General features: G+C 55.5%; 48 protein-coding genes and 1 pseudogene (1 of these 49 running past the window's edge). 28 read left to right on the top strand and 21 right to left on the bottom strand.

Going from position 1 to position 57,671, the window contains the following annotated elements; translation table 11 throughout:
• The 3 genes in view from bcsG to bcsE are tightly spaced (each overlapping or abutting the next) and all read right to left on the bottom strand, a layout consistent with a single transcriptional unit that may run on beyond the window.
• Positions 1-1,254: the 5' portion of a cellulose biosynthesis protein BcsG gene (bcsG, locus tag WCC56_RS01240; RefSeq protein ID WP_424690621.1), read on the bottom strand. It extends 396 nt beyond the left edge of the window; 1,254 of the gene's 1,650 nt are visible here — the first part of the coding sequence; the start codon lies at positions 1,252-1,254; its stop codon lies beyond the left edge, outside the window.
• Positions 1,251-1,439: a cellulose biosynthesis protein BcsF gene (bcsF, locus tag WCC56_RS01235; RefSeq protein ID WP_424690620.1), complete on the bottom strand. Its 189-nt coding sequence runs from the start codon at positions 1,437-1,439 to the stop codon at positions 1,251-1,253. Before bcsF ends, bcsG begins: the two co-directional genes overlap by 4 nt.
• Positions 1,436-2,983, bottom strand: a complete 1,548-nt coding sequence (bcsE, locus tag WCC56_RS01230) for a cellulose biosynthesis protein BcsE (protein WP_424690619.1) — start codon at positions 2,981-2,983, stop codon at positions 1,436-1,438. Before bcsE ends, bcsF begins: the two co-directional genes overlap by 4 nt.
• Positions 2,984-3,170: 187 nt before the next feature.
• On the opposite strand from bcsE, the gene bcsR reads away from it, so the two are divergent.
• The 8 genes from bcsR (at position 3,171) to WCC56_RS01190 (ending at position 17,783) form a co-directional block, all read left to right on the top strand.
• Positions 3,171-3,365: a cellulose biosynthesis protein BcsR gene (gene bcsR / locus WCC56_RS01225; protein WP_424690618.1), complete on the top strand. Its 195-nt coding sequence runs from the start codon at positions 3,171-3,173 to the stop codon at positions 3,363-3,365.
• Complete coding sequence (gene bcsQ / locus WCC56_RS01220; RefSeq protein ID WP_424690617.1) at positions 3,365-4,096, top strand: cellulose biosynthesis protein BcsQ; 732 nt, start codon at positions 3,365-3,367, stop codon at positions 4,094-4,096. The genes bcsR and bcsQ overlap by 1 nt, the downstream gene beginning before the upstream one ends.
• A gap of 46 nt (positions 4,097-4,142) precedes the next feature.
• Complete coding sequence (bcsA, locus tag WCC56_RS01215; protein ID WP_424690616.1) at positions 4,143-6,737, top strand: UDP-forming cellulose synthase catalytic subunit; 2,595 nt, start codon at positions 4,143-4,145, stop codon at positions 6,735-6,737.
• Positions 6,738-6,757: 20 nt separating this feature from the next.
• The gene (gene bcsB, locus WCC56_RS01210) at positions 6,758-9,058 is read left to right on the top strand and encodes a cellulose biosynthesis cyclic di-GMP-binding regulatory protein BcsB (RefSeq protein ID WP_424690615.1); all 2,301 of its coding nucleotides are present in this window, start codon (positions 6,758-6,760) and stop codon (positions 9,056-9,058) included.
• Positions 9,055-12,363: a cellulose biosynthesis protein BcsC gene (locus WCC56_RS01205; RefSeq protein ID WP_424690614.1), complete on the top strand. Its 3,309-nt coding sequence runs from the start codon at positions 9,055-9,057 to the stop codon at positions 12,361-12,363. The genes bcsB and WCC56_RS01205 overlap by 4 nt, the downstream gene beginning before the upstream one ends.
• Positions 12,364-12,527: 164 nt before the next feature.
• Positions 12,528-14,531: a biofilm formation regulator HmsP gene (gene hmsP, locus WCC56_RS01200; RefSeq protein ID WP_424690613.1), complete on the top strand. Its 2,004-nt coding sequence runs from the start codon at positions 12,528-12,530 to the stop codon at positions 14,529-14,531.
• Positions 14,532-14,756: 225 nt separating this feature from the next.
• Entirely contained in the window at positions 14,757-16,043 is a 1,287-nt protein-coding gene (locus tag WCC56_RS01195; RefSeq protein ID WP_424690612.1) for a dicarboxylate/amino acid:cation symporter, read from the top strand.
• Positions 16,044-16,289: 246 nt separating this feature from the next.
• Complete coding sequence (locus WCC56_RS01190) at positions 16,290-17,783, top strand: M16 family metallopeptidase (RefSeq protein WP_424690611.1); 1,494 nt, start codon at positions 16,290-16,292, stop codon at positions 17,781-17,783.
• 104 nt (positions 17,784-17,887) lie between these two features.
• On the opposite strand, the gene WCC56_RS01185 is transcribed toward WCC56_RS01190, so the two are convergent.
• The 3 genes from WCC56_RS01185 to WCC56_RS01175 form a co-directional block, all read right to left on the bottom strand.
• Positions 17,888-18,763: an alpha/beta hydrolase gene (locus WCC56_RS01185; RefSeq protein ID WP_424690610.1), complete on the bottom strand. Its 876-nt coding sequence runs from the start codon at positions 18,761-18,763 to the stop codon at positions 17,888-17,890.
• A gap of 469 nt (positions 18,764-19,232) precedes the next feature.
• The gene (locus tag WCC56_RS01180; RefSeq protein ID WP_424690609.1) at positions 19,233-20,165 is read right to left on the bottom strand and encodes a sugar kinase; all 933 of its coding nucleotides are present in this window, start codon (positions 20,163-20,165) and stop codon (positions 19,233-19,235) included.
• A 115-nt stretch (positions 20,166-20,280) separates the two neighbouring features.
• The gene (locus tag WCC56_RS01175; protein ID WP_424690608.1) at positions 20,281-20,424 is read right to left on the bottom strand and encodes a hypothetical protein; all 144 of its coding nucleotides are present in this window, start codon (positions 20,422-20,424) and stop codon (positions 20,281-20,283) included.
• A 17-nt stretch (positions 20,425-20,441) separates the two neighbouring features.
• Here WCC56_RS01175 and pdeH point away from each other — a divergent pair, with 17 nt between their 5' ends.
• Positions 20,442-21,215 carry a cyclic-guanylate-specific phosphodiesterase gene (gene pdeH / locus WCC56_RS01170; protein ID WP_424690607.1) on the top strand — a complete coding sequence of 258 codons (774 nt, stop codon included), beginning with the start codon at positions 20,442-20,444 and terminating at the stop codon, positions 21,213-21,215.
• 61 nt (positions 21,216-21,276) lie between these two features.
• The gene (locus tag WCC56_RS01165) at positions 21,277-23,343 is read left to right on the top strand and encodes an AsmA family protein (protein WP_424690606.1); all 2,067 of its coding nucleotides are present in this window, start codon (positions 21,277-21,279) and stop codon (positions 23,341-23,343) included.
• A gap of 96 nt (positions 23,344-23,439) precedes the next feature.
• On the opposite strand, the gene WCC56_RS01160 is transcribed toward WCC56_RS01165, so the two are convergent.
• Both WCC56_RS01160 and WCC56_RS01155 read right to left on the bottom strand, forming a co-directional pair.
• The gene (locus WCC56_RS01160; protein WP_424690605.1) at positions 23,440-24,768 is read right to left on the bottom strand and encodes an MFS transporter; all 1,329 of its coding nucleotides are present in this window, start codon (positions 24,766-24,768) and stop codon (positions 23,440-23,442) included.
• A 344-nt stretch (positions 24,769-25,112) separates the two neighbouring features.
• Positions 25,113-26,561: an alpha/beta hydrolase gene (locus WCC56_RS01155; protein WP_424690604.1), complete on the bottom strand. Its 1,449-nt coding sequence runs from the start codon at positions 26,559-26,561 to the stop codon at positions 25,113-25,115.
• 683 nt (positions 26,562-27,244) lie between these two features.
• Between WCC56_RS01155 and mgtA the strand changes: the two genes are divergently transcribed.
• Entirely contained in the window at positions 27,245-29,929 is a 2,685-nt protein-coding gene (gene mgtA / locus WCC56_RS01150; RefSeq protein ID WP_424690603.1) for a magnesium-translocating P-type ATPase, read from the top strand.
• Positions 29,930-30,080: 151 nt separating this feature from the next.
• Here the strand turns inward: mgtA and WCC56_RS01145 are convergent, their stop codons facing one another.
• Positions 30,081-30,323 (bottom strand): DUF1158 family protein, encoded by a 243-nt coding sequence (locus WCC56_RS01145; RefSeq protein WP_424690602.1) that lies wholly within the window; start codon positions 30,321-30,323, stop codon positions 30,081-30,083.
• On the opposite strand from WCC56_RS01145, the gene WCC56_RS01140 reads away from it, so the two are divergent.
• From WCC56_RS01140 to WCC56_RS01120, 5 genes are all read left to right on the top strand, one after another.
• Entirely contained in the window at positions 30,322-30,465 is a 144-nt protein-coding gene (locus tag WCC56_RS01140; protein ID WP_424690601.1) for a hypothetical protein, read from the top strand. The two genes, WCC56_RS01145 and WCC56_RS01140, sit on opposite strands and share 2 nt — an antisense overlap.
• Positions 30,466-30,817: 352 nt before the next feature.
• Positions 30,818-31,387 carry a manganese efflux pump MntP gene (gene mntP, locus WCC56_RS01135; RefSeq protein WP_424690600.1) on the top strand — a complete coding sequence of 190 codons (570 nt, stop codon included), beginning with the start codon at positions 30,818-30,820 and terminating at the stop codon, positions 31,385-31,387.
• Positions 31,388-31,572: 185 nt separating this feature from the next.
• Positions 31,573-31,650, top strand: a complete 78-nt coding sequence (azuC, locus tag WCC56_RS01130) for a stress response protein AzuC (RefSeq protein WP_424690627.1) — start codon at positions 31,573-31,575, stop codon at positions 31,648-31,650.
• A 438-nt stretch (positions 31,651-32,088) separates the two neighbouring features.
• The gene (gene cbpA / locus WCC56_RS01125) at positions 32,089-33,033 is read left to right on the top strand and encodes a curved DNA-binding protein (protein WP_424690599.1); all 945 of its coding nucleotides are present in this window, start codon (positions 32,089-32,091) and stop codon (positions 33,031-33,033) included.
• Positions 33,033-33,332, top strand: coding sequence for a chaperone modulator CbpM (locus WCC56_RS01120; protein WP_424690626.1), 300 nt, complete (start codon positions 33,033-33,035; stop codon positions 33,330-33,332). Before cbpA ends, WCC56_RS01120 begins: the two co-directional genes overlap by 1 nt.
• A 91-nt stretch (positions 33,333-33,423) precedes the next feature.
• Here the strand turns inward: WCC56_RS01120 and WCC56_RS01115 are convergent, their stop codons facing one another.
• The 6 genes from WCC56_RS01115 to WCC56_RS01090 form a co-directional block, all read right to left on the bottom strand.
• Positions 33,424-33,768: a hypothetical protein gene (locus WCC56_RS01115; RefSeq protein ID WP_424690598.1), complete on the bottom strand. Its 345-nt coding sequence runs from the start codon at positions 33,766-33,768 to the stop codon at positions 33,424-33,426.
• Between the two features lie 140 nt (positions 33,769-33,908).
• Positions 33,909-34,769, bottom strand: a complete 861-nt coding sequence (gene uilS / locus WCC56_RS01110) for a UilS family quorum-quenching N-acyl-homoserine lactonase (RefSeq protein ID WP_424690597.1) — start codon at positions 34,767-34,769, stop codon at positions 33,909-33,911.
• Between the two features lie 217 nt (positions 34,770-34,986).
• Entirely contained in the window at positions 34,987-35,628 is a 642-nt protein-coding gene (locus tag WCC56_RS01105) for an RpiB/LacA/LacB family sugar-phosphate isomerase (protein ID WP_424690596.1), read from the bottom strand.
• 46 nt (positions 35,629-35,674) lie between these two features.
• Positions 35,675-36,436 carry a 2-dehydro-3-deoxy-D-gluconate 5-dehydrogenase KduD gene (kduD, locus tag WCC56_RS01100; protein WP_424690595.1) on the bottom strand — a complete coding sequence of 254 codons (762 nt, stop codon included), beginning with the start codon at positions 36,434-36,436 and terminating at the stop codon, positions 35,675-35,677.
• 15 nt (positions 36,437-36,451) lie between these two features.
• Entirely contained in the window at positions 36,452-37,591 is a 1,140-nt protein-coding gene (locus WCC56_RS01095; RefSeq protein ID WP_424690594.1) for a glycoside hydrolase family 88/105 protein, read from the bottom strand.
• A gap of 18 nt (positions 37,592-37,609) precedes the next feature.
• Entirely contained in the window at positions 37,610-39,199 is a 1,590-nt protein-coding gene (locus tag WCC56_RS01090; protein WP_424690593.1) for an MFS transporter, read from the bottom strand.
• Between the two features lie 336 nt (positions 39,200-39,535).
• On the opposite strand from WCC56_RS01090, the gene WCC56_RS01085 reads away from it, so the two are divergent.
• Positions 39,536-40,546: an alpha/beta fold hydrolase gene (locus tag WCC56_RS01085; protein WP_424690592.1), complete on the top strand. Its 1,011-nt coding sequence runs from the start codon at positions 39,536-39,538 to the stop codon at positions 40,544-40,546.
• On the opposite strand, the gene WCC56_RS01080 is transcribed toward WCC56_RS01085, so the two are convergent.
• A complete protein-coding gene (locus WCC56_RS01080; protein WP_424690591.1) occupies positions 40,543-40,794 on the bottom strand; it encodes a hypothetical protein in 252 nt (83 codons plus the stop codon). The two genes, WCC56_RS01085 and WCC56_RS01080, sit on opposite strands and share 4 nt — an antisense overlap.
• 338 nt (positions 40,795-41,132) lie before the next feature.
• On the opposite strand from WCC56_RS01080, the gene WCC56_RS01075 reads away from it, so the two are divergent.
• On the top strand, positions 41,133-41,342 hold the full coding sequence (locus WCC56_RS01075; protein WP_424690590.1) for a type II toxin-antitoxin system HicA family toxin: 210 nt from the start codon (positions 41,133-41,135) through the stop codon (positions 41,340-41,342).
• A 56-nt stretch (positions 41,343-41,398) separates the two neighbouring features.
• The gene (locus tag WCC56_RS01070; RefSeq protein WP_424690589.1) at positions 41,399-41,812 is read left to right on the top strand and encodes a type II toxin-antitoxin system HicB family antitoxin; all 414 of its coding nucleotides are present in this window, start codon (positions 41,399-41,401) and stop codon (positions 41,810-41,812) included.
• Between the two features lie 73 nt (positions 41,813-41,885).
• Here the strand turns inward: WCC56_RS01070 and WCC56_RS01065 are convergent, their stop codons facing one another.
• Positions 41,886-42,908, bottom strand: a complete 1,023-nt coding sequence (locus WCC56_RS01065; RefSeq protein ID WP_424690588.1) for an ABC transporter substrate-binding protein — start codon at positions 42,906-42,908, stop codon at positions 41,886-41,888.
• Positions 42,909-42,918: 10 nt separating this feature from the next.
• Positions 42,919-45,033: a TonB-dependent receptor gene (locus WCC56_RS01060; protein WP_424690587.1), complete on the bottom strand. Its 2,115-nt coding sequence runs from the start codon at positions 45,031-45,033 to the stop codon at positions 42,919-42,921.
• Positions 45,034-45,356: 323 nt separating this feature from the next.
• Between WCC56_RS01060 and dgcN the strand changes: the two genes are divergently transcribed.
• The 9 genes from dgcN (at position 45,357) to WCC56_RS01015 (ending at position 55,163) form a co-directional block, all read left to right on the top strand.
• Positions 45,357-46,364 (top strand): N-acetyltransferase DgcN, encoded by a 1,008-nt coding sequence (gene dgcN, locus WCC56_RS01055; protein ID WP_424690586.1) that lies wholly within the window; start codon positions 45,357-45,359, stop codon positions 46,362-46,364.
• Between the two features lie 2 nt (positions 46,365-46,366).
• Positions 46,367-47,332: an N-acetyl-D-Glu racemase DgcA gene (gene dgcA / locus WCC56_RS01050; RefSeq protein WP_424690625.1), complete on the top strand. Its 966-nt coding sequence runs from the start codon at positions 46,367-46,369 to the stop codon at positions 47,330-47,332.
• A gap of 22 nt (positions 47,333-47,354) precedes the next feature.
• Entirely contained in the window at positions 47,355-49,226 is a 1,872-nt protein-coding gene (locus WCC56_RS01045; RefSeq protein WP_424690585.1) for a dipeptide ABC transporter ATP-binding protein, read from the top strand.
• 33 nt (positions 49,227-49,259) lie between these two features.
• Positions 49,260-50,801: a glutathione ABC transporter substrate-binding protein gene (locus WCC56_RS01040; protein WP_424690584.1), complete on the top strand. Its 1,542-nt coding sequence runs from the start codon at positions 49,260-49,262 to the stop codon at positions 50,799-50,801.
• Between the two features lie 69 nt (positions 50,802-50,870).
• Positions 50,871-51,803: an ABC transporter permease gene (locus WCC56_RS01035; RefSeq protein ID WP_424690583.1), complete on the top strand. Its 933-nt coding sequence runs from the start codon at positions 50,871-50,873 to the stop codon at positions 51,801-51,803.
• A complete protein-coding gene (locus tag WCC56_RS01030) occupies positions 51,800-52,699 on the top strand; it encodes an ABC transporter permease subunit (RefSeq protein ID WP_424690582.1) in 900 nt (299 codons plus the stop codon). The genes WCC56_RS01035 and WCC56_RS01030 overlap by 4 nt, the downstream gene beginning before the upstream one ends.
• Positions 52,700-52,703: 4 nt before the next feature.
• Positions 52,704-53,750 (top strand): P1 family peptidase, encoded by a 1,047-nt coding sequence (locus WCC56_RS01025; RefSeq protein ID WP_424690581.1) that lies wholly within the window; start codon positions 52,704-52,706, stop codon positions 53,748-53,750.
• Between the two features lie 10 nt (positions 53,751-53,760).
• On the top strand, positions 53,761-54,582 hold the full coding sequence (locus WCC56_RS01020) for a M55 family metallopeptidase (RefSeq protein ID WP_424690580.1): 822 nt from the start codon (positions 53,761-53,763) through the stop codon (positions 54,580-54,582).
• A 131-nt stretch (positions 54,583-54,713) separates the two neighbouring features.
• Complete coding sequence (locus WCC56_RS01015) at positions 54,714-55,163, top strand: helix-turn-helix domain-containing protein (protein WP_424690579.1); 450 nt, start codon at positions 54,714-54,716, stop codon at positions 55,161-55,163.
• A 153-nt stretch (positions 55,164-55,316) separates the two neighbouring features.
• Here the strand turns inward: WCC56_RS01015 and WCC56_RS01010 are convergent, their stop codons facing one another.
• The 3 genes and pseudogenes from WCC56_RS01010 to WCC56_RS01000 form a co-directional block, all read right to left on the bottom strand.
• Positions 55,317-56,816, bottom strand: a complete 1,500-nt coding sequence (locus WCC56_RS01010) for a serine hydrolase domain-containing protein (RefSeq protein WP_424690578.1) — start codon at positions 56,814-56,816, stop codon at positions 55,317-55,319.
• On the bottom strand, positions 56,813-57,553 hold the full coding sequence (locus WCC56_RS01005; RefSeq protein WP_424690577.1) for an ABC transporter ATP-binding protein: 741 nt from the start codon (positions 57,551-57,553) through the stop codon (positions 56,813-56,815). Before WCC56_RS01005 ends, WCC56_RS01010 begins: the two co-directional genes overlap by 4 nt.
• Before the next feature lie 13 nt (positions 57,554-57,566).
• Positions 57,567-57,671, bottom strand: a pseudogene (locus WCC56_RS01000) (ABC transporter ATP-binding protein); the annotation flags it as partial.

Raw genomic sequence — 57,671 nt, 5'->3', positions numbered from 1 at the left:
CAGATTGGTCAGGAAGGTGTCCAGCTGATCAAACAGCATTTTCGCTCTTGGCTGCCAGGCGGCAGTTTTGCTGCTGCCCAGGTCGCGTGTGCCGTCATGCAGCGGGATCAGGTTATAGAAGGTGGCACTGCGCGGATCGGAACTTTTCTGGCGCTCATCCAGCCAGCGCTGCATTACGTCACCATCGTTTAAGACTGGCGAGCTGTCGAAGGAGCTAAGCTCAGGTTTTATCCCGGCCTGCGACATCAGCGGCGCGTTCAGATTGCCCTCTTCACGCAGTTCCTGCAGGTAGTTACCGAACACGCCGGTATGGTCCATCATCAGCTCCTGTTTGAAGCCGAGCTTCGCCAGATTGTCGAACAGATAGCAGCGCTGATCGGTTGGCTTATACAGATCGCTGTGTGAACTCTGGCCGCAGCTGGCTCTTAACAGGCGGATGCCCGCCGGGCCGCTGTAACCGGTAGCCGAATTGTAATTGTTCAGCATGATATCGAAGTGCTTCCACAACGGATGATCGCGCAGCTGAGCAGCATCCAGATCGGACCAGGCCAGTGAACAGATATTGATGACTAAAATATCGAACGGGGCGGCTTCTGCCGGTAACGTACCGGGGAATGGGGTAATTTTCTGTTTTTCGCTGTCATAGAACTTGTTCAGATAAGCGGTCAGATTGGCGCTGGTTGGCGGCGCAGACTGATCGAGTCCTTCGGCCGCAGCCGGTGCATTGGGCTGGGCAGCATTATTCTGGACGGCGGCAGGCGTGGACGCCTTCCCCGGTAGCAGGGAAATCGATGGCCCGGCCATCGTCACCACGTTAAGCCACAGCAGCGTCAGTGAAACCAGCACAGTGACCCGCACCCACTGCGAAATAAACAGGTACAGCACCAGCATCACAAAAGCGGTTCCCACCATCTCCCAGTTGATAAAGCGATCGGCCAGTTCCAGCAAATAAGCAGCGGAGAAACCGGTAAGCTGGCTTCCCTGGCTCATGATGCTTTCCGGGCCTGGCAGCCAGGTATCATGCCAGAAGAGCCCGATACCCATCGGGATCGAGACCCAGTTACGCAGGCGATGCAGGCGCTCAGAACGGATCGGCAGCACAAGCCAGGCGAGGAACACCAGGTTGCTCAACGCATGAAAATTGAGATAACCAAACCACAGCAGGGCAAATTTGATCAGGAAGTAGAAATTCCAGCCACCCAGACCGCGCCATAAAGTGAGCGCAGGGGGCATAAACGTCTGATGTTGATTCATTTCTTATCCGGGGGTGTTGAAGCATCACGCCGCCAGGTCCCTTCGTATTTAAGGGCTCGTGGCGGGGTTAAGCGCAGCATCAGCCCGTGCCACTTTTTCGGCAGCCAGCGGGCGTAAAAAGGTTTCAGTAACAGCAGCAGCAACACCAGAAGGATCAGGATCTGTACGATGTCCGACATATTCATTCTGCGTCTTCCGGAGGCTGTTTACCGAGGGTGAACTCTTGCGGCTGGCGGCGAGGCGGTTCAGCGGGGGGCGTACGAGTTGTCCGCTCAGCGACTGGCTGAACAGGAGCCGCCCGCCAGGCTGTTTTCACCTTGCCCGGAATCTGACGAATTTCCGACAAAATCTGCAGATCTTCCTGCCACACCAGACGATTCGTGAAGATTTCATCGTGCGGCAGACGGAAGATAAACTTCACTGCCGTGTCCAAATCGTTAAAGCGGCAGGAGGAGAGGAACAGGTAAATCCGGTCATCGACCAGCGTGACCAAATCGCCAAAGCGCCTGGGTTTACAGAGCGTCAGCACCTGTTCTGGCTTCAGTTCAGGCACCGGGCGAAGCGCAACCAACAGCCCTTTGCCGTTCTCAGGCAGCAGAGTGTTGTTTACCAGCAGCGTAACCGACTGACAAAAGGCTTCCAGTGGCAAATAGCCTCTTTCCTGCAAAGGCTGCATAGATTTCAGCAAAGCAGTGAGATCGGCAGGGACGTGGCGATTGTAGGATTGCCCCTGAATGCCTTCCAGCAAAGTCAGGAACCGCGACATTGTCGCATTGAAAGGCACGATAGCGTTGACACCGCAGGCCAGTAGCAGGCGCTCATCGCTGTAGCGCAGCGCCGTTTCCATCTCTCTCACCACAATTTTCAGCCCGCCGCCGCGTGTCCGCCGCAGGCTGTGAATACGGCTGGCCAGATCGGGAATGTGGTCACTGCTTTTCAGGTTGAAAATGACCGTGGCGGCACTAGCCTGCAACGCCCGGTCATACACCTCTTCATTGGAAGCGAACAGCGTCCACTGGGTAGAGAGGGGCGGTGCGCCTTCGAGTACCGATTTTTCCGCGAGGTACAACTGCTCATCGTTCAGCGTTAACGGGGTATTTTGCTCATTCTGATCCAGCAGGGTGAAGACTTGCCCGGAGGCTGACAAACGCATTGCACGGTCAGCCAACATGCCGCCGCCATTTGCCCACCAGTTAATGCGATAATTCCAACTATCCTGCTGCCAGTCGAGATGAGAAAGGCCTTCAAGATGTCGGTAGCAGGTTTGAAGATGATTGCGAATGGTATTAATTCCCGTTCCCGCAGTAATAATCAGAAGCGTAATTTTTTTGCCGCTAAGCCACTGTTGTAATTTCTTCAGCCAGTTATTTACCTCATTTTCCGCTATTTTTTCCCATAACAGCGAAGCGGTAAACAATATGACCAGCCGGGGTTTTTCTGACAGGACTCTGTCCAGATCGTTTGTGAGGTTGAGTAACGCCTGGCGTGTCTCTGGCAGGGAGAACATGGGGATAGCATTCGGGCCGCCGTGCGGCGCAGGCGTTAGCAAATCCTGCGGCTGGCTGCCAGAGGTAATCAAGGCCACTGACCGCTGTACACTGATGCACTGGCGTGCCAGAAAACGGGCATCTTCTTGCCGATTTGTCGTCACCCAATAACAGCCTGAAGGCTGCATCAGGATTAATTCATCCCTGACCTGTTCGAAACCTAAAGAAAATGAAGTGGCCATAAGTTTTATCGCAGCACGTCCTATTAGAAATAATGAGTGGTGAGCAGATGAAAATAGGTTTCCGGTATTATCTGGCTGTAAATATACATTACAACTTCGGCCAAACCCATTTAAACTACACCTAAGTTAATTCTTAGACCTGCCAGCCGATTTTGGCTGCTTCTGCGGCAAAAAAAAGGGGTTGATAATGAGTGAGACGCGCCATCCTGTCTTGTCTTTGACCAGCGAATCACAGGATGATATCCGTGCTTTAGCCGACGCCTTCTCTTTAAAAAAGTGGCGCTATGTCGATATCGCGCGCGAAGAGCGGCTTACATCAATTATAGCCCGCTGGCCCCTGTTGGCAGAGCTGGCCACGGACGTCCCTAAGAAGGTCGTGTAATGCCAGTTATTGCTTTTCAGGGTGTGCGTGGCGGTGCCGGGACAACGTCGCTGGTGGCAGGGTTTGCGTGGGCGCTGCAGTCGTTAGGGGAGTCTGCTGTCCTGATCGATCTGTCGCCTGACAACCAGCTGCGGATGCACTTCAATACGGCATATGACCATCCGCGTGGCTGGCTTCGAACCGCTCTCGATCATCAACCCTGGCAGGAAAGTGCCTTGCGCTATGCCACAGATCTGGACTTCATCCCCTTCGGTCAACTGAGCGATGAAGAGCTGATGGCGTTTGTCAGTCAACCGCTGGCTTATGCCGAAGCCTGGACGGCGCAACTTGCCGAGCTGAAGCAAACCTATCGCTGGGTTCTGCTGGATGTGCCTGCCGGAACCACGCCCTGGACGCGGGCCATGCTGGCGCAGGCTGACCGGACAATCAGCGTGATTGTCCCCGATGCTAACTGCCATCTACGCCTGCATCAGCAGCGCTATAGGGCCGATAACCTGTTCTTACTTAATCAGTTCTTCCCGGTCAGTCGATCTCAACAGGATTTGCATCAGCTGTGGCTGGCCAGCCTGCAGAATCTTATCCCGTTGCAGATCCACCGTGATGAAGCGGTGGCTGAAGCGTTGCTGAGCAAGCAGCCTTTTACCGAATATCGCCCACAGAGCCTGGCTGCCGAAGAGATGGTGACCTTCGCCAGCTGGGCGCTGATTAACCTACGGGAGAAAGCACTGTGAAGGTGTTTCTCCCACAGGCGTTGTTCACTTTGCGTGAGCAGGTGTTATGACGCTTTTACGTTGGTTGCTCATTCCGTCTGTCTGGCAGGCACTGAACCAGCGCTACAGCGGTTTCCGTCAGCAGGGTGCCACCGCTGTCACCTCGTTTTTGCACTGTTTCTGGCTGATGCTGGGCTGGTCGCTGCTGCGTTTTGAGACGCCAGGCTGGCAGAGAGTGCAGGCAAACCGCCGCAGGTTGTACCCGCATATCTCAGCGGAAAAACCCCGTCCGGCAGACGTTATTCGTTATGTTTTGCAAAGCCTTTGGTTAGTTTTAGTCTTGCCAGTGGGTGCTATTATTGGTAGTGAGCGCTCACGTATAATTCCACTGCTTCACTGGCGGCAGCGCGCCCTTATCTGGCTGGGGAAATTACCTCAGCGCGCGGAAGATAAGGATATGGCCGGTAAAGCGGACAGCCGGATAAAGCAGATGCCTTCAGCGCTGCGCAAAGGGCTGTTTGGCGTGGCGATCCTGGCGGCAACCGCACTGGCGCTGCTGTGTATCTCACAGCCTTTCGATTTCTTCACCCAGTCGGTGTTTGTGGTGCTGCTGTGGAGCGTAGCGATGGTGGTGCGGCGCATTCCGGGACGGTTGCCGACCATGATGCTGATCGTCCTGTCGCTGACCATCTCCTGCCGTTATCTCTGGTGGCGTTATACCTCGACACTGAACTGGGACGATCCGGTCAGCCTGACGTTTGGGGTGCTGTTAGTGGCGGCGGAAACCTACTCCTGGGTGGTGCTGGTGCTGGGGTATTTTCAGACCCTCTGGCCGCTGAATCGCCAGCCGGTTCCGATGCCCACAGACACCGCCAGCTGGCCCACCATAGATTTGTTAGTACCCACTTACAATGAAGCGCTGAGCGTGGTGAAACCAACGCTTTATGCGGCTTTGGGCATCGACTGGCCGAAGGACAAACTGACGATTTACCTGCTGGATGATGGCAACCGGGAAGAGTTCCGGCAGTTCGCGGCTGAAATCGGCGTAAAGTATATTGCCCGCCGCGGCAATGAACATGCTAAAGCCGGTAACATTAACCACGCACTGAACAGCGAATGCCGCAGCGAATATGTGGCGATTTTTGATTGTGACCATGTGCCAACACGTTCGTTCCTGCAGGTTTCGCTGGGCTGGTTCCTGAAAGATCCCAGGCTGGCGATGCTGCAAACGCCGCACCACTTTTTCTCACCCGATCCTTTCGAACGTAATCTTGGCCGCTTCCGCCGGACGCCAAATGAAGGCACGCTGTTCTACGGGCTGGTGCAGGATGGCAACGATGTGTGGGATGCAGCTTTCTTCTGTGGCTCCTGTGCCGTTATCCGCCGTTCTGCGCTGGATGAGATTGGCGGCATCGCCGTAGAGACCGTCACCGAAGATGCCCATACTTCGCTACGTCTCCACCGCAAAGGCTACACTTCGGCCTATATTCGCATTCCGCAGGCCGCGGGATTAGCAACGGAGAGCCTCTCAGCCCATATCGGTCAGCGCATTCGCTGGGCAAGGGGAATGGTGCAGATCTTCCGGCTGGATAACCCGCTGACGGGCAAAGGCCTGAAGCTGGTTCAGCGGCTCTGTTATGCCAACGCCATGCTGCACTTCCTGGCCGGGATCCCGCGCCTGATCTTCCTGCTGGCCCCGCTGGCCTTCCTGCTGTTCCATGCCTTCATCATTTTTGCGCCCGCGCTGGTGATCGCCATCTTTGTGTTGCCGCACATGGTGCACACCAGTCTGACAAACTCCCGCATTCAGGGCCGCTGGCGCCACTCGTTCTGGAGCGAAGTGTATGAAACCGTGTTGGCCTGGTATATTGCGCGCCCAACCACGGTGGCGCTGTTCAATCCGCACAAAGGCAAATTTAACGTCACCGCCAAAGGTGGTCTGGTTGAAGAGCAGCATCTCGACTGGGTGATCACCAAACCTTATATGTGCCTGGTGCTGGTTAACCTTGCGGGGGTGTTCGCGGCCTTCTGGCGGTTGCATTCTGGCCCGCCGCACGAAGTATTGACGGTGATCGTCAGCCTGGTGTGGGTGCTCTACAACATGATTATTCTGGGTGGCGCGGTGGCCGTATCGGTTGAAGCCCGCCAAATCCGTGAGGCGCACAGGGTAGAAATTGCCATGCCTGCGGCGCTGGCGCGGGCGGATGGTCATATGTTGCCCTGCACGCTGCGTGATTATTCTGATGGCGGCGTGGGCCTGGAGCTGAGGGAAGAAAACCTGCTCAGCGAAGGCGACCAAGTCTCTCTGCTGCTCCGCCGTGGGCAGCAAGAGTTCAGCTTCCCCTGCCTGGTTCAGCGCACCTTCGGCCACCGCGCCGGGATCAGGCTGCATGAGCTGACCACTGAGCAGCACGTCGACTTTATCCAATGCACCTTCGCCCGCGCCGATACCTGGGCATTGTGGCAGGACAGTTTTCCGGAAGATAAGCCCATTCAAAGCCTTGCCGACATTGTGGTGCTGGGCTTTAAAGGGTATTTGCGGTTGGCCGAGTATGGTCCCGCGCCGCTACGCAGGCTGTTTCTGCTGCTGACGCGTCTGGCTGGCTGGCTGGCCTCCTTCTTCCCTCGAAGCGTGAGCAAGACAGGCTCCGCGGTTTCCTGATTCACCTTGATGAAGACACCATGACGAAAAAATTAGCTTGGTTCACCGCGTTATTGTTGAGCGCACTGCCCGGGGTTCAGGCAGCAACAGACACCTACACTCAGCCGGTGGAAAACACCGCGGAACCACTGGCTCCTCCAGCCCTCGATCCCGCGGCGCCAGTGCGTGATTACCTGCGGACGTTCACCCAGATCGCGCCGCCACCTGGCAACTTTAACCTGACCGGCACCCGCACTCAGGGGCAGATTGAGTTTGGTGTGCGCAGTGACGAACTGGTGACCAAAGCGTTGCTGAATCTTAGCTTCCGTTCTTCACCGTCTTTACTCCCTGGCATGTCGCACCTGAAAGTCTATCTGAATGACGAGCTGGTGGGTCTGGTGCCGGTTGTCGCCGATCGGGCAGGGAAAAACAATCAGGTTCAGATGCCGATCGATCCGCGCTTTATCGGCGACTTTAACCGCATTCGCCTTGAGCTGGTGGGGCATTACGGCAACATCTGCGAAAACCCGGCCAGCAGCGCAATCTGGCTGGATATCGGGAAAGACAGCACGCTGGATCTCTCATTGCAGAAGCTGCCGGTCAAAGACGATTTGTCCCACTTTCCGGAACCGTTTTTCGATGCGCGTGACAGCCGTCCGTTAACCTTACCGATGATTTTTGCCAGCGCACCTGACCTTGGTCAACAGCGCGCTGCCGCCGTGCTGGCTTCGTGGTTCGGTACCAAAGCGGACTGGCGTGGACAGACCTTCCCGGTGCTTTACAACCAGTTACCGGATCGTCAGCACGCCATTGTGTTTGCCACCAACGATCGGCGCCCTGATTTCCTGAAAGACCTGCCGCCGGTGGATAAGCCAACGGTGAAAATGATCGACCAGCCTGATAATAAGTACCAAAAATTACTGTTGATTATGGGGCGCGACGATAATGACCTGCTGAAAGCCGTGCAGGGGATCGCGCAGGGAGAATTGCTGCTGCGTGGGCAAACCTCGACCATCGACAGCGTAAAAGAGTTGGCTGCGCGCCAGCCTTACGATGCCCCAAATTGGGTGCGCACTGACCGCGTCACCCCCTTTTCTGAGCTGCAACAGTTCCAGGGGCAGCTTCAGGCCGATGGCATGCAGCCAGCCCCCATTTCGTTAACGCTGAAGTTACCCCCGGATCTGTTCCTGGTGCGCGCCCGCGGTATCGATATGGATATCAAATATCGCTATACCTCGCCGGTACAGGATGACGGCTCGCGGCTGGCGGTAAACCTTAATGGCCAGTTCGTGCAGGATTACCCGTTAGCTAACAAGCGTGCTGAAGGCAAACAGCTGCTGCACATTCCGCTGGTGCAGGGACTGTTGGATGGCGGAACTCAGCTGACCATTCCAGCCCTGCAGCTGGGCGTGGTGAACCAGTTGCGTTTTGACTTTGATTACGCCAGCATCTTTATTGGTGGGTCTTATAACAACAGCACTAATGAAGGGCGTTGCGAAACCATTACGCCAGTCACCAATCATGTGGTGATTGACGGCAACTCCACCCTCGATTTCTCCGGCTACCGCCACTATATGGAAATGCCTTCTCTTGGCGCATTTGCTAACGCGGGCTTCCCGTTCAGCCGCAATGCCGATCTGGCCCAAACGCTGGTGCTGGTAAACAATCGGCCGGAAGCTGGCAAAGTCAGCGCGCTGCTCAATGCGCTGGGTAATATCTCCGCGCAGACCGGCTATCCGGCGCTGAAAATGCAGATCACCGACGACTGGAGCAAGGCCAAAACGGCCGATGCTGACCTGCTGATGATCGGGACGCTGCCAGCGCAGATGAAAGATGACGGCAAGGTGAATCTGCTGGTTGAAGCAGCGAAAAGCTGGATCAACAAACCCAACCGCCAGACTCCGTTCTCCAGTGGTTCTTACTTTGCGGACGACCTGCGGGCAGAAAGCCAGACGACCATCAGCTCTGGCGGGCCAATGGCAGCCGTTATTGGCTTCCAGTCACCTTACGATAAGCAACGCAGCGTCGTCGCGCTGCTGGCAGACAGCCCGCGAGCCTGGGCCCTGCTGAACGGCGCGCTAATCGACAGCGGTAAACGTGGGGCTATCTTCGGCTCGGCTTCCGTTATCCGTGAATCCGGCGTGCGCAGTCTGCGTGTAGGCGACACTTACTGGGTTGGCCATCTGCCGTGGTGGGAACGCGTATGGAATGCGCTGGCTACTCATCCGGTGCTGTTGGCGGTGTTTGCTACCTTTGTAGTGGTGCTGTTCGCTCTGCTGGTCTGGCGACTGATGCGCCGTGTCAGCCGTCATCGCCTGGGTGATGAGGATGACGAGGAGTGAAACGGTCGCTGCTTAGCCTGCTACTGCCGATTTTGTTGCTGCCTTTAAGCAGCAAGGTACCGGCCGCGCCCGATCGGGTTGAACCGGTCGACTGGCTGCTGCAACAGGTCAGGATCGGCGAAGCTACCAATAAATATGATTTAGTGAGTGAGTCGCTTTACCGGCTGGAAAAAATCGCGCCGACGAATCCGCAGGTTCTTGCTGCGCAAATCCGCCTTGCGTTGCATCAGGGCGAACAGGATAAAGCGCGTCGGCTGATGGAAGCCCTGAAGCAGGCTTACCCCGATTCACTGGCCACCCGTCAGGCGGAAGTTAGTATTCGCTTACTTTCTGATGAGGGCAGGAAACAGCTGCAGTTAGCTCGCCTTCTGGCCACATCAGGCCGCCTTACAGAGGCCAAAGTGGCCTACGATAAACAGTTCAACGGCCTTTTTCCCTCTGACGAGATTGCGCTGGAATACTGGCGTTTAGTCGCGCGCCTTCCGGGGCAGGAAACGCGTGCGCTGGCCGAACTTTCCGCGCTGGATCGCGATGCCCCAGGCAGTATTAATGTGCGGATGGCGATTGCGCAGATGGAGTTGAGCCGTAACGACCAGGCGGCAGCGCTTAAGCAGCTCCGCGCCGTAGCCGTGGATCCGGCAGGCCGGGTTCAGGCTGCCGAACTGTGGCTGAGCAACATCAAATCGCAGCCCGTCACGCCGCAAAGCGTGGCTCAGCTGAAAACCTATCTGCTGACTTTCACCAGCGATAAGCCACAGTCTGACGGCCAGGCAGAGTTGGATCGCCAGCAAAAAATGCTGGCCGATCCCGCCTGGCAGCAGCGCCTTCGTGGTCTGGCGATGCTCGAGCGTGGTCAAAGCTCGGCGGCAATTCCAGCTCTGCGTGCTGCGTTGAAGGCCACGCCAGACGATCCGGATCTGCTCGGGGCCATGGGCCAGGCGCTGGCGCGGGCCAATAACCGCGAAGCAGCTACGGGCTATTTTCAACGGGCGATTGCGGCGGATGCACAGGGCACCGATATCGGCAAATGGCGTAGCCTGCTGCAATCCAACCAGTACTGGCTGGCGATAGCGAAGGGCGACAAAGCGCTGGCGGCTGGCGATCTCTCTCAGGCAAGCGGCCAGTATCAGCTGGCGCGTGGGCTGGATAAGAGTGACAGCTATGCGCCGATCGGGCTGGGTGATGTGGCGCTGGCGCAAAAGAATCTCGCCACGGCGGAAGAGCAGTACCAGCGCGCTTTACGTCTGGATGCGGGCAATACCACGGCAGCAAGACGGCTCGCGGCGCTGTATCAGCAGCAGTCTCCGCAGAAAGCCTTGGCCTTTATCAACGGACTGTCGGCGGCGCAGAAAAAGTCGCTGGGTGAGACGCTCGCCAACCTGCGCAGCAATGCCCTCAGTGCTGAGGCTGAAAAGCTGGCTGCTGCCGGAAACTGGCAGCAGGCCGCCGGGACATACCGCCAGGCTCAGCAATTCTCACCCCAGGACGTCTGGCTTAATTACCGGCTGGCAGGCGCTTTGCGTCAGAACGGGCAAACTCAGGCTGCTGACCGGCAAATGCAGGCGATGGCTCGTCAGCAGCCTGGCGAGGCTACTCAGGTCTATGCCAACGCGCTTTACCTTTCCGGCAGCAACCGAACGCAGGCCGCCCTGACACAGCTTCACACGCTGCCTGAAGCGAAGTGGGATCAGAACATCAACGATCTGAACACCCGGCTTGAGACCGATCTGCTCATCGCGAAGGCTGAAGCCAGTCTGGATAACATCGAGGCGCTGATCGCCCGGCATCAGCTGGCCCAGGCGCGGAAGCAGCTGAGCGCTCTGCCGCCGGAAGCTTCAACTCAGAACATTTACAGCGGACGGCGCATCGCCAACGCGTGGCTGGCCGTGGATGACCCGCAGAAAGCGACCTCGCTGTATGCCACCCTGAAAACGCAGGCAGCCAAAGAGGGGCCTTCGCAGAGCAGCGCGCTCATCTACCGGGATGCGGCACGCCTGGAAGCCGTGCAACATCAGCCTGAGTTAGCGCAGACGGACTTCAGTAAAGCGATGGTCGCCAGCGGCATCAGCCCCGTGCTGCCGCAGGACAATGAGACTTACACCAGACTGACCCGCAACGATGAGCAGGATGACTGGCTGAAGCGGGGCATTCGCAGTGATGCCGCCGATCTCTATCGCCAGCAGGACACCACGCTGACGCTGGAAGAGGACTATTCACGCAATAAAGGCACCGGCGGGGTGTCTGACTTTACGGCGCACACCACTATGCTGGAAGCCGAAACGCCGTTGGCTGACGGCAAAAGCTTCCTGCGGCTGGATAATGTTGATGTCTCTGCTGGCTCATTCGCGCGCAACAGCAGCGGCAACATTGAGGAAAATTTTGGCACCTGTGCCAACGATGACGCGGTCTGTAACCGGGATTTCCGCCAGCATCAGAACGGCACCAGCGTGGGTGTTGGCTACCGTAGCGACAAATGGCGTGGTGACATAGGCACCACGCCGCTGGGCTTTGCGGTAACTAACTGGGTGGGCGGCATCACCTGGAATACTGACCTGGCGGACTTAGGCGTGTCGTTGACGGCTTCAAGACGCCCGATTTCCAGTTCGTTGCTCTCTTATGCGGGCGCGAAGGATCCTAACCTCGCCAGTGGCAAAACCTGGGGCGGCGTGGTCGCAACCGGTGGCGCGATCGGCCTGAGTTATGACCAGGGCAACGCCAACGGCGTCTGGGCTGATCTCAGCGCGCACCAGATCACCGGTGAAAATGTGGAGGATAACTCCCGCGAGCGGCTGATGGCCGGTTACTACTATAAGGTGATCAACGAGAACAACCGGCGGGCTACCCTCGGCCTGAACGGCATGTTGTGGCACTACGCGAAAGACCTGAGTGATTACTCACTTGGGCAGGGAGGCTACTACAGCCCGCAAAGCTACAGTTCACTGTCGGTGCCGGTAACCTATCGCCAGCGCACGGAGAACTGGTCTTATGATCTCGGTGGCTCCGTTTCCTGGTCGCACTCGAAAACCAGCGGCCAGCCACGCTATCCGCTCGATTTCGGCGCGCTGACGCGTGATAACCCCCAAAGCAGCGACAGCAGCAGCAACGGATTTGGCTACACCTTACGCGCAGTGGTTGAACGCAGGCTGACCGCTCACTGGACGTTAGGAGCCGGCGTGGATATTCAGCAAGCGAAGGACTATACGCCGAGCCACGGTCTGATTTACGCCCGCTATTCGATGGCCGGTTGGGAAGGCGATCTGGACATGCCGCCAGAGCCATTATCCCCATACGCGGACTTTAAATAGGGTTATCAGGCGGATTTGCCGGGGAAATTAAGATAATCACCTTCAGAAAACACCTAATCACCCCCTTGCCGGATGACAGCGCTTAACAAGCGGCCACCTTAAGATATACTCAGGGCAGTTTTTTGCTGCCTGACGGGTGGCATTCAGTGATTCGGAGAACAGGCTTGCGCGTCAGTCGTTCCTTAACAATAAAGCAGATGGCGACGGTGTCCTGTGTGGCCGCGGTGACCATCTGTATTTTTATTGTCATTCAGCTTTTCCATTTTGTGCAGCAGCGCAGGATTGACTATGCCCAGCAGATGGAAAATATCGCCCATACCGTGCGGCAACCCCTGTCGCAAGCGGTGTTGAAGGCCGATATTCCTCAGGCTGAAGTGATCCTCAACTCCCTGAAACCGGCGGGTGTTCTGGCTCGGGCTGAGGTGGTGTTGCCGAACGGTTTACAGGCGCTGCATACCGACTTTGAGCCCGAAAAACCGGTGCCGCACTTCATTGCCACCTTGTTTGAACTGCCGGTGAAGATCACTGTGCCGCTTTACTCGCTGGAGCCCGCTAATCCTAAGCCGCTGGCGTTGCTGGTGCTACAGGCCGATTCCTGGCGGGTTTATCAGTTCATCCTCAGTGCGCTGTCAACCATGGTGACGACTTACCTTCTGCTGGCGTTGATCCTGACGATCGCTATCAGTTGGTGTGTGAATAAACTGATCGTTCGCCCGCTACGGCGGATCGCCGTGGAGTTGCAGAACCTGCCTCCTCAGGAGGTCATCTCGCATCAGCTGGTTTTGCCTGATCGTCACCGCGATGATGAGCTGGGCATGCTCATCCGCAGCTATAACCGCAATCAGCAAGTGGGAGAAGCGGTGAATGATGAGATGAGCCGGCTGACCACCCGCTTTGCCCTGACCAATCTGCCGAACAAAACCCTGTTTCTGGCGCTGCTGGAGCAGCATCTGGATTCCGTCTCTGATGACGACAATTTTACCGTTATGGTGCTGCGCATCGAGACTTTGCAGGAAACCAACGGGGTGGTTAAAGATGAGCAGCGTGATGCGTTGTTACTGACGCTGCTGGATAAAATTCGTCACAGTACGGACAGCCATACGCTGGTTGGCCAGCTGTCGGGCAGCGATTTTGTGCTGCTGGTGAAACGCGCTAACAAGCCTTTCCGCGCCATGCGGCTGGCCCGCCTGTTGCTGTTGCGGCTGAATCAGCCTGTTATGTTGCAGGATATGCAGCTGCGGCCAAACCTGAGCATTGGCCTGGCTCAGCGTGAAGGGGTCGACCTTACCGCACAGGACTTGCTGAGCCGAGCCGCCTCCGCGATGATGTCGGCGCGTCATCAGGGCAAGAATCAGATCCTGTTTTATGACCCGATGATGATGGAGCGGGCGCATAAGCGGCTGACTCAGGAACACGACATTTTGCAGGGGCTGGAAAAAGGTCAGTTCTCGCTGTTCCTGCAGCCGCAGATTGATATGCGTAATGGCAAGCTGGTGGGGGCGGAAGCGTTGCTGAGAATGCGTCAGCCAGATGGAAGCTGGGCACTGCCTGAAGACCTGATCGTGAATGCTGAAGAAATCGGCGTGATTAGCGTGCTTGGCCGCTGGGTATTTGAAGAGTCCTGTCGGGTGTTGGCTGGCTGGCAGAAGGAAGGAATCACTCTGCCGTTAAGCGTCAATCTGTCGGCGGTTCAGTTGCGTGAGCCGGATATGGTCATCCATCTGCAGGACCTTATCCATCGTCACCATATCAGCCCCGGCAGCCTGATGCTGGAAATCACCGAGACCGCGCAGATTGGCGAGCCAGAGCAGGCGCTGCGCTTGTTAAGCGAGTTGCAAAAAGTCGGCATCTCAGTGGCGCTGGATGATTTTGGCATGGGCTATGCCAACCTGAACTGGTTGAGTCAGTTTAAATCCTTACCGATCAGCAAACTGAAGATGGACCGCAGCTTTGTCTGCCTGCTGCCAAATGATGACACGATGGTGCGCATCGTCGCCGCCATTGCCGAGATCATCAAGTTGGATGTGATCGCCGAAGGCGTAGAGACCAGCCAGCAACGCGACTGGCTGCTGGCGCGCGGTATTCATATTGGTCAGGGTTATCTCTATTCCGAGGCGTTGTCACTGCCAGTATTTAATAGAAAATACCTGGGGTTCGTCACGCAATAATAAGGTCCCTGAGGGGATAATCTCCACTGTTATCAATCCATAACGCAAACCACAACGCGTCGGAAGGGGTGCTGAAGTGATTCAGCTCATAAAACGACGCGTTGCCCGGCCGCTAACTGTGTCAACTTATATCAATCCCGTTAACGTAGTGTTACTTTCGCGCTGAGACTGACGAAATCATCAGCACCGTGCACCTGCCTTCCAAGCCGTTAATGGACATTTTTTATGAAAACTTCCCTGTTTAAAAGCCTCTATTTCCAGGTGATTACCGCCATCCTCATCGGCGTGCTGTTAGGGCATTTCTACCCCGAGTTGGGTGCCCAGATGAAGCCGCTCGGCGATGCCTTCGTCAAGCTGATCAAGATGATCATTGCGCCCGTTATTTTCTGTACCGTGGTAACAGGGATTGCCGGTATGGAAAGCATGAAAGCTGTCGGCCGTACGGGTGCCGTAGCACTGCTTTATTTTGAAGTGGTCAGTACCATCGCACTGATTATTGGTCTGGTGGTGGTCAACGTGCTGCAACCGGGCGTTGGAATGAATATTGACCCGGCCACGCTGGATGCCAAAGCCGTGGCGATGTATGCCCAGCAGGCAGAACAGCAGGGCGTGGTGGCCTTCCTGTTAGATATCATTCCTAACAGCGTCATTGGCGCCTTTGCCAGCGGCAATATCCTGCAGGTGCTGCTGTTCGCCATTATGTTTGGTTTTGCCCTGCACCGCATGGGTGACAAAGGCACGCTGGTCTTTAACTTTATCGAAAGTTTCTCCAGAGTGATCTTCGGCATCATCAATATGATCATGCGTCTGGCCCCTATCGGGGCGTTCGGTGCAATGGCCTTCACCATCGGTAAGTACGGCGTGGGGTCACTGGTCCAGCTGGGGCAGCTGATTATCTGCTTCTATATTACCTGCCTGCTGTTCGTGATCGTGGTGCTGGGCACTATTGCCCGTGTGGTTGGCTTTAACATCTTCAAATTTATAGCCTACATCAAAGAAGAGCTGCTGATCGTGCTGGGGACTTCTTCCTCAGAATCCGCGCTGCCACGTATGCTCGATAAGATGGAAAAACTGGGCTGTAAGAAATCGGTGGTCGGGTTGGTGATCCCAACCGGGTACTCGTTCAACCTCGATGGCACCTCAATTTACCTGACCATGGCGGCGGTCTTTATTGCTCAGGCCACCAATGCGCACATGGATATCTGGCATCAAATCACGCTGTTAGTGGTGCTGTTACTCTCCTCGAAAGGGGCGGCGGGTGTTACCGGAAGTGGGTTTATCGTGCTGGCGGCCACGCTTTCTGCGGTAGGTCATTTACCGGTTGCCGGGCTGGCGCTGATCCTCGGAATCGACCGCTTTATGTCTGAAGCGCGTGCGCTGACCAACCTGGTTGGCAACGGCGTGGCGACCGTAGTCGTGGCGAAATGGGTCGATCAGCTGGATGAGCAGCAAATGAAAGACACGCTGGATGGCAAAAATAAGGCGAAAAAACTGCCTGAAAATGCCGCATAAGCCGTTAATTCGCTAAATATCCCCCCAAATGCCCGCCGCGACTTGCCCTCGCGGCGGGCATTTGCATAATAACCCCCAGAGATTTTTATCATTTTTCACTCCAGCGTGGGACATCCCCGCCAATGTGTGGTCTAAAAGCTGTTCTGAGAAAAAACAGCGGCTTCCCTGAGTTATCCTTCCCGTAGATAGCAGCAGGCCGTAGATCGCCAGTGATTCTTTTTGGTTTGTGATTGAGTAGGGGTTCACATGCAGGGCACCAGAATTCGTCTTTTGGTTGGTGGAATATTGCTGGCTGTTGTCAGCAGCACTGTGCAAGCTGAAACACTCCAACCCGATCCCGCCTGGCAGCAGGGAAAACTCGATAACGGGTTTACCTGGCAGGTTTTGACAACTCCGCAGCGTCCAAGTGACCGCGTTGAAGTCCGCTTACTGGTGAATACCGGCTCTCTGGTGGAGACTACCCAGCAGGCAGGTTACAGCCACTTATTACCGCGTCTGGCCCTGGTGCACAACGCGAAGCTCGACCCTGCTCAGCAGCGCTCGCTGTGGCAGCAAAGTATCGACCCGGATCGCCCGCAGCCGCCGGCCATCACCTCTTATGACTTCACGCTTTATACCCTCAGCCTGCCCAACAACCGGCCTGAAGTGGTGAAAGAAGCGATGAACTGGCTGGCCGCCACCGTCGGCGATATGACCCTCAATGAACAGACGGTGAATGCCGCGCTGAGCGCTGAGGATCCTATCGCCACCTGGCCTGCTAACCCGCAGGACGTCTGGTGGCGTTACCGGCTGAAAGGTTCCACGCTGCTGGGCCACGATCCGGGTACGCCAGCCAATGCACCGGTCGACCTGGCCAAGCTGAACGACTTCTACAAACAGTGGTACACGCCAGACGCGATGACGCTGATGGTGGTGGGCAACGTAGACAGCCGTAGCCTGGCAGAGCAGATCAACAAAACGTTCTCCCCGCTGAAGGGCAAACGTGATACGCCATCGCCGATGCCAACGCTTTCGCCATTGCCGCCGCAGCCGATTAACCTGGTGAATAATAATCTGAGCCAGGATCGCCTGTCGCTGGTGTGGGATTCGCCATGGCAACCCATCCGCGATTCGCAGAATCTGCAGCGTTACTGGCAGAGCGACCTTGCCCGTGAAGCGTTGTTCTGGCACGTTCAGCATGTGCTGAGCAGCAGCAAGGCGCAGAAGGTTCAGGTCGGGTTTGACTGCCGTGTGCTTTACCAGCGCGCGCAGTGCGCTATCAATATGGATGCGGATAACGCGACCCTGCAAAATAATCTGAATCTGGTCGCGCGGGAGATGGTCAACATCCGCGATAACGGCCTGCCGCAGGAAGAGTTTGATGCGCTGATGGCGCAGAAGACAGCCGAGCTGAACAAGCTGTTTGCTACCTACGCCAGGACGGATACCGATGTGCTGATGAGCCAGCGTCTGCGATCGCAGCAAAACGCGGTGGTGGATATCGCCCCTGAACAGTATCAGAAACTGCGCCAGAGCTTCCTGTCGGGCCTGACTTTGCAGATGATGAATCAGGAGCTTCGTCAGCAGCTGTCACAGGATCTGACCATGATGCTGATGCAGCCGCAGGGCGAACCGGAAACCAACGTGCAGGGACTGGAAGAAAGCTGGAAGAAAATTATGGCACCTGTCCCGGAAGCGGCGGCAGCGGCTGTAGATGAAACCAAGCCTGAAGTCTCTGATATTCCGTCTTCGCAGAACTGATCCCGCCTCAGCCTGTATAAACCCGGTAGCCGCAAAGCTGCCGGGTTTTTCGTGTGAATCGGCCGAACACCTTCCAGCCAGATTTCCGGTGGCTCAACGATTTTCTACCAGACCCGCGCGCGCAGCCATTCATTGACCAGCATCGGCCAGCTTGCCAGCGGCAAATCTGCCACGTTGCGGATGCCAAACCCATGACCGCCTTTCTCGTAAAAATGCAGCTCGCTGGCGACTTTATGCTCCCGCAGTGCGCTGAACATCACCATGCTGTTGTTGATCGGCACTGACTCATCGTTCACCGCATGGATCAGCAAGGTTTGTGGCGTTTTCTCCGTCACGCGTGTTTCCATCGAGTAAGCGTCAATTTCCCGCTGGGTAGGATGTTCGCCGAGCAGATGCTGGCGACAGCCCTGATGCGCCAGGCCTTCACGCATACTGATCACCGGGTAAAGTAGCACCATCGCATCCGGGCGTGCCGTCAGCGAATCGGCGATATCCTGCACCGGATACAGTTTTTCGTCGAAGCGCGTGCCCACGCTGGCGGCCACGTACCCGCCGGCGGAGAAGCCCATCATCACAATACGCTTGCCGTTCAGACCCCGTGCCGCACGGTGGCGCAGAACGCGGACCGCACGCTGAGCATCCGACAGTGGCGCATCAGCCGCCTCATGATGGCCGTCCTGGGGGAAGCGATAGGTCATGACCGCCAGCGTATAGCCCATGGCGGTGAAGAACATTGCCAGCGCGCTGCCTTCTTTATCAATCATGATCTTTTCGAAGCCGCCACCCGGCGCAACCAGCAGCGTCACGCCGTTGGACTCTTCCGGATACCAGAAAGCCAGTTCCGGATTGCGCACGCCGCTGGCGGCACGATCGTAAGGTTCGTACTCTTTGGCTAAATCGACAATTTGCGGGCTGACTCTGGAATCGCTGGCACCGGGAGCCTCGCCGTGAGGCCAGATATTAATAATTTCGGTTTTCATAGGCGCTCCTGTTTTTCATTATTTTAGTATAGGCGAGCCCGGCGGGAGAATAGGGGGTTCGGCTGTATTTAAACAAACATTGCCAATTAATTGATCAAGCGTCCAGCCTTCCTCACGCTTTTGAGAAAGTTTCAGACTATGCCCAGAAAAGCCCGTGATGACGTATTTGTATGATGCTATCTGATTGTTTTAAAACAGGTAGATTACCGAAGGTTTGCATCAAGGATCGCTATTAAGCGGGTTTGGGTTAATTATCATAATATTCAGTTTATTATCTTTTCATTGGCCGCAGGCTGGTCCTGAATTAGGAATTGACTCATTCAGTCTTCTTACGGATCTGGCCAGTTAATAATTTGACTTAATAGTCAGACATTAAATAAAGGGTGGCGTTAATGATGACTTTCCTCCGCACAGAAAAAAGCCCCGCAAATGCGAGGCTCTGATGAGGGCACTGCTGAACAGCAAGCGGTTACTCCGGCATGGCCGAGCGGGGAATGATTGCACCACGATGCTGGATCACTGTGCTGGCGGTCAGATGGCCGCGCTTAGCTGCGTCCTCTGCACGTCCACCGCTCAGACGCACCGCAAGGTAGCCAGCGCTGAAGGAATCCCCGGCGGCAGTGGTATCGACCACGCTACTGGCCGGAAGCCTGACGGCAGGAACGTCCAGTAACGACCCGTCTGCCAGAGAAACCAGGCAGGAGTCCGCTCCGCGCTTGATTACAATCTCGCTCACGCCAGCGGCGCGGGTACGGGCGATCACATCTTCTACCGGCGCTTCGCCCCATAGCAGGGTTTCATCGTCCAGCGTCAGGAAGGCAATGTCCGTGCAGGCCAGCATCACCTGATAAGCCGCCTGAGTGACTTCAGCTGAAGGCCACAGACGCGGGCGATAGTTGTTATCAAAGATGACTTTGCCGCCGTTGCGTCGGCAGGTGGTCAGCAACGCCATCAGTTTTTCCCGGCTCTGCGGGCTGAGGATCGCCAGGCTGATGCCGCTAAGGTAAAGGTAATCAAAGTGGGCTAACTGCTGGCAGATTTCCTCGGCGCGATCCCCTTCCAGCCAGAAACGGGCCGCGGCATCGTTGCGCCAGTAATAAAAAGTCCGTTCGCCTTGCGCATCGGTTTCGATGACGTACAGACCGGGCAATTTATTGTCCATCTTCTGGATCAGGGCGGTCTGCACCTGCTCCTGCTGCCAGGCAGCGATCATTTCATTGCTGAAGCTGTCTGTGCCCAGCGCAGTGACGTAGTCCACGCTTAGCTGCTCTGCAGCCACCTGGCGGGCAATGTAAACCGCCGTGTTCAGCGTATCCCCGCCAAAACCCCGGGTCAGGTCGGTGGCTTTCTGCGAAAGCTCAATCATGCACTCGCCGATCACGGCAATTTTTTTCTGCGTCATGGTAGTCAGCTCATCCCCTAAATTTGCACCAGTTTCGCCGCGCAGGCTCGTGTAGTCAATATTTTAAAACGCTGTTTTATTTTTTTTAAGGTCAGGGAAACAGCGTGAAAACAGACTAAAAGGCCTCTGTTTCCGCCATTGTATCCACAGGATTGCGGGAAAACAGGCGGGCGTATTCAGCGCCAGGCGCGATAAAGTTCTCCGTCAGAGTGCCGATATCAGTCTGGCGGGAGATCCGTTCTCCGGACGGTCTCATCATAATAAAGGATCAATCTCATGGTGCTGAACGACCTCAGTCACCGGCTTCCTCTCTCAAATGGTGTTACAGAGCAACAAGATGAGCGTCTGTACTGGCAGGAGTGCCAGCGCATCTATACGTTTCAGCCCATCTACCGGGTGACCGGCAGTTTGATGGCCATTGAGTTGCTCACGGCGGTATTTCATCCCTCCGCGCCGGGGCAGAGGTTATCACCGGAGACCTACTTTGCAGCGCTTGAGATCCCTCAACGGTTGCACATTGTTACCGAGCAGCTGGAGCTGCTGGCGCAGTGGGAAACGAAATTCACCTCCAGCGGCACCGTGGCCTCCGTCAACATTGATGGACCGACACTGCTGGAACTCCAACACCATGCGGCTATCCGTCAGCTGGTTGCACGCTGCCCGTGGGTGCGCTTTGAGCTGGTAGAACACCATGTGCTGCCGCAGGAAGAGATTGTTGCGCAGATGCCTGAGCTTGGCCCGCTGTGGCTGGATGACTTCGGCTGTGGCATGGCGAACTTCTCGGCGCTGACCGAACTGAAGTACGAGTACATCAAAATGGCCCGTGAGCTGTTTATCATGCTCAGAGAATCAGAAGAGGGTCGTCATCTCTTTACGATGTTGCTGGCCCTGATTAATCGCTACTGCAAAGGGGTGATTGTGGAAGGCGTGGAAACGCTTGAAGAGTGGAATCAGGTGAAAAACTCACCCGCTTATGCCGCTCAGGGGTACTTTTTTGCCCGTCCGATGCCTTTTGACCAGCTTGAATCCCTGCCGCTGCAGCTGATCTGATCCCGTTTCCTCTGCTCTGGACTATCTTTACTGAAGGCCGAAGCGAGCAAGGAGACCGGGTATGTCGCGAACGGGAAAAATAATTAGCTGGATTGTCGGGATTTTTTTGTTGCTGGTGATAGCGGTGGCGATCATCATTGCGACCTTTGACTGGAACCGACTCAAACCCACCCTCAACCAGAAAGTGTCGACGGAATTGAACCGTCCATTCGCCATTCGCGGTGATTTGGGCGTGGCGTGGGAACGCAATCGTGATGAACCAGGCTGGCGCAGTTGGGTGCCATGGCCGCACGTTCATGCCGAAGATATTCTGCTGGGCAATCCGCCCGAAATCCCTGATGTCACCATGGTGCATCTGCAACGCGTGGACGCCACTCTGGCTCCGCTGGCGTTGCTTGGCAAAGAAGTCTATATCCCGTGGATCAAGCTGACGCAGCCTGATGCCAGACTGATCCAGACGGCGGATAAAAAGAATAACTGGACCTTCAATCTGGCGGGCAGTGACAACCCCGATCCTAATCAACCGCCTTCTGCGTGGACGTTCCGCCTCGATAACATCATGTTTGATCGCGGACAGATTGCCTACCGTGACGCCATCAATAAAGCCGATATTAAGGTCACTGTAGACCCACTCGGCAAGCCGGTGCCTTATGTTCAGGTGGCGGGAAGTAAAGAGGATAAAAGCCGGCAGGGTGCCTCTGATTTCGTCTTTGGCTGGAAGGCTTCCGGTACCTATAACAACGAGAAGCTGACCGGTGAGGGTAAAATTGGCGGCATGCTGTCGCTGCGCAGTAAAACCAATCCTTTCCCTCTTCAGGCCGATGTGCGCAACGGCACCACGCGTGTGCAGGTTGCCGGTACGCTGGAGGACCCGCTGAACCTTGGCGGACTGGATATCCGGCTGCGTTTCGCCGGGGATACGCTGGCTAATCTCTATGGTCTGACCGGCATTCTGCTGCCTGATACGCCGCCCTATGAAACCGACGGGCATTTGATCGCCCGCTTCCAGGAGAAGGGTGGCCCGGTGTTCCGTTACGAAAATTTTAACGGCCACATTGGCGACAGCGATATTCACGGCTCACTGACCTACACCCAGGGCAAACCTCGTCCGAAGCTTGCGGGCTCTCTGGAATCGAAACAGCTGAGAATGGCGGATTTAGGGCCACTGATTGGGGTGAATTCGGGTAAAGGCAGTGAAAAAACCGAACAGGCGAAAGCGAAGCGCGGCGATGCCACCACTCAGCCTGCCGATCGGGTATTACCGCACGACAAATTCGACACCAAAAGTTGGGGAGCCATGGACGCTGATGTGAAATTCAGCGGCAAGAAAATTGAGCACAGTAACTCGCTACCGCTCAGCGATCTCTACACGCATCTGGTGTTGAAAAACGGTGATATCCTGCTGGATCCTCTGCGCTTCGGCGTGGCTGGCGGCAACCTGAACTCTACCATTCATCTGGAAGGTGACCACACACCGATGCGAGCCCGTGCCGATCTGCACGCCCGTAACCTGAAGCTGAAACAGCTGTTCCCAGACGTGGCATCGATGCAAAGCAGCATGGGGCAGATGAACGGCGATGCCACGCTGAGTGGCAACGGCAACTCGGTGGCCGATATTCTGGCTACCAGCAACGGTGAGCTGAAGATGCTGATGAATGATGGGGTGATCAGCCGCAGCCTGATGGAAATCGTCGGCCTGAACGTCGGTAACTACATTGTTGGTAAGCTGTTTGGCGATGATGACGTCCGCATCAATTGCGCGGCGGCAGATCTGAAAGTCACTAATGGTTTAGCCTCGACCAAACTGTTCGTCTTCGACACGGAGAATGCGGTGATTAACATCTCAGGAACCACCAACTTCGCCAACGAGCGGATGGATTTATCGATCGATCCTGAGAGTAAGGGCATCCGTATTATCACCTTACGCTCGCCGTTGTATGTGAAGGGGACGTTCAAAAATCCAGACGCTGGCGTGAAGGCCGGCCCACTGATTGCGCGGGGTGCTGCGGCTGTGGCATTGGGGGCAGTTGTTGCTCCTGCCGCTGCCCTGCTGGCGCTGATTTCGCCAAGCGACAACGAGCAAAATCAGTGTACCAATGTGCTGCAAGAGATGAAGAGCAAGAAATAATCCTCGGGGGACGGGCTACCTCGCCCGTTCCTTTAACGGATTTGTGGAGATAAAAAAAAACCGGCCGAAGCCGGTTTTTTTATGCCTGAATCATGCTTAGTCGTACAGCGAGTCGTGGCGGGTTTCTTTGCTGGCAATCAGCGCCAGCAGTGTCAGACAGGCCATGGCTGCCAGATACATCCCCACGTAAAACAGACCGTAAGTATGGGCTAACCAGGTCGCGATATAGGGGGCAACAGAGGCACCCAGAATCGACGACAGGTTATAAGAGAATGACGCCCCGGTGTAACGCACTTCAGTCGGGAACAGCTCAGGCAGCAGTGCGCCCATCGGGCCAAAGGTCAGCCCCATGATGCTCAGACCCAGCAGCAGGAACAGCATCACCAGCAGCTGATTGCCCGATCCTAACATTGACGGGAACAGCAGCGAGAAGGCGATAATCATCAGCGTAATCACGATCATGGTTTTGCGGCGACCGAAGCGGTCTGCCAGCAGGCCGGCAATCGGCACCATCACACCAAAACCGATGACTGCCAGCATCAGCATCCACAGCATGGTATTGCGTGGTAAGCCAAGGCCGCCCGGCGCTGGCGTGGTGCCGTAAGACATCGAATAAACCGTCATGATATAGAACAGCGTGTAGGTCGCCAGCATGATAAAGGTGCCGATAACTGTCGCCTTCAAATGCTTAGACAGCAGCGTACCAATCGGCATTTTGACCTGCTTTTTCTCTTTCTTCACCTTGGCGAAGACCGGCGATTCGTGCAGCGAGATACGCACGTAAAGCCCAACCAGCACCAGCACGGCAGAGAGGATAAACGGCACGCGCCAGCCCCACTGCATGAACTGATCGTCGGTCAGCAGCCAGGACAGTAACAGGAAGGTGCCGTTGGCAAAGAAGAAGCCAATCGGTGCGCCAAGCTGGGGGAACGAGCCATAAAGGGCACGTTTCTTCGCCGGGGCATTTTCCGTCGCCAACAGCGCAGCACCGCCCCATTCACCCCCCAGGCCAAGACCCTGGCCGAAGCGCGCCAGCGCCAGCAGCAACGGGGCAAAGACGCCAATGGTTTCATAGCCCGGCAGCAGGCCGATTACCACGGTTGAGATCCCCATGGTCAGCAGCGAGGCGACCAGCGTGGCTTTACGGCCCACACGGTCACCAAAGTGGCCGAAGACGGCAGAGCCAATCGGGCGCGCCACAAAGGCGATAGCGAAGGTCGCCAGCGACTGCAGCGTGGCCACGGTGGCATCACCTTGTGGGAAGAAGATATGCGGGAAGACGATGACCGCAGCGGTAGCATAGATATAGAAATCGAAAAATTCGATAGCGGTGCCGACCAGCGAAGCGACCATCACTTTACCGCGAGAATTTACGGGCGTGGGGTCGTTTTCGGCGTCGAGCGTTGGGGCGATGGAGGCTTGCATAGCAGTTTCTTATTTGTAAAACATGTTAAAGAATCTTACGCACAGCGACGGCGGCATTCAATGGCGAAAACCGCGCCAGCACGGGCTTTCTGCGTGGAAAAGAGGATCATGCGTGAGAGTGGATAATTGCCGGGGGATGGCAACGCCAAACGCCCGTTTTCTGGCAATAACCACTAAGAAACGGCCAATAAAAAGTAGTGGGTCAGCGTTAAATGCTGGCTTTTGCGCAAATATTGTCCGGTAAACCAGATTTATGACTGACTTTGCCAGCTGTTACGCACAGCTTCCGCGCCGACACAGCTTGTTACAGTGTCGGGGGAGAAAGACGGCTTAGGGCGATCGTCCTATTTTATCGTCGCATTCACCTGCTTCAGCATCCAGGGATAGAACGGATTGGAGGACTGACGCATTAGCGAATCAAGACTGATTATTAACACTGAGCGTTCTCCTCGCGGCGTCATTGAGCCAAAACTCACGCCAAACTCATTCGGATGTTCCGGTGTTCGTCCGTACAAGGAATCCGTTAACGGGAAAGGGAGCGCTACATGGGAAAGCGAATAGACATCTGCCGGGTAATTTAGCCCAAGCGGCGTGACTTCGGTAATGGTACTGCCTGCTGGCGTGGTTTTCGCCACTTCGACATTACTCTCCGCAGTGGCATTAGTGACAAGCGTAGTGGTATAAGCGCGAGGCGGTGGGGGCAAAAGGTGTTCCGCCGCCTGCCTGGCGCTGGTGCGCATCAGTGGGGAGAGTTGCACCGACTGGTTGATATCAAACAGCACCAGCTCGCTGCCATTCGCAGGCAGAAGATTGTACAAAGCTCTGACCACGGCTGGCGTGCTGACCGTGTTATCAGCCACCGACTGAAAAGTCAGCACCGGCGGCAGTTTATTCAACCGCTGGCTGGCCTGCTCGCGGTGCAGTTGGCTCTGCAAGGCGCTGGTCAGCAGCCAGGACTGGCGCGCCGCTTTTACCGGGAAAGAGTTGTATTTGAACGGATTGAATTCCGGCAAAATGCTCAGCCACGCGGAGCGGGCAAACGCCGGGAAGATGGACGGAATACCTGCCAGCCCGGCATAACGAGCATAGCTGCTGACGCCAATCATCGGGGAGATCAGGATCAACCGATCGGGAGCAGGCAGAGCCGGGTCTTCTAACGCATCCAGGGCATATTTCATCGCCAGCGCACCCCCGTTTGAGAAGCCTACAATATGCAACGGGGCCCCTTGTGGGATGCGTTTTTTGGCTTCCCTTACCGCCAGCCTGGTCGCCGCCATCCAGTCTTTCCATTCCACGCTGGTCAGTGCCGCAGGCACCGTGCCATGTCCCGGTAAACGGATCGCCAGCGCGAGATAGCCATGCTGCTGATAGTCTTCAGCAAAATGGCGCAGGCTGTAGGGTGAGTCGGTCAGGCCGTGTAGCAGCACCACCGCACCACGCGGCGTGCCCTGCGGCGTCATGATGTAGGAGCGGTTCCAGTCGGTAGCAAAATTCTCCGGATAGACCGGGCTGTGCTCTGCATAGCGGTTATAGGTTTCCGGGTTGTCGTCCGCCAGCTTGTCGCTGACGTTAGTTTTGATCCCGGCGAAGATTTTCTGCTCATTGCTCAGATAGCCCGCCCAGTCACTGTGATCCAGCTGGCTGTCGCTCAGCTCTTCCGGAACCCAGGTGTGCCACAATTCCAGATCGGGTCCTCGCTCCGTGAGCGCCACGCGCAATCCCAGCAAGACGATCAGCAGGATAACCGTCAGTGTCGCCACGCGTTTAATCCAGATTTTAGTCCGATAAAGCATTGTTACGCTGTCCTTCTGCCTGAGTCTCCGCTGCAAGTATAGAGCCGATCGGGCCGCAAGTGCGCCAGGGTTTCAGTCATGTCTTAAGGGGAATTACCCCATTGTTGATTAATGGTTTAAGAAAAAATAAACGGATAATTACGCCGTGTTATTACTTATCATAATGATTTTTATTATTATTTTTTTAATTATCTTCAGATAAGGCCGGGTTTTTTTGCCGTTTACATCGGGATAAAGCTGGCCTATAGTGGCGGCGAATCACACAATGGAGCCCAAAATTGGACAGTCACCCCTTAAGTAACATCTTAATCTGGTAAGCCAACTCCTTTGTTTGCTTGCCGAAAACCGGCGGGCAATGTTTCACCTCCTTTCAAGGTCGTAGCATCCCCCTGACTTGCAGTAATCAGGTCCAGTCAATACTGGGCGCGGAAGGGCTATGCTTACGATCGTCGATCTTCTGCAGTGCCGCTTAACGTCTTTTTCTTATTAAGGATTTTTTGATGAAAGAACCTCCGACCAGCAATGGGCGAAGGCGGCCGCACGGCAGAAGGGGGATAAACACTCACTGATCTCCTCCCTTCCAGCTGTTCCTGCCTTCGTCCCGATCCGTACACATTCTGATGACTCCTCATGCGCAGGAGAGATTCCCCGCGCCTGATTAAAAAAAAGAAAGGATCTGGCAGATGAAAATGAACAATGCCAACTTGAAAATTGCCCGCGAACTGGCGATTGCCAGCGCAGCCAAACAGAGCCTGGACAGCACGCTGGCCAGAATGCACACCCACCGTCATGGCCTCACTCAGGAAGAAGCCGCAGAGCGCCTGGCCCATTATGGCAAAAACCAGGTCGCGAACGAGAAAGCCCCCCATGCGCTTCGCCAACTTTTGCAGGCTTTTAACAATCCCTTTATCTGGGTGCTGATGCTGCTGGCAGGCATCAGCTTTGTGACCGACTACCTCTTGCCGACCCGCAAAGGTGAAGAGACCGACCTGACCGGCGTGCTGATTATGCTGATGATGGTGATGCTGAGCGGGTTGCTGCGCTTCTGGCAGGAATACCGCACCAATAAAGCGGCGGAAGCCCTGAAGTCGATGGTTCGCACCACGGCAACGGTGATCCGCCGGAACAGCGCTTCGGCTCAGCCTGTCCGAAGTGAAATTGCCCTGCATGACGTGGTGCCAGGTGACATTATCTTCCTGTCGGCTGGCGATATGATCCCGGCTGATGTCCGGCTGCTCTCCTCCAGAGATTTATTTGTCAGCCAGGCGGCACTCAGCGGGGAAGCCATTCCGATTGAGAAATATGATGCGATGGCTGACATCTCGGCGAAAACGGTTGCTGGTAGCACCGGGGACGCTGATTTGCTGTCGATGCCTGGCATTTGCCTGATGGGCACTAACGTTGCCAGCGGCACGGCAACCGCGGTGGTAGTGGCAACAGGCAGCGAAACCTGGTTTGGCTCGCTGGCTAAATCTGTGGTGGGCAACCGCCCGCAAACCGCGTTCGACCGTGGCGTGAACAGCGTCAGCTGGCTGCTGATCCGCTTTATGCTGGTGATGGTGCCGATTGTATTGTTTATCAATGGCTTTACTAAGGGTGACTGGTCAGATGCCCTGATGTTTGCGCTGGCGGTGGCCGTCGGTCTGACACCGGAAATGCTGCCGATGATCGTCAGCTCTAACCTGGCGAAAGGGGCGATTGCCCTGTCCCGCCGCAAAGTGGTGGTGAAACGGCTGAATGCCATCCAGAACTTTGGCGCCATGGACGTGCTGTGCACCGATAAAACCGGCACGCTGACCCAGGATCGCATCATCCTGGAACAGCATCTGGATGCCAATGGCCGCAACAACGACAAAGTGCTGCAACTGGCCTGGCTGAACAGCCGTCACCAGAGCGGCATCAAAAACCTGATGGACAAAGCCATCCTCAGTTTCAGCCAGGGAAACCGGGCTGTCGCCGGACTTTGGCGTTACCGCAAAATTGATGAGCTGCCGTTCGATTTTGAACGCCGCCGTCTGTCCGTGGTGGTGGCAGATGAGCAAAATAATCAACAGCTGATCTGCAAAGGCGCGGTGGATGAAATGCTGGCTGTAGGAAGCTGGTGGCTGGATGGCGGTGAAAAACGTCCGCTGGATGACGCGGCACGCCAGCAGTGGCGTCAGCAGGCAGAAGAGTGGAATCAGCAGGGCTTCCGCGTGTTGATGCTTGGCGAACGCGAGCTGGGAGAACATCCGCTTATCCTGCCGCTGAGCAAAGAGGATGAGCGTGAGCTGACGATTTGCGGGCTGTTAACCTTCCTCGATCCGCCAAAGGAGAGTGCCGGTGAAGCGATTGCCGCGCTGCAGGAAAGTGGTGTAGCGGTGAAGGTGTTGACTGGCGATAACGCGATCGTCACCAGCAAAATTTGCCGTGAAGTCGGCCTGCAGCCGGGTGAACCGCTGTGCGGCAGTGAGATTGCCTGCCTCAGTGATGATGAGCTCTATCCGCTGGTGGAAGCGCGGACCGTCTTTTGCCGCCTGACGCCTCAGCAGAAATCCAGGGTCCTTAAGGCGCTGCAATATAATGGCCACACTGTCGGTTTCCTCGGCGATGGGATCAATGATGCCCCAGCGCTGCGGGATGCCGATATCGGTATTTCGGTGGATACCGCCACCGACATTGCCAAAGAGTCAGCGGATATTATTCTGCTGGAAAAAAACCTGAGGGTGCTGGAACAGGGCGTGATTAAAGGCCGGGAAACTTTCGGCAATATCATCAAGTACCTGAACATGACCGCCAGCTCTAACTTTGGCAACGTGTTTTCCGTGTTGGTCGCCAGCGCCTTTATCCCGTTTTTACCGATGCTGGCCATTCATCTGCTGATCCAGAACCTGATGTATGACCTGTCTCAACTGGCGCTGCCGTGGGACAAAATGGACAAAGAGTTTCTGCGCAAACCGCGCAAATGGGACGCGAAAAACATCGGCCGGTTCATGCTGTGGATGGGACCAACGTCTTCGCTGTTTGATATCACTACTTTTGTGATCATGTGGCATGTGTTCGCCGCTAACAGCGTTGAGCATCAGGCGCTGTTCCAGTCCGGCTGGTTTATCGAAGGGCTGCTGTCGCAAACGCTGGTGGTGCATATGCTGCGCACGCAGAAAATACCGTTTGTTCAAAGCCGCGCTGCGCTGCCAGTGATGCTGGCTACCGGTCTGGTGATGGCGTTAGGAATTTATATTCCGTTCTCACCGCTGGGGAATGCGGTTGGCCTGGTGCCGCTGCCCTGGTCTTACTTCCCATGGCTGGTTGCCACGCTGTTTGGTTACTGCGTGGTGGCTCAGGCGATGAAACGCGTCTACATCCGTCGCTTCGGCCAGTGGTTCTGAGGAGAAACTGATGAAATATGCCAACGTCGTCACTACTATCGTGCTGTTCTTTGTCGGGCTGCTGATTTTCTCCAGCGGACTGTTGATGATCCTCAGCGCATAAAGCCAGTCAGGGCGGATCGCCGATCCGCCCTGACGTTTTCCCCACCTTTCAGACCTTCACAAACCGCAGATAAATAAAGCGGATCACAAAGTATTCAATCGCCCCCAGCAGCAAAAACCACAGGCAAAACACCAACGTATACAGCTGGCCGACATCACTGAGGTGGAACATCGCCATCAGGCGATAAGTCAGGCTCAGACCAAACCACGGCGCGGGCAACAGCAGGGCGGAGAGCATGCCCAGCATCAGGGTGCTCATCGGCATTAAAAAGGTCAAAAACGGGTTATTCATGGGGCTTCCAGTCTGGTCAGTGGCCGCCATTTTCCAGCAATATGGCTTCTGGTTCAATCCTTACACCGCCAGCCGCGTGGCGCTGGCTTATCGCCGCAGCATTTCTGGCGTGGAAACGGGCAAGGTTTACCGGGTCTGGTAAGTCTGAAGAAGGCGAATACCCTCGCCTCCACCATTTTCTATCGATAAATTACCCGTCATTTCCGCCCGCTTTCTCCCGCCACTTCGCCTGCTATTCCCCCAAACCCTTCAGGGTTGTGACCGTTAACACAGTAATTCTTTTAGCCTTTTTGATTAAAAATTTACCGCGAAATTAGCATTCGTTAAAAAGTATAGCCAAGGCTATACTCAAATCCCTGATTTTGTTGTCTTTTTTTTTGCAAAACCCCGTGGTAGGATGCGTTTCTTGTTAAGCACCCGCGCTTATTTTTTCGCCGGGACCTCTGTTTTTGATGCCTGAGCGCGTCCGGGGTCCTCAAACCGGTATAACCACAATGAACATGTACGCAACAATGATTCTGGCCTTTGGCATGTCGATGGATGCGTTCGCTGCCGCCATCGGAAAAGGTGCCAGTCTGCATCGCCCTTCAGTGAAAGAGGCGCTACGCACCGGCCTGATTTTTGGCGTGATTGAAGCGCTGACCCCGCTGATTGGGTGGGCGATTGGGATTGCCGCCAGTCGTTATGTCATGCAGTGGGATCATTGGGTCGCCTTTACGCTGTTGTTTGTGCTGGGCGCCCGTATGATTTGGGAAGGCTTACGTAAAAAAGAGTCGGTTGAAGAAGCGCCCCAGAGCCACAGCTTCATGCTGCTGGCCACCACTGCGGTGGCTACCAGCCTCGATGCTATGGCTGTGGGCGTTGGTCTGGCTTTCCTGCAGGTAGACATTGTGACCACTGCGCTGGCTATTGGCGCGTCCACCATGGTGATGGCTTCTGCCGGGATTTTACTCGGTCGCTTCCTTGGCCCGGTGATGGGGAAATGGGCGGAAATTTTTGGTGGCGTGGTGTTGATTGGTATCGGTAGCAGCATTCTGGTGGAACATTTAGACCTTTTTGCCTGATTTACCTCGCTTTTCCTCCCTTTCTTTCGGCGGGCTTCGGCCCGCTTGTTTCGCTTTCGTGTAAGGTTGTCTTTGCCTGTTAAAGATCAATTTTGTGATCTGGTTCAAATATATTTGCCTGAAAAACGCGCTTCTTGTATACTTTTTTTGCGTTTTACTAACAAAAGTTGAATCAGGTAATCCAAATGAAAAAATTATTTAAGCGCGTGTTGCACAGCTATGTTGAAGCCTTCAAACACGTGCCGCCAGGTGCCATGTCTTAATGGTTCCGGCCAGATACCCTCGATAGCCTCGGTCAGGGACAGACCGTTGGTTATCACTTCCTTCTTTATTGCACACTCCTAAATACCTCTTCAATCCCGCGGACAAACTCCCTGAAGCGTTCTGATACGTGGCCGGGCAACCTTTCTATTCCTGTTCCACTCCCTGCGTATTCGACTCTCTTCACCGTGATCTGTCTCTATCCTAACGGATGAGGAATTCAGCATGACAACGTTAAACCACAAAGTGGCTGGATAAACGGCCGGGTTATCGTGCTAATGGCGGGATGGTCTGATTTATTTCCCCTGATTACCTGAATTCACCTTACACTCAACAAGTAGCTTATTACTGCTCAGTGTGAGGTCATCTGGCCTCACTTGTTTTCGACGGATTGAACCCGACTTGTCTCAAAGAATTGTATGAAAAGAAGGTGTTAATAGATGGAATTTAAAGACTATTACGCGCTGCTGGAGGTTGAACCTACGGCAGATTTGAACACCATTAAAACGTCATATCGTCGGCTGGCGCGAAAGTACCATCCCGATGTCAGCACCGAAGCGAATGCCGAAACCAAGTTTAAAGAGATGGCGGAAGCCTACGAAGTGCTGAAGGACAGCGACAAGCGGGCTGAATACGATCATCTTCGCTTACACCGCGACGATCCTCGTTTCTCGCAGTCCGCATCAGATTTTGGTGGCGGCTTCAGTCAACATTCTCAGGGTAATACCGGTGACTATTCTGACTTCTTCGAATCCATTTTTGGCCGTCAGGGCGGGGGATTCCAGGGGCAGACGAGACGTCATCCACCAAGAAGAGGTCAGGATTTGGAAATGGAAGTGCCGATGTTCCTCGAAGAGACGCTAACCGGCGACAGCCGCAACGTCTCCTTCACCCTGCCGGTTCTGGATGAGTTTGGTCGCCAGACGGATGAAATAGCGAAAACCCTGAAGGTGAAAATCCCGGCTGGCGTAGTGGATGGTGAGCGTATTCGCCTGAAAGGCCAGGGCGTGGCAGGCAGCCAGGGTGCGGCTAACGGCGATCTGTATCTGGTGATCCGCGTGGCTCCGCATCCGCTGTTTGAAGTGGATGGGCAGAATCTGCAGATTGTGGTGCCGCTTGCACCATGGGAAGCCGCGCTGGGCGCCACGATTCAGGTGCCAACATTAACCGGGAAAATAGCGCTGACTATTCCTGCTGGCAGCCAGAACGGCCAGCGGATGAGGATCAAAGGCAAAGGCCTGGTCAGCAAAAAAGGCAGCGGCGATCTCTATGCCATTCTGAAAGTGGTGATGCCGGGCAAAGCCGACGAGCAAACTGCTGCCCTGTGGCGTGAGTTAGCGGAGAAGGCCGCCTTCGAGCCGCGCTCAGCATGGGAGAACGCATGATGACCGAACATGTTCGCTATACCGTGATTGAGATCTGTCGCTCGGTGGATATTTCCCCCGAAGAGCTGACCGAAGTGGTGGGACTCGGGGTGATTACGCCAGTGGAAGCGACGCCCAGTTGGATTTTCGATTATCACGCGTTGCGCAGTTTACGCAAGGCACGGCAACTTCAGAGTGAGCTTGAGCTGGAGTGGGCGGGAATTGCTATGGCGTTGACGCTGATGGAGAAAGTGGAACATCTGGAGAAAGAGAACGCGCATTTGAGGCGACAGCTGGAGCGGATGCTGCACACGATTTGACTCTCTGCGCCGCCAGGCTGAGAGCGGCTCTCCGGCAACGCTGGCAGTAAGCGTTATTCAGGGCCGGGGTTTCCCGGCCTTGATGGCCGCCTTAATCCTGGCTTTGATACTCATCCAACGTGGCATTCTGGCAGGCTTGCTGATTCTGGCGAGCTTCATTTTTCTGGTCTGCATTCAGGTTCATCCAGGCCGCGATCACGGTTCTGGCTTCATCCTCATCAAACTCTGGCTTCTCCTGTGCGGAAGGAGACTGACCGCGTGCGTCCAGCGCTTTCAACTTCGCAATGTAGCTGTCTACGGACTCACTGGTCTTTTCCTGGGTAACCACAGTACAAAGATTCGCGATATAGCCCTGAGCCGGATCATCAGAGTCGTCTGCGGCATGCGCCGCGCCGGTTGCTGCCAGAATGGCGAGCAGCATAACTACTTTTTTCATACCTGCTCCTTGTGAAAGGGTGAAGTTAACGCATCTTCCACCAGGCAGCCTTTGAATTGCAACTGTTTCAGCTTTCCCCTCAAGGGGATAATCCCCTTGAGGGTTGCGATTACTGACGTATTTTGCGGGCTTTTAGACGTTTATAACCAGCGAGTTAACCAGCCTATCTGCTCCTTAACGGCGTTCTGGAAGTGTAGGCCGTTGTACAGGTCATAATGTTTCGCCCCTTCTTCAATATGCAGCCTTTTCTCTGAGGCACCAACCGCATCAAATAGCGCCAAGGCTTGCTCTGGGGGATTGACCGTATCGCAACCTGCAACAACAACCAGTGTGGGGCAAATGACACTTTTTGCAGATTCGGCAGGTTTGTAATTCAGCGTCTCACGCACGGTGAGGAAGGGGATTTTGATATCCATTGCCGGGAAATCCACTTTGTGGCTGTCGAAAAAGGCTTTTGATTCTTCATCGTTCAGCACGCGGGTAATGGCAACAAACATCTCTTTACCGGTAGCAGCCTGCTTGTCGGCCATTTTATTCAGGGTTTTGATAAAGCCCTCTTTCTCTTCCACAGTCATTTTGCCGGTAACAATTTTTTCCCCATCGGCAAAGGCTAACTGACTCACCACACAGCGAATATCTGGATTATTCGCTGCTGCAGCCATCACATGGCAGCCACCGAAAGAGGTTCCCCAGAGAGCGATACGCTGGTCATCAACCTCTGGTAATGACTGGCACCAGGAAACCACCTTCAGGATATCTTCAATCTGCATTGCCGGAACCAGACGACCCCGTTCACCGCCGCTGGCACCAAAGCCCCGGTAATCAAAGGTGATAGCGGTGAAACCTGCCTCTGCAAAAGCTTGAGCAAATTGTGGCAGCAAAATCGCCTGAATACCGCAAAAGCCGTGGCAGAGAACAATGGTTGGAGCGGAAGAGGAACACCCGGAGGAATAAACGGTGGCAGCGATTTCGCCAGGGACAATAAAACGTTTGGTTTGCATACTAACTCCTTGTTGCAGAGAGTAGGGACAAAGAATTAGTCCCAGTCATTCATGTTTTAATGCGTGTTTAAAGTAGCAAATGACGGCTGATTTAGGGGAGATAAGGCAGGGGGGAGAACGTTAAATGTTCTTTTTGGTGATGCAGATCAATTATGGTCAGTCGGTGAGAGAGAATAACGCAGCTGACCGTTCCGGCCAGCCGCGGTTCAGGCCGTTATCAGGACTGAATAAGCTCTCTTACCCAGGCGATAATCTCCGCGTCTTTACCCTGCTCAAACAGACAATGCTGGAAGCGTTTGCCGCCAACGGCGGTTTTCACCAGTTCAGGATCGATAGCCCGCAGCGTATCAAGGTAGCTTTCCTTCATCACCGCGCTTTTCACCTGATTCAGAATGCCTGCGTTACGCACCTGAGGCTCTTTACGATCCAGAGGATATCCTTCGCCTTTGCGGCCGGTGAAGGCCTTCTCAAAGATATAACGGACGTTCAGCTCAGCTCCCCAACCAAAGCCTTTGGCAAAAGGTAAAGACAACGCGTTGCCGTTGTTGATCTGAGCAAACAGGAAGGCATCAGCCGGGTCGATACAGTAACCGCACACCACGCCTGGGTGGATGTTCAGCGACATCATCGCGCCCTGGCCCGTGCCGCAACCCGTCACAACGAAGTCCACCGCTTTGGCATTCAACAGGATACTGGCCATGATCCCTAAGTGAATGTAGGTCAGTTGGTGATCCTGATCGTCCTGCATACCCACGTTATAGACAGCATCTTTGTTGTCTGCGGCTACCGCTTCAAGCTGAGCTAACACCAGGGCATTTTTCCCCGCCTGGCTGTTTTCCATCATCAGTGCAATATTCATGTTCACTCCCGTTTAAAGGCATATTCGTTTAAAAAGGTAGAAGGGACTAGCGTGCAAGCCAGCCGCCATCTACCGCAAGGGTGTATCCGTTAACGTAGTCAGAAGCTTTGGAAGCGAGGAAAACGACCGGGCCCATCAGGTCCTGAGCGTCTCCCCAGCGCCCAGCCGGAATGCGGTTAAGAATGTCTTTGTTGCGCGTCTGGTCATCGCGTAACTGCTGGGTGTTATTGGTAGCGATATAGCCCGGCGCCAGCGCGTTGACGTTGATGCCATGCTTCGCCCATTCATTGGCGAGTTCGCGGGTCAGGCCCATTACTGCGCTTTTCGACGCGGTGTAAGAAGGCACCCGAATGCCACCCTGGAAGGAGAGCAGGGAAGCGATATTAATGATTTTCCCGCCGCGGCCTTGTTTAACGAACTGACGGGCGACAAGCTGTGACAAAAAGAACAGCGTCTTGATGTTCACATTCATCACGTCGTCCCAGTCTTGCTCGCTGAAGTCCAGCGCTTCCTCACGGCGGATAATCCCGGCATTGTTGACCAGAATATCGATCTGCCCCATCTCGCCCACCGCACGTTCAACCAGCGAAGAGAGCTGATCCTGTTTGCCCAGATCGGCTTTCAGGCTCAGAAAACGTCGACCCAATGCCGTGACTTCAGTGGCGGTATCTGTGGGTTCACTGCGGTTAATCGCCACAATGTCGCAACCAGCTTGCGCCAGACCTACGGCCATGCTTTTCCCCAGGCCGGTATTGCATCCGGTGACCACAGCCACCTTGCCGTGCAGAGAAAAATCGTTAAGGATCATGCTGTTTTCCTTCTTCTACAGATAGACATGCAGGTATTCCACCAGGCATAAAATCGCCATCGCCTGGCCATAAGGCATCGACGTCAGCGGCACCTGGCGATAGTAATCAAGGTCTTTACCCATCGCGGTGCCGAAAGAGACCTGAGTGAGTTCACCCTCAGCATTGATGTGCTTAATCAGTCCTTTCAGCGCCTTTTCTGCCACGGCAATATAGCGGTCATCGGCATAGTGGCAGCGTGCGGCTTTCAACATGCCGAAGGCAAAGCCAGCGGTAGCAGAGGCCTCAAGATAGGAGTTCGGATCGTCCAGCAGCGTGTGCCACAGCCCGCTCTGATGTTGGCATTTCTCCAGCGCAGCCAGCTGGCTGGCAAGAACCTGCTGAAGATAACGGCGGGTAGCGTCTTTCTCAGGCAGGTCCAGCAGCTCAAGGAATTCCGGGATGACAATCGTCAGCCAGCTGTTACCCCGCGCCCAGCGGGCATTGGCAAAGTTGTGGTGGCCGTCAAAAGTCCAGCCGTGGAACCATAGCCCGCTCTGGCGATCCATCAGATGCTGGGTATGCACCATAAACTGGTATTTCGCTTCTTCGATGTACTCCGGGCGGTTCAGCAGCTTGCCAATTTTCGCCAGCGGCAGCACGGTCATCATCAGCGTGTCGTCCCACAGCTGCTGGTGATTCTCTTCGGCCAGCGTAATGTGTTGCAGGCCACCGCAGTCGGTACGCGGCATCTTGTGCATAATCCAGTCGGCCCAGCTTTCGAGATAAGGCAGCCAGCGCGGGTCTTTGCTCTCTTCATAGCGATAAGCCAGCGTCAGGAACGGGCAAACCGTATTGACGTTCCGCGTGGTAGAGCCTTCGGCAAAGCGGTCGCTGAACCAGTCATCAACGATCGCCCGCAGACGGTCATCGCCGGTCTGGCGGTAATATTGATGGATACCGTACAGCCCAATGCCGTGCGTCCACTCCCATCCGGCCCAGCCTTTGGTGTCAATGACCCGTCCGTCATCCAGTCTTAACAGGAACTCGCCGGAGTCATCAGTAATGTTCACCAGGTTATCCACCAACTTATTGATCAGCTGATGTAACTCCTTGCTGGAGATAAAGCGGTCCGGCTGGCGGAGCAGTTCGCTGTGCTTTACGGGATAAACCAACATATTTTTGTCCTCTCAGGTTCAGGGATGACGGGTTAACTGACTGGCGACAGGTTCCACCAGAGGCGTATCGGGCAGCGGTGCTACGGCCGGTTTATTGCGGTTGAGGTAGCCAATATTGTTGTTGCCCCACAGCGCTTCATACGGCAGTCCGGCCAGCATCTCGACAGTAGCCCGTGCCTGAGGCGTGATATTGCCCGGCACCACATTGCCTGCCGCCCGCATTTTCTCGGTCTCTTCACGCAGCGTCTGATGCGTTGCCAGGTTCAGCTTAAAGCGCAGCGAGATAAAGAAGCCGATACACAGCATGACCAGCGTGCCGCCGCAAAGGATCGCCAGAATGGCGTGGCTGACCGTCGACGTTTGTGCACTGCTTCCGGTCACAAACCCGGAAAGCTGCATCAGAATGCCGACCAACATCACCGCGCCAGCCTGGGAGGCTTTGCGGGTCAGGGTCATAATCCCGGCGAAGATCCCTTCACGGCGTTGCCCGGTGATCACTTCGTCCACGTCCGAAATGTAGGTATAGATATTCCACGGCACGTAGTTAATGCCGCCACGACCCAGCCCGGCAAGCGCCGAAACCAGCAGCAGCAGAGAGAACACGTCGCTCAGGCCGGTGTAATACAGCACGCCGTAGGAGAGGGCGCTCAGCCCGAACAGCACCACGACGATGCGATAAGAAGGAGCCGGGCCAAAACGGATGCACAGCGGGATCATGCCCATCACGGCGATAAACTGCATGATGGCCATGGCGCCCATCAGGTTGGAGGCCATGCTGGCGCTTTGCATCAGCACGAACACCACGTAATAAGTGAACACCGCATTAAACACGTCCTGCGCGATATAGCCGCCGAGATACATACCAAGATGCTGGCGGAAAATGCGCACCCGAAGCGTTGAGGTCAGTTCAATCTTCAGCCGTGACAGGCTTTGTCCCAGCGTCAGTTTCTGCTGTTCGGCTTCCAGCGCGGCGGCGGATTTTTTCTCAGCCGGTCGTTCCCAGGTGTTAAACCACACCAGCGTCAACACGATGGCGCAGATCACCGAGAACACCAGGCTTGAATAGAAGAAGGAGATGACGTTGTCTTTGCCGAAGTAGCTCAGCAGCAGGCCCGGCAGGAAAGCGGCCAGAATGGCTGACAGCTGCGCCAGCGCAATTCGCGCCCCAGAGAATTTGGTTTTCTCTTTAAAATCATCGGTCATTTCCGGTACTAAGGTTTCGTAAGGCACCAGAATCGAGGTGTAGACCACTTCAAACACCAGATAGGTCATCAGGTAGTAGACGTAAGTCATATCGCCTACCCACATCAGGCTGTAGGTGAAGACCAACGGAATGCCGGTGAGGATAAAGAATTTGCGGCGACCAAAGCGTTTGCCCAGCCAGGTCGAGCCGAAATGGTCGGTCAGATAACCCATCAATGGGCTGACCACGGCGTCCAGCACTCTGGCCATGGCAAAAATGGAGGTTGCTTCAATCGGGCTTAGCCCGCAGAAGGTGGTGTAGAAATAGAGCAGCCAGGCAGAGGTTAGCGCCATGGTGCCTGCGCCGAGGAAATCACCTGACCCATAGGCTAAATAATTTAGCGTTCCTGGTTTACGTATTGTCATAGTGCCCATCCTGATTAGCCAACTTACATGCCCGGCTGATGTCGGGGATGAGCTAACTTAAAACCAGCGCGATCGGAAAACCTTTGCGATTTTGCCAGGAGTGGCCGTTTTATGACAGTGAGAAGAAGAAACCGGACACCGATCTCACCAATTTAATAAAATGCCGTTTCATTTTTATTGAATTGCAGTCTCACTTGTTCCTTTTTTCCGCGTTTTGGCTTCTTTGCGCTTCTTTACGCGTCACCTCCGCTAAGCGACTTTTTTATCCACTATGGTTAATCCTTGTTTATGCTGATTTTCTCTTCTTCTTTTGCGCATTTTATAAGGATCAAACTTGTGTCTGACATCTTTCGTGGTCTGGTTCTTTCCAGCCTTGTGACCGTTTTCTCTGCCTCTGCGGCGGAGACCACGCCGAAATATGGGCCGGAACTGCAGGGGTTTGATATCCCCTATCCTGTGCAGAAATTCGACTTCACCTCTCAGGGCCAGCCTTTAAGCATGGGTTACATTGACGTGAAGCCAAAAGGCACGGCTAACGGCCGCACGGCGGTACTGATGCACGGCAAAAACTTTTGTGGCGTGACCTGGCAGGATTCGATAGAAGCGTTAAGCCACGCGGGTTACCGGGTGATTGCACCGGATCAGATTGGGTTTTGTACCTCCAGCAAACCCGCCCATTATCAGTACAGCTTCCAGCAGCTGGCGCTGAACACGGAAAACCTGCTGAACAAGCTGCATATCGACAAAGTGACGCTGGTGGGCCATTCGACCGGCGGAATGCTGGCAACCCGTTTTGCCTTGATGTACCCACAGGAAGTGCAGAAGCTGGTGCTGGTGAATCCGATAGGCCTGGAAGACTGGAAAGCGAAGGGCGTGCCGTGGCGCAGCGTGGATGACTGGTATCAGCGTGAGCTGAAAACTTCTGCAGCCAGCATCAAAAAGTATGAGCTGAACACCTATTATGTTGGCCGCTGGAAGCCGGAGTACGATCGTTGGGTGACGATGCTGGCCGGATTAAATAACGGGCCGGGCAAAAAGAGTGTCGCCTGGAACTCGGCGCTGCTGTACGACATGATTTTCACTCAGCCGGTTTACTACGAGTTTAAGGATCTGAAAATGCCGACCACGTTGATGATTGGCACGTCAGACACCACCGCGATAGGCAGCGATATTGCGCCGCCAGAGGTGAAAGCGAAAATCGGGCAGTACAATGAACTGGGCAAGCAGGTGGCTGCTTTAATCCCGCACTCAACGCTGATCGAGTTCCCGGGAATGGGGCACGCGCCACAGATGGAAGAGCCCGCGAAGTTTAATCAGGCGCTGATCAAAAACCTGCATCAGCCTTAACGGCACTGCGAGGTGCAGGCTTGCAGACAGGCCTGCATTTGCGAAGAGCACCCGCTGTCATCGTTACGTTGACACTGGCTGTCCTGCACGTAGCACTTTTGCTGGCAGAGGCTGACATCGCATCTTGCAGCAACGGGGGTGGCGATCATATCTTGCTTGGGCGGCACCAAAGGCAGTTGCGAGAGTTGCGAACAGGCTGTACCGGAGAATGTCAGCGCCAGCAGAGCGATAAGTCCAGTCATTTTCATCTCAGTTTCCCCAGAAAAAAAAGTGCAAAAGTGGTTTATAAAATCATAGATAGCCCGGGGGAAAATGCGAACGCTACAAGGCTGATATGCGACACAGGCATGATCGAATTCGCCGGTGACAATGCTTGCAACATCGGGACTGTATTATGATTAGCTGCAGGGCTCCTTTGTTGAAAAGGAGCGGAACAAAGCCCGGTCTGTTGGTGAAAAAAAACGTGCATATGGCGTAGCGAAGATCAGCATTCATGCTGTGTTACTGGAACGCTTTACGGTCGCAGGCTAATAAACTATACCCACCAGTAACCACCATTACCTTGACGTAGTGGTTACTGGTGGGTATGATTTCAGGCGCTGATAGAAAAGGGAGATTTTTATTGAGTAGCCGGGAGCTCATGACACTGTTGAAACAAAACGGATGGGTTTTAGACAGAGTGAAAGGAAGCCATCACGTCTTCGTTAAAGTGGAAAAGGCGCACCATATAACGCTGCCTCACCCTGAGAAAGACGTCGCGAGAGGGACACTTCACGACATTCTCAAAAATATGTAACCAAAGCGGCGTGCTCTGCGCGCCCTTTTACGCAATCAAAGATATAGGTGAACAACATGAAATTTCCGATCTATCTCCACAGAGCTGAGAGCGGTAGTTTCTCCGGCTTTTTTCCTGATATTGTCGGCTGTTACTTTGCTGGTAACTCTATTGATGAAGCTATCGCTGATGCATACAGCGCTATAGATACCCATTTGGAGTACCTGGCCGAAAAAGGCGACGCCTTACCGGAGGCTAAAGAGGTTGCTGCACATTTAGAAAATGAATCCTGTGCAGGTGGATATTGGGCTTTTGTTGACGTAGATTTATCCAAATATGACGGTAAGGCCGTTAAATTGAATATTACCTTACCGCAAAATCTCTTATATAAAATTGATAGCTATGTTGAATTCAACAGTGAATACACTTCGCGCAGCGGGTTTATTGCAGAGCTTGCCCGTCGCGAACTGCAAAAAGTGGTACACCGCTAAAGAAGCCTCTACTGACAACGATCTTGCCCGCTAAATACGGGCTATTTTTGTCCCAACAACGTCTCTGACAGCTTTACTCAGGCCCCAACGCCTGTAATATTCTGCCAGCCTGATCGGCTGTTAACGGGTAATCAAAGAACCGCTGGTAGAAATCCTGGGTGGTTTTCACCATGTCCAGCTCTTTAAATAACGCCGGATGCAGAAGCTTCGCTGCCCACTGAATTTGCAGAGCGGCCTCTGTTCCGTAGCGATCCCACGGGAAAACCCCGGCCGGGTTTTGCCAGACCTGATGGTTTTTTACCGCCTTCAGGCTGCTGAATAATGAGGCGTAGTCGGAGTCAGCAAGCGTGCCAGCACCGGCACCCATGATGATGATATCCGGCTGCCAGAACAGCACGTTCTCCGGCGAGGTCTCCTTCATGTTGCCCTTCACTTCAGCCGCGGCATTTCGGCCGCCAGCCAGCTTGATCCAGGTATCAATTAACGTCTCGCTGCCATCCACTTTTAACGGATGCAGCGACTCAATATGCAGCACGCTTGGGCGCTGGTCAGGTTTCAGTCCGGCAGTTCTGGCCTGAATGGCGGCAATCTGCCGATCCAGATAGGTGTTGTACTCCTTCGCTCGCTGGCGCGCTTTATCCGTTCCGACAACTTCCGCCGTGGTAAGCAGCGACCGTTTCATTGACGGGAAATCGTCAAAGCCCATCACCAGCGTTGGCAGGCCAGCCTGGCGGTAGGACGCTGCATCGCCGTCTTCCGCCGCGACAAACACCGCATCCACTTTGCGTGTCAGCAGGGCTTCGCTCTCAAAACTGCGGCCATGCACGGAGAGCGCCTGATTGAGCGACGGCTGAATTTTAAACATCCAGGGCCGGTCTTTGGCGTGATTAACCGTCGCCACAATCCGGTCGCCCGCACCCAATGTCATCAGCAATGAATGGTGCGCATACCAGCCATCGGCAATACGGGTTGCCTGTGCAGGAACAGCCACCTGATTGCCAGCATCATCCGTCACGGTGCGGGCCAGTGCTGACTGGCTGAAGGTTGTCAGGTTCAATGCCGCCAGCAGTGGTAGCAGGATCAGGCGTATTCTCATCAGGACCTCATCAGAAATTCAGTTGCATGGAAACCTGCACCATTCGCGGTTCACCGATCTGGGCACTGGCATATCCCGCGCCGCTGTAGCCGTTCAGGCCACCCGGCACGATGTTAGTCCAGTAATGGCGATTGGTCAGGTTGGTCATATCCAGCCGGAACGTGGTGTCGGTATTGAACAAACGCGTTTTATAACGGGTTCCGGCATCGAAGGTCGCGTAACTGCCTACCCAACTGTCGTTGGTATTATCGGTACTGCGACGACCCACGTAATGCATACCGCCATGGATATCGGTACCGCTGAAGAACGGCAAATCGTAAGCGGCAAACAGGCTGGCGGTGTAACGTGCCAGGCCAACAATCTGTTTGTCCTCGGTAGTTGCGCTGGCGGTATCGCGCAGGCGCGGATCGAGCCAGGTCATGCCGCCATACAGGTGCAGATTGTCGGTCAGATCGCCATCGGCCATCAGCTCCAGGCCTCGGTTGCGCTGGTTGCCATCCACACCGTATTCGCCGCTGGTCGAGGTATAAGCAAACGGACGATCGATCTGGAACAGAGCCGCGGTCAGCAACAGCTTGCCCACCGCCAGTTTGCTGCCAACTTCCACCTGCTTGCTGCGGTAAGGCGCCAGAATATTGCCCGCGTTAGTGGAACCAGTAGGCGCAGTATCGCCCTGTTGCAGGCTGTCGGCATAGGTGACGTAAAGCGTCAGCGGATCCACTGGCTTGTACATCAGGCTGGCAGAACCGCTGAAACCGCTGTCATTCGATTCGCTGGTGCGGCTGCCGGTTTTGGCGTAATTCGCCGAGCTAAGGAAGCTCTGGCTCCCCGCCAGCAGTAGGCTCCATTGCGGGGAAAACGTTAGCGTATCGCTCAGTAATAAGGCCTGCTGTGTAGCGGTTGCCGAATGGTAACGATGAGTGAAGTCAGGATAGTCTGGCTCAGCGTAAGACTGCGGATCGTCAAGGGAGGCGCTACCCAGCGTTGAGGTGCCCCCGTTGATCGGGTTTTCATTCTTCCAGACAAACCCGCGAATACCGGTAGAAATCTGGTGATGCAACCAGCCCGTCTCCATTTCTCCGTTCAGGTTCGCCATGTAACTGTTGATGGTGAAGCGGCTAGCGGTTGCTGACGAGGTGGTGGTGGTGTAATGCCCGGCGTTGTCAGTAAACGTGTTGGTCACACCGGTCGATTCGCGGTCTGCAATCTGGCGCAGCACGCCCACTTCACCCTGCCAGTTGCCGTCAAAATCGTGTTTCAGATGCAGGCTGGCGGTTAGCGTGTGGTTATTGTCACCGGCATAAGACTGGCCGAGATGGGCCGTTTTCGGGTTCGGCGCGGAAGGGAATGAGAGCCCGCTGCCCATGGCAAATTTTCCCGGCAGGCCTTTAGCGTAGTAATGGTAATAGCTGAAGTTCGTTTCCAGCACGGTTTTGTCTGTCAGATTGGCATCCAGCGCCAGACTGAATAGCTGACGGCGTTTTTTGCTGCCGCTAACGTAACCGTTACCTTCATCATCAAGGAAGTTTGCGCGATATCGCAGACGATCGTTCTCATCCAGCGGGCCACTGAAGTCACCAGAAATAAGATGACTCAGGCCAGTCCCTGCGCCGAAGGTCAGGCTGTGCTGGGCGATATCCGTCGGACGTTTAGCGACAAAATTGAACAAGCCAGCCGGATTGGCCGGGCCATAAAGCGAGCCCGCCAGCCCGTTCAGTACTTCAAGATGGTCGAACTGTTCGGCGGCGTAGTCGGTCGTGGACACCACATTCAGCCCATCAATCATCGAGTTCTGCACCACGCTTCCCTGCAGACCTCGAGTCTGCGGGCGCGCGCCATCACCCTGCACGGAAGGCATATAGCGATAAATATCGCTCAGGCTCTTAGACTGCTGGCGCTTCATCAGCGACGGGGAGATAACCTGAACGGAATAGGGCGTATTACGGATCTCTTGTTTACCCAGGTTACCGATCGTCGCCTGTTTATCCGGAGCCGCAACGTCGCTGGCCGGGGCTGCGGCGTTGACCGTCAGCGTTTTATCCTGGGTTGCAGCCTGGGCCTGCAATGCGAAAAAGATCGTGACGCCAAGCGCACTCGTCTTAAAAGAAGGGGTTACCACTGCCATTTTTTTAGTCTGCCTTACGATGCGTAGCGGCTCGGGCGGCCACCTGTGCGGGAATGCGGTGAAAGAGCGCAGAGGGTAGCATACCGTTATATTTATTCGTATATAACGATCGGCTTGCCGTAAACTTCGGTGGATGCTGCTGACAGCGCGCTGAAAAGCAAAGCATGCTAATGATTTTCATGTGACTCACATCACATTATTTTGCTGTCTCCTCGCCATAACTTCCGGCTATACCCCAGCAATAAACAAGCATTATCCCGGCTGTCATAAGAGTGAAATAGTCTTCTCAGGCAAACCCTGCAACCTGATAAGAGAAACTCCTGATGCTGATCCCTCAACCCTATTTGTTATTCCTTGGCGATGTTACCGATCCGCTGGCCGCTAAAACTGCGCGTGGCATTCACGTCTGGCGACCAGAGCAGTGCGTTGGGCAGATCCGTCTGCCGGGCTGCACCGTCTCTCTGGGCCTGGACGACCTGACCATTGAAGCGGCCGTCACAGCCGGTGCCAAAACGCTGGTTCTCGGAACGGCCAATGCCGGAGGGTATCTGCCTGAGCACTGGCTGGATACCGTCCGTGGCGCGATCAAAGCCGGACTGAATGTGGCAAGCGGCCTGCATTACCGCCTGGTGGATAACGAAGAGTTGGTGGCGTTGGCAAAAGAGCAGGGCGTTGAGCTGTTCGACATCCGGCATATGCGTCCAAAACTGGAGGTGGGCAGCGGCAAAAAACGCAGCGGCAAACGCGTGCTGACGGTTGGCACCGACTGCTCAGTGGGCAAAATGTACACCTCGCTGGCGCTGGAATCTGCCCTGCATGAGATTGGCCTGAAGGCTGACTTCCGCGCGACCGGCCAGACCGGGATCCTGATTGCCGGAGAAGGCATTGCGGTTGATGCCGTGATTGCCGACTTTATTGCTGGCGCAGCCGAAGCGCTGTCTCCAGCCAATGAAGCCGATCACTGGGATATCGTTGAAGGTCAGGGTTCTCTTTTCCATCCTTCTTATGCTGGCGTCAGCATGGGTCTGATTCATGGTGCACAGCCACAGTGGCTGGTGATGTGCCACGAAATGCACCGTCCGCATATGCGCCACCTGCCGCATCAGCCGATGGTCAGCCTGGCCGATTGCGTGGAAGCCAACGTGCGCGCGGCCAGTGTCACCAGCGACAGCGTTCAGCTGGCCGGTTTTGCCATCAACACCTCCAACTACAGCGAGCAGGAAGCCCGCGACTACTGCCAGCAGATCAGTGAAGAGTTTGGTGTGCCAGCCACCGATCCGGTGCGCTTTGGTATCGCGGAGATTGCTGCACTGCTGAAAGAGCGGGGCTGATGATGCGCCGGATGCAGGTTGAAGTGGTTGAACTGCCGCTGGCTCGCCCGTTCGCCATTGCACGCGGCACCAGAACGGCGGTGACGGTGGTCCGGGTTACGCTGGAGCAGCAGGGTTTTATCGGGCGGGGTGAATGCACGCCAACCGCCCATTATCACGAAAGTGCTGAAAGCGTGACTGCGCAGCTGGCGGCGGTCCAGGACGAAGTAGAAAACGGCCTGACGCTGAGTGAACTCCAGACTCGCCTGCTGCCAGGCTCGGCCCGCAACGCGCTGGACTGCGCGTTATGGCGGCTGGAAGCGGCACTGAACCGGCAAACCTTGTGGCAGCGTTTAAATGCGCAGCCACCGGCAACGGTGATCACCGCTGAAACCTTGAGCCTGGACAGCGTGGAGATGATGGCGGCCGCTGCGGCGGATGCCGTCTCTCGTGGCGCTATTCTGCTGAAAATTAAACTTAATCGCGATCTGATTTTGGAAAAAGTGGCCGCGATCCGCGCTGCAGCACCGGAAGCCACCCTGATTATTGATGCCAATGAAGCCTGGAGCGGGCTGGACCTGAACAGCCTGTTCACGGCATTGACTCACTTCAATATCGCGATGATCGAGCAGCCTTTGCCAGCCGGTAAAGACGCCGATCTGCAACGTTTTGATCATCTTATCCCGGTCTGCGCTGATGAAAGCTGCCATCACGTTGGCGATATCGCCGGGCTGCGTAACCGCTACGAGATGATCAACATCAAACTCGATAAATGCGGCGGCCTGACCGAAGCGCTGGCGATGGTCGAAGAGGCCAGGAGTCACAAGCTGCGGCTGATGGTGGGCTGTATGTTGGGCTCATCGCTGGCGATGGAAGCCGCCTTGCCGGTCGCCGTCTCGGCAGAACATGTTGATCTGGACGGGCCGATCTGGCTCGCGGCGGACAGCTCCCCTTATCTCTCATATAACCAGGGTCGTATCTGGCTGTAAGCCAGTTACCACCGGAGCTACGATGACGGAACGTATTCACTCAGAACCTACCGCCACCGGATCCGGCACCTCTTCACCTGTGCTACAGGTTGAGGATTTGAGCGTCAGCTTTAGCGGGCGCTCCGGGAAAAACCTTGCGCTGAAAGGCGTCTCCTTCACCATTAATAAGGGCGAAATTGTTGCGGTAGTGGGCGAAAGTGGCTCGGGGAAATCGGTCACTTCTCTGGCGGTGATGGGCTTGCTGACAGCGTCCGCTTCTGTTGAGCGCGGCGCTATCCACTTCAGCCCACGCAGCGGCGTGAAACACCCGTTACTGAGCATGAGCACCGAAGAGCGCCGCAAGCTGCGCGGTCGCGATATGGCGATGATCTTCCAGGAGCCAATGACCTCGCTTAACCCGGTCCTTCGGGTGGGCGATCAGCTGACGGAGGCCCTGCGGGATCACCAGTTGTGCGACAGCAAAACCGCCAATGCCAAAGCCCGTGAACTGCTGCGCAAAGTGCGTATTGCGGATATCGATAGGGTGATGAAAAGCCATCCTCATTCCCTCTCCGGCGGCATGCGCCAACGCGTGATGATTGCTCAGGCGCTGGCCTGCGATCCGCAACTGCTGATTGCCGACGAACCCACCACCGCGCTGGACGTGACCGTTCAGGCTCGCATCCTGCAAATCCTGCGTGACCTGCAACAGCAAAGCGATATGGCGGTGCTGTTTATCACCCACGATATGGGCGTGGTGGCGGAAATTGCCGACCGCGTGGTGGTGATGTACCGCGGAGAAGTGGTGGAACAGGGCAGCGTGGAGCAGATCTTTGCCGCGCCGAAACACAGTTATACCAAGGCGCTGCTGGCGGCCGTCCCCCGTTTGGGTGATATGAAAGCCAGCCGCTGGCCGCAACGCTTCCCGTTGCTCGGTGAAGAGCAGGATGAGGATGAAGGCGTACAGATTACCGCGCGTTATGAGCAGAAGCCGCTGCTGGATGTGCGCGGGCTGAAAGTCTACTACCCGATCCGCAGCGGACTGTTTTCGGCGCTGACTCACCGCGTCCATGCTGTTGAACAGATTGATTTTTGCGTCTGGCCGGGCGAAACGCTGGCGATAGTCGGCGAAAGCGGCTGCGGTAAATCCACCACCGGACGGGCATTGTTGCGCTTAGTCTCCAGCGAGTCTGAAAGTATTCATTTCCGGGGCGAAGAGATCAGCCTGATGAAAGAGCAGGCGTTTCATGCGCTGCGCCGGGAAATTCAGATGGTCTTTCAGGATCCTTACGCCTCGTTAAATCCGCGTCTTACCGTGGGGTTCACCATTGCCGAACCGCTGTTGCTGCATGGGCTGGTGAAATCACTGGAAGAAGCCACGCCACAGGTCCAGTCATTACTGAAGAGCGTAGGTTTATTGCCAGAGCATGCCCGCCGCTATCCGCATGAATTTTCCGGCGGCCAGCGTCAGCGTATTGCGATTGCTCGCGCGATGGCGCTTCAGCCCCAGGTCATTATTGCTGATGAAGCGGTCTCCGCGCTAGACGTCTCCATTCAGGCGCAGGTGGTTAACCTGATGATGGACCTGCAAAAAGAGACCGGCGTTGCCTGGATTTTTATCTCGCACGATATGGCTGTGGTTGAGCGCATCGCCAACCGCGTAGCGGTTATGTACCTTGGCCAGATTGTGGAAATCGGCCCGCGTCATGCCGTATTTACCGACCCTCAGCATCCTTACACTCGTCGTCTGCTGGCGTCGGTGCCGGTGGCCGATCCTGCCCGCCGCACCGTGCGCGAACTGGATGATGGCGAAATTCCTTCGCCGCTGCGTAAAGCCGGGGAAGAAGTGGCAAAACTTCGTTACCGCCAGGTTGCCCCGCATCACTGGGTGGCCGAAGGGGACATGCACCGTTAGCGCTTATTTCACTTACCAATCTGGAGAGACACCATGAAGCCGTGTTTACGTCGTTCTGCCGTCGCCCTTGGGCTGTCACTGTGTCTGGCGGGCATCGCTCAGGCACAGGACCTGCGGATTTCCGCTTATGTAGATATCACTGGCCTTGATCCGCATGACACCTCGGACAACGCCAGCTATTCGGTACAGGCAGGGATCTTTGAGCGCCTGTTCCAGTTCGACAGCAAAATGAAGCTGGTGCCGTGGCTGGCTACGGATTACACCAGCAACGCTGACGCCACCGAGTTTACTTTGAACCTGCGCAAGGGCGTGACCTTCCAGGACGGCACGCCGTTTGATGCAGAAGCGGTAAAAGCTAACCTTGAGAGGCTGGCCGACCAGACTAAAGGTCTGAAGCGTAACAGCCTGTATAAAATGATTAAAACGGTTACCGTGGTCTCTCCAACGCAGGTCAAAATCGATCTGAATCAGTCATTTGGTGCCTTTATCAACACCCTTGCACACCCTTCAGCGGTGATGTGGAGCCCAACCGTGCTGAAGCAGTACCCGGAAGAAGCCCAGTTGCGCCTGCACCCTACCGGCACTGGCCCGTTCAAATTTGTCAGCTGGCAGCCGGGTAAAGAGGTCAAGCTGAGCAAGTTTGACGGTTACTGGCAGAAAGGCTGGCCGAAGGTCGATAACGTTTACATCACGCCAAGTCCTGAAGACTCCACTCGCGTAGCCGCGCTGAAGTCTGGCCAGGTTGATGCTATTTATCCGTTGCCTTCTGACCTGATTAAAACCGTGGAAGGCGACAGCAAACTGGCTGTGCAGCGCGATGAAAGTATCTACCTCTACTATATGGCGATTAACACCCAACATAAATCGCTGGCCGATGTGCGCGTGCGTCAGGCTATCAACTATGCCATCAACCGGGAGATCTGGCTGAAAGTGGCTTATGCCGGCATGGGCAAACCGGCTACCTCAGCCATTCCTCCTGCCGTGCAGTTCTACGCCAAACAGAGCGATCCGGATTACCGCTACAACCCGGAAAAAGCCAAAGCCCTGTTAAAAGAAGCCGGATTCGCTAATGGTCTGGATCTCAAGCTGTGGGTAACCAACGCCACCGCCAGCGTTCGCGCTGCGCAGTTCCTCAAGCAGCAGCTTGGCGCTGTCGGTATTCGTGTCACGGTAACGCCAATGGACTCCGGTGCGCGTAACGCCAAACTGTGGGGCGTGAAGGATCCGAAGCAGGCCGAATTCGACCTTTACTACGGCGGCTGGTCTACTTCAACAGGCGATGCTGACTGGGCGCTGCGTCCGTTGTTTGCTACCGAATCCTGGGTGCCGACATCCTATAACGTCTCTTACTACAGCAATCCGGAAGCGGACAAAGCCATTGCTGCCGCGCTGCAAACGGCCGATCCGGCTAAGCGCGCGGCGGCTTACGCCCAGGCGCAGAAAATCATCTGGAAAGATGCGCCGATCGCTTTCCTCGGCTCGCCAGATAACCTGGTCGGCAAGAAGAAGAACCTGACCGGCGTTTCAATGCTGGCAGACGGCTCGTTCCTGTTCGATCAGGCTGAGTTTCATTAATCCTTAGTCTGTGGCGGGAGCGATCCCGCCTGTGCTGCTGGTACACCCGACTTAACCAGGAAATCGCCTATGTTTGCTTATCTTGTCCGACGTTTACTGGAAATGATCCCGGTGTTGCTGGTGGTCTCTCTGTTAGTGTTTGCGTTTATCAAATTGCTGCCGGGCGATCCGGCGCGAATCTATGCCGGTCCCGATGCGCCAATCGAGGCGGTCGAGGCGGCACGACAGCATTTAGGTCTGAACGATCCGCTGCCACAGCAGTATCTCCACTGGCTGGGCGGTTTAGTGAAGGGCGACCTCGGCGTGACATACCGCACGCAACAGCCGGTGACAGAAGTGATTGCTCAGGGCTTTATGCCGACGATGTGGCTGGCGCTTGCTGGGTTTGCCTGGTCAGTGCTGTTGGGGCTGATTATCGGGGTGATTTCCGCCCTGAAACGCGGGAAATGGCAGGACTGGACGCTGATGAGCCTGGCAGTGGGGGGGATTTCGATGCCGCCTTTCTGGCTGGGGCTGCTGTTGATCCAGTTTGTTGCCATGCCGTTCGGCCTGTTCTCCGTCAGTGGCTTTAACCAGCCGAGCGACATTATTCTGCCCGCTATTACGCTGGGCTCTTCGGTGGCCGCCGTCATGGCGCGCTTTACCCGTTCGGCCTTCCTTGAAGTGGCACAGGAAGACTACGTTCGCACCGCGAAGGCCAAAGGACTGCGTAACCGGCTGGTCACGTGGAAGCATGTGATGCGCAATGCGTTGATCCCGGTGATCACTATGCTTGGCTTACAGTTTGGTTTTCTGCTGGGCGGATCGATCGTGGTGGAAAGTGTCTTCAGCTGGCCGGGTCTTGGCTGGTTGCTGATCGAGTCGATCAAAACGCAGGATCAGCCGGTCATTCAGGCGCTGGTGATGCTGTTTGTCTTTGAATTCATTGTGATCAATCTGCTGGTGGATCTGCTTTATGCGGTCGTTAACCCGGCAATCCGTCTGCGTCAGGAGCCTGCATGAAGCCAACAACCGAAGCGGCCATCGCGCAAAACGTGCTGGAGAACAGCACGCTCCGCTCGCCGTGGCATGATTTTATTCAGAACCTGATGCGTAATCCGCTGGCGCTGGTGTCTGGCGGGTTTATCCTGCTGCTGGTGATTGTGGCGGTCTTTGCCCCGTGGATTGCGCCGTGGGATCCGATGGCGCCAGACTGGATGGCGCTCTCGGCACCGCCTTCAACTGCGCACTGGATGGGCACCGATGATTTGGGGCGCGATGTACTTAGCCGTATTATCTATGGTGCGCGCATCTCGCTGTATGTTGGCGTACTTTCCGTCACTTTAGGCATGGTGGTTGGCATAGTGCTGGGACTGCTGGCGGGCTATTACGGCCGCTGGGTTGATATGCTGATTATGCGCGGTTCCGACGTGCTGTTTGCCTTCCCTGGCATGCTGCTGGCAATTGCGGTGGTGGCGATTTTAGGCCCAGGCTTAAATAACGTCATTATTGCTGTGGCGGTGTTTAGCGTACCGGTTTTTGCCCGAATCGTGCGTGCTTCCACGCTCTCTTTGAAGCAGGCCGCTTATGTGGAAGCGGTACGTTGTGCCGGTGCGCCCGACCGGGTGATCCTGCTTCGCCATATTCTGCCAGGCACGCTGTCCAACGTGATTGTCTATTTCACCATGCGCATCGGCACCAGTATTCTGACGGCTGCCGGACTGAGCTTTATCGGCCTTGGTCCGGAGCCGGACGTGCCGGAGTGGGGCAATATTCTGGCGATGAGCCGCAATATGATGATGGCCGGAGAGTGGCACGTCAGCGTGTTCCCGGGTCTGGCGATTTTTATTACCGTGCTGGCGTTTAACCTGTTGGGTGATGCGCTGCGCGACACCTTAGATCCGAAACTGAAAGGGTAAGCTGATGGATTACCGGCAGGCAGCGCTTGAGCTGTTATTGCAACGCTGGCGTGAAACCCGTCAGTTAGGCAACCCCCGCGGCACTTGTGGTGCCAGCAACAGCCTGAGCGATGTGCCTGGCGTTCGGGTGGGTCACGCCACGCTGGATGAGGGCGAACGTCAGACCGGCGTGACGGCGATTGTTCCGCCGGGCGGTAACCTTTTCACTCACCCGCTGCCTTGTGGAGCCGCCGTGCTGAATGGCTTCGCTAAGCCGGTTGGACTGGTGCAGATTGAAGAACTGGGCGTGCTGCAAACGCCGATCCTGCTGAGCAATACCCTGGCTGTCGGCACGCTGTTTACCACGCTGGTGCGTGAGGCGATCGGTCAAAATCCAGAACTGGGGCGTTCACTGCCTACGGTGAATCCGCTGGCGCTGGAGTGCAATGACGGCTGGCTGAATGATATTCAGGCGCTGGCCGTGACGGAAGAGATGGCGCAGCAGGCGCTGCGTTCTGCGGCGGCTGACTTTAGCCGTGGCAGCGTCGGTGCCGGGCGAGGAATGAGCTGCTTCAGCATGAAAGGCGGAATTGGCACAGCTTCACGAGTGATCCCTGCACTTAACGCGACATTGGGCGTGCTGGTGCTGGCCAACTTTGGCGCCTTAACCGCGCTGACGCTGGACGGCGTCAGAATGGGCGAGGCGATTGAACCCTTACTGCCGGAGCTGACACCGCAACGGGATGCCGGTTCCATCATCATTATTATGGCGACCGATGCGCCGCTGGATGCGCGACAGTTGAAGCGCATTGCCAAACGCGCCGGTGCCGGGTTGGGCAGGCTGGGCAGCTACTGGGGCCACGGTTCTGGTGACATCGCCGTTGCCTTCTCCACCACGGCTATCCCGCAGCCGCCAGAAGAGTCCTCTCTTGAACCGCTTTTATCCGCCGCCGCAGATGCCACGGAACATGCCGTTCTCGATGCGCTGTTAAGTGCCGAAGCAGTGACCGGCTTCCGTGGGCATCATCGCCCTGCGTTAAGCGAGTTGCTGGACCGGCTGGCCCTCAATTAAGGAATTCACGATGAAAATTTTTATCTCCGCCGATATTGAAGGCATCGCTGGCGTGATGCGTCCGGAGCAGTGCAGCCCGGGCCACGCCGAATATCAGCTGGCTCGGGGATTGATGGAGCAGGAAGTGAATGCCGCCATCGACGGCGCCTTTGCTGGCGGCGCTACAGAAGTTGTGGTGGCCGACAGTCATGCACAGATGACCAATTTACGGGCTGAGAATATCGACCCAAGAGCGCGTCTGGTACAGGGTAAACCTCGTGGGTTATCGATGGTGGAAGGGCTGCAGCATCAGCCTTACGACGGCATGATGTTCGTCGGTTTTCACAGCGCCGCCGGTGAGTTTGGCGTGCTGGCGCACACCATCAATGGCCGGGCGTTTTACCGGGTGAAAATCAACGGTGAAGTGATGGGGGAAAGCGATATCTATGCCGCGGCGGGTGCAGAACAAGATTCACCGCTGTGGCTGGTGACGGGAGACGACACCTTGCAGCAGTGGATAACGGATTACTATCCCTCGGTAGATTACGTCTGCGTGAAACGGGCGATTTCGCAAACCTGCGCGGAGTCACTCAGCCCGGAGCACGCCCGCACGGCGATCCGACAGGCCGCAGAACAGGCGGTAAAACGCGCCAGGAAAGTCAGCACCACGCGCCTTGCCGCGCCTTATACGCTGGAACTGATGGTGGCAAAACCGCTGCTGGGCGATCTGTTCTGCCTGATCCCCGGCGTAGAACGGCTGGATGCCGTGACGGTAAGTTATACCGCACCAGAGATGGCGACGATTGTCAGCCTGCTCAGCGCTTTCTCTTATCTGGCGACGACGCAGAACTGAACAGCCTGACCGGAAGTCAAAGTATAACCAAGTTTGTTCACCTATTGTGAACATCCTTCAAAGAGAGTACTGTTTCCTCCAGGACATAAAGAGTTCGACAGACTGACCGAGTATTACCGGAGGAACCCAAAATGAGAGCCGCTCAAGCCGTTAAATATCAACAAGTGATCCATGCGACCGAAATCCTGGTGAACGCCGTGCCTTTTCTGGGGGCGAATCCTGGTCAGGCCGATTATAAAGAAGCCCTGAAACTGGTTGAATATTTACTCGAGCACAATGATGACAGCCCGTTGATTGACCTGCTGGCGACGAGAATTGCAAGTTATGAAGATACGGCTGCAGAATTTGCTGAGTTTAACGCCCGCATAGCAGCCATTCCGCGTGAATTAGCCATGCTCAGGACGTTGATGGATCAATATGGGCTTAATCAAAGTAGTTTTCGGCACGAAATTGGCAGTCGTTCATTAGTGAGTATGATCATGAACGGGCAGCGCGTGTTGACGTTGGAACATATGCGAGCGCTGTCAGTCCGCTTCAACATCCCCGTTTCGGCATTTATCGACAGTGAAGATACGCAATGAAGACTGCCAATGACGTAAAAACTCGTCTCGGTTTTATGCGAGGGCAATGTTCAGCCCCTGACAATTTTAATGAACTGTATCAGGAAGAGATCATTGAAATGTTCTGTCAGTCTGCCACTGAGTGCCATGATAGTCAGGCACCCAGTCAAAATATTACCGCCAGTACTTCACCACCCGACTGCGATTAAGCACTAATTTCAGGCTATCGTCGTCAAACTGCACCGCAAAGCGTTTCTGCCACAAACCATCCTGTGCGGTGGCGAGCAGGCGACCTTTGCCGAGCGGAACCAGCGTGGCGTGAATGGCGGCTGGCCCGATGCCCATCACCATCTTTTCACCGCTGATAGTCAGTTCGCTGCGCATGGCCGGAATGCTCCAGCGTCCCTGCACGGCAGCCAATGTGGCGCTGTCCGCTTCCACTGGCACAAACTGGCGGGCGGCAAGGCCAATTTCACCGCTGATCACGCTGCCTTGTTGACGCAGACGGACCGGGAAAGTGCTGGATAGCGACACGGCTTCACCAGGCATATCGCTGTGATACAAATTCTCCGCATTCCCCAGCCAGTTAATGCTGTCGGCATTCACTTCGAGCCAGTCACTGCCTTCTTCCGCTACATACATTCCTGGCGTCAGGCTGTGGCCGCGTTGTGGCAAAGATTCCCCAAGCAGTGCAGACATGATGGCCAGCGCCGAATCGAAGCTGGCAACATCTTCGCGGTTGGCAACCAGAGCCAGCCCCACTTTTTGCTGCGGATCGAGCAGGAAATAGCTTTTATAACCCGCGTGAGAGCCGCCATGACCGACCAGCTTCGTCATGCCAACAGACGAGTGCGTCAGGCCCAGACCGTAGCCTGTAACCCGACCATCAGCGAGCTGACGCGGCGCAGACAGTCTGGTCAGGGTCTTTTCTTCACTCAATAAATGCTGAAGCCACTGGCTGAGGTCGGTCACGCTGCCGGTAAGACAACCGGAGGCCGAAAGATGCAGTCCTGCGCTGGCGAGCAGCCACTGTTTATTGTGCTGCCAGTAGCCCGGAACCAGGCCAGGCACGATATCGAACCAGGTTTCCGGTGCGGTAAACCTGGTGCCCAGCGGCTGGTTAATCTGCTCGCTGATCAGCTCTGAGAACAGCACGCCTTTGGCCTTCAGCGCCTCTTCCACCAGGCGATAGCCGGTATTGGAGTAAGAGACTTCACTGCCTTGCGGATAACTCAGGTCGCCCATCTCAGCCAGAAAATCCAGTAACGAGGCGGCGCTGGTGGCGTTGTAAACGGACAGACCAAGCAGGGAAAGAGTTTCACGCACGTCCGGCAGGCCTGAGGTCATATCCAGCGCGCGACCTACCGTGACCTGGCCATTCTCACCGGTCAGCTGGGGCAGATGCTGTACCAGTTTATCTTCCAGGCTCAGATGCTGGCTGGCAGCACCGGTAACCAGAGAGGCAAAAATGTGTTTAGTGACGGAAGCATAGCGCACCACGGTCTCGCTGCTGAACGCGTGGTTCTGCGCCAGATCGGCCAGGCCACCTGTGCTGATACTGTGTAGTGTTTCGCTGTCGAACAGCGCTATGGCACCGCCCGGAGCGCCGGGTTGTCCCCAGCCTGCGGTAATCTCATCAGCGACCTTTTTCGCCTGCTGCCAGTTAAGCGTCATGCCGGTTCCTCCAGCGTCATACTCAAATCAAACAGTTGCAGGGTATGCGGGTGCTGAATACGGCGTGCGCGCAGATCGTTTGCGCTCAACCTCTCCACCATTTGGCCCTGTTGCATCACCCCGATGTGCGCACAAAGGTGAGTGACCACCGCCAGATTGTGCGTCACCATAATGTAGGTGAGTTTGCGTTCTTCCCGCAAATCACTGAGCAGATTCAGAATTTCCGCCTGCACCGATACGTCCAGCGCCGAGGTGGGTTCATCCAGCAGCAGCACTTCCGGCTCCGCAATCAGCGCTCGGGCAATCGCCACACGCTGGCGCTGACCGCCAGAAAGCTGATGAGGAAAACGAAAACGCACGCCAGCAGGCAGGCCAACGTCAGACAAAGCCTGAGCGATGCGCTGTTCAGCACGATCGATCCGGTGGATCAGCAGCGGTTCATGCAGGATACGATCGATAGTCTGACGAGGATGCAGCGATCCGTAAGGATCCTGAAACACCATCTGCACCTGGCGGAAAAAGTTGCGACCACGGTTTGCGGACAGCGCCATGCCGCCAAATTTCATCTCGCCACGCCAGTCATTGTTCAGTCCGGCCAGCGCGCGCAGGATGGTGGATTTGCCTGAGCCACTTTCGCCAACGATGCCGAAGCTTGCGCCGTTAGCTACGTCGAATGACACGCCTTTCACCACGTCCTGCGACCCAAAAGCGATGCGTAAGTCTTTAATTTCAATCATAGATTTTCCTTGATCACTCTTCCCGCCACGAGGCTTCACGCTGCATCACTGGCAGACGATCTCGCGGATGACGAAGCGAAGGCAGACAGGCCAGCAGACCTTTGGTGTACGGATGCTG

It is taken from the genome of Erwinia sp., from assembly GCF_049696395.1.
GTDB lineage: Bacteria > Pseudomonadota > Gammaproteobacteria > Enterobacterales > Enterobacteriaceae > Erwinia.
Note: the sequence above shows the minus strand (reverse complement) of the source record. Positions and strands in the feature narration are given on the sequence as shown.

What these genes read in the sequence shown, in the direction of transcription:
- bcsA (WP_424690616.1), top strand. Translation starts at nt 4,143, where the DNA reads ATGACGCTTTTACGTTGGTTGCTCATTCCGTCTGTCTGGCAGGCACTG.
- uilS (WP_424690597.1), bottom strand. Translation starts at nt 34,769, where the DNA reads ATGCAAACCAAACGTTTTATTGTCCCTGGCGAAATCGCTGCCACCGTT.
- WCC56_RS01010 (WP_424690578.1), bottom strand. Translation starts at nt 56,816, where the DNA reads ATGACGCTTAACTGGCAGCAGGCGAAAAAGGTCGCTGATGAGATTACC.
- cbpA (WP_424690599.1), top strand. Translation starts at nt 32,089, where the DNA reads ATGGAATTTAAAGACTATTACGCGCTGCTGGAGGTTGAACCTACGGCA.
- WCC56_RS01165 (WP_424690606.1), top strand. Translation starts at nt 21,277, where the DNA reads ATGTCGCGAACGGGAAAAATAATTAGCTGGATTGTCGGGATTTTTTTG.
- WCC56_RS01195 (WP_424690612.1), top strand. Translation starts at nt 14,757, where the DNA reads ATGAAAACTTCCCTGTTTAAAAGCCTCTATTTCCAGGTGATTACCGCC.
- dgcN (WP_424690586.1), top strand. Translation starts at nt 45,357, where the DNA reads ATGCTGATCCCTCAACCCTATTTGTTATTCCTTGGCGATGTTACCGAT.
- bcsE (WP_424690619.1), bottom strand. Translation starts at nt 2,983, where the DNA reads ATGGCCACTTCATTTTCTTTAGGTTTCGAACAGGTCAGGGATGAATTA.
- azuC (WP_424690627.1), top strand. Translation starts at nt 31,573, where the DNA reads ATGAAAAAATTATTTAAGCGCGTGTTGCACAGCTATGTTGAAGCCTTC.
- WCC56_RS01020 (WP_424690580.1), top strand. Translation starts at nt 53,761, where the DNA reads ATGAAAATTTTTATCTCCGCCGATATTGAAGGCATCGCTGGCGTGATG.
- WCC56_RS01115 (WP_424690598.1), bottom strand. Translation starts at nt 33,768, where the DNA reads ATGAAAAAAGTAGTTATGCTGCTCGCCATTCTGGCAGCAACCGGCGCG.
- WCC56_RS01175 (WP_424690608.1), bottom strand. Translation starts at nt 20,424, where the DNA reads ATGATGAGACCGTCCGGAGAACGGATCTCCCGCCAGACTGATATCGGC.
- WCC56_RS01180 (WP_424690609.1), bottom strand. Translation starts at nt 20,165, where the DNA reads ATGACGCAGAAAAAAATTGCCGTGATCGGCGAGTGCATGATTGAGCTT.
- pdeH (WP_424690607.1), top strand. Translation starts at nt 20,442, where the DNA reads ATGGTGCTGAACGACCTCAGTCACCGGCTTCCTCTCTCAAATGGTGTT.
- WCC56_RS01035 (WP_424690583.1), top strand. Translation starts at nt 50,871, where the DNA reads ATGTTTGCTTATCTTGTCCGACGTTTACTGGAAATGATCCCGGTGTTG.
- bcsR (WP_424690618.1), top strand. Translation starts at nt 3,171, where the DNA reads ATGAGTGAGACGCGCCATCCTGTCTTGTCTTTGACCAGCGAATCACAG.
- WCC56_RS01120 (WP_424690626.1), top strand. Translation starts at nt 33,033, where the DNA reads ATGACCGAACATGTTCGCTATACCGTGATTGAGATCTGTCGCTCGGTG.
- WCC56_RS01015 (WP_424690579.1), top strand. Translation starts at nt 54,714, where the DNA reads ATGAGAGCCGCTCAAGCCGTTAAATATCAACAAGTGATCCATGCGACC.
- WCC56_RS01155 (WP_424690604.1), bottom strand. Translation starts at nt 26,561, where the DNA reads ATGCTTTATCGGACTAAAATCTGGATTAAACGCGTGGCGACACTGACG.
- WCC56_RS01060 (WP_424690587.1), bottom strand. Translation starts at nt 45,033, where the DNA reads ATGGCAGTGGTAACCCCTTCTTTTAAGACGAGTGCGCTTGGCGTCACG.
- kduD (WP_424690595.1), bottom strand. Translation starts at nt 36,436, where the DNA reads ATGATCCTTAACGATTTTTCTCTGCACGGCAAGGTGGCTGTGGTCACC.
- WCC56_RS01190 (WP_424690611.1), top strand. Translation starts at nt 16,290, where the DNA reads ATGCAGGGCACCAGAATTCGTCTTTTGGTTGGTGGAATATTGCTGGCT.
- WCC56_RS01070 (WP_424690589.1), top strand. Translation starts at nt 41,399, where the DNA reads ATGAAATTTCCGATCTATCTCCACAGAGCTGAGAGCGGTAGTTTCTCC.
- WCC56_RS01105 (WP_424690596.1), bottom strand. Translation starts at nt 35,628, where the DNA reads ATGAATATTGCACTGATGATGGAAAACAGCCAGGCGGGGAAAAATGCC.
- WCC56_RS01090 (WP_424690593.1), bottom strand. Translation starts at nt 39,199, where the DNA reads ATGACAATACGTAAACCAGGAACGCTAAATTATTTAGCCTATGGGTCA.
- dgcA (WP_424690625.1), top strand. Translation starts at nt 46,367, where the DNA reads ATGCGCCGGATGCAGGTTGAAGTGGTTGAACTGCCGCTGGCTCGCCCG.
- WCC56_RS01095 (WP_424690594.1), bottom strand. Translation starts at nt 37,591, where the DNA reads ATGTTGGTTTATCCCGTAAAGCACAGCGAACTGCTCCGCCAGCCGGAC.
- bcsF (WP_424690620.1), bottom strand. Translation starts at nt 1,439, where the DNA reads ATGAATATGTCGGACATCGTACAGATCCTGATCCTTCTGGTGTTGCTG.
- WCC56_RS01160 (WP_424690605.1), bottom strand. Translation starts at nt 24,768, where the DNA reads ATGCAAGCCTCCATCGCCCCAACGCTCGACGCCGAAAACGACCCCACG.
- WCC56_RS01025 (WP_424690581.1), top strand. Translation starts at nt 52,704, where the DNA reads ATGGATTACCGGCAGGCAGCGCTTGAGCTGTTATTGCAACGCTGGCGT.
- WCC56_RS01030 (WP_424690582.1), top strand. Translation starts at nt 51,800, where the DNA reads ATGAAGCCAACAACCGAAGCGGCCATCGCGCAAAACGTGCTGGAGAAC.
- WCC56_RS01045 (WP_424690585.1), top strand. Translation starts at nt 47,355, where the DNA reads ATGACGGAACGTATTCACTCAGAACCTACCGCCACCGGATCCGGCACC.
- mgtA (WP_424690603.1), top strand. Translation starts at nt 27,245, where the DNA reads ATGAAAATGAACAATGCCAACTTGAAAATTGCCCGCGAACTGGCGATT.
- WCC56_RS01145 (WP_424690602.1), bottom strand. Translation starts at nt 30,323, where the DNA reads ATGAATAACCCGTTTTTGACCTTTTTAATGCCGATGAGCACCCTGATG.
- WCC56_RS01075 (WP_424690590.1), top strand. Translation starts at nt 41,133, where the DNA reads ATGATTTCAGGCGCTGATAGAAAAGGGAGATTTTTATTGAGTAGCCGG.
- bcsQ (WP_424690617.1), top strand. Translation starts at nt 3,365, where the DNA reads ATGCCAGTTATTGCTTTTCAGGGTGTGCGTGGCGGTGCCGGGACAACG.
- WCC56_RS01065 (WP_424690588.1), bottom strand. Translation starts at nt 42,908, where the DNA reads ATGAGAATACGCCTGATCCTGCTACCACTGCTGGCGGCATTGAACCTG.
- bcsB (WP_424690615.1), top strand. Translation starts at nt 6,758, where the DNA reads ATGACGAAAAAATTAGCTTGGTTCACCGCGTTATTGTTGAGCGCACTG.
- WCC56_RS01185 (WP_424690610.1), bottom strand. Translation starts at nt 18,763, where the DNA reads ATGAAAACCGAAATTATTAATATCTGGCCTCACGGCGAGGCTCCCGGT.
- mntP (WP_424690600.1), top strand. Translation starts at nt 30,818, where the DNA reads ATGAACATGTACGCAACAATGATTCTGGCCTTTGGCATGTCGATGGAT.
- WCC56_RS01040 (WP_424690584.1), top strand. Translation starts at nt 49,260, where the DNA reads ATGAAGCCGTGTTTACGTCGTTCTGCCGTCGCCCTTGGGCTGTCACTG.
- WCC56_RS01140 (WP_424690601.1), top strand. Translation starts at nt 30,322, where the DNA reads ATGGGGCTTCCAGTCTGGTCAGTGGCCGCCATTTTCCAGCAATATGGC.
- WCC56_RS01005 (WP_424690577.1), bottom strand. Translation starts at nt 57,553, where the DNA reads ATGATTGAAATTAAAGACTTACGCATCGCTTTTGGGTCGCAGGACGTG.
- WCC56_RS01080 (WP_424690591.1), bottom strand. Translation starts at nt 40,794, where the DNA reads ATGAAAATGACTGGACTTATCGCTCTGCTGGCGCTGACATTCTCCGGT.